51 protein-coding genes (2 of these 51 cut by a window edge) are annotated in these 57,671 nt (G+C 67.2%); 34 read left to right on the top strand and 17 right to left on the bottom strand.

The genetic code is table 11. The features are described 5' to 3' along the window. The 3 genes in view from AB0I19_RS11560 to AB0I19_RS11550 are tightly spaced (at most 49 nt apart) and all read right to left on the bottom strand, a layout consistent with a single transcriptional unit that may run on beyond the window. Positions 1-193: the beginning of an RluA family pseudouridine synthase gene (locus AB0I19_RS11560; protein ID WP_357147419.1), read on the bottom strand. Its footprint begins 749 nt before the window's first position; 193 of the gene's 942 nt are visible here — the first part of the coding sequence; the start codon lies at positions 191-193; the stop codon falls past the left edge of the window. Between the two features lie 49 nt (positions 194-242). Further along, a complete protein-coding gene (locus AB0I19_RS11555) occupies positions 243-821 on the bottom strand; it encodes a putative glycolipid-binding domain-containing protein (protein ID WP_357147416.1) in 579 nt (192 codons plus the stop codon). 35 nt (positions 822-856) lie between these two features. After that, complete coding sequence (locus tag AB0I19_RS11550) at positions 857-1,048, bottom strand: hypothetical protein (RefSeq protein ID WP_067491136.1); 192 nt, start codon at positions 1,046-1,048, stop codon at positions 857-859. 180 nt (positions 1,049-1,228) lie between these two features. On the opposite strand from AB0I19_RS11550, the gene AB0I19_RS11545 reads away from it, so the two are divergent. Then, positions 1,229-3,067, top strand: a complete 1,839-nt coding sequence (locus tag AB0I19_RS11545) for an ABC transporter ATP-binding protein (protein WP_357147414.1) — start codon at positions 1,229-1,231, stop codon at positions 3,065-3,067. Beyond that, positions 3,064-4,800, top strand: a complete 1,737-nt coding sequence (locus tag AB0I19_RS11540; RefSeq protein ID WP_357147411.1) for an ABC transporter ATP-binding protein — start codon at positions 3,064-3,066, stop codon at positions 4,798-4,800. The genes AB0I19_RS11545 and AB0I19_RS11540 overlap by 4 nt, the downstream gene beginning before the upstream one ends. A 50-nt stretch (positions 4,801-4,850) precedes the next feature. Here the strand turns inward: AB0I19_RS11540 and AB0I19_RS11535 are convergent, their stop codons facing one another. Together AB0I19_RS11535 and AB0I19_RS11530 are read right to left on the bottom strand one after the other, a co-directional pair. Beyond that, complete coding sequence (locus AB0I19_RS11535) at positions 4,851-5,270, bottom strand: TIGR03667 family PPOX class F420-dependent oxidoreductase (RefSeq protein ID WP_357147408.1); 420 nt, start codon at positions 5,268-5,270, stop codon at positions 4,851-4,853. A gap of 63 nt (positions 5,271-5,333) precedes the next feature. Then, positions 5,334-6,041, bottom strand: a complete 708-nt coding sequence (locus AB0I19_RS11530) for a siderophore-interacting protein (RefSeq protein WP_357147406.1) — start codon at positions 6,039-6,041, stop codon at positions 5,334-5,336. A 105-nt stretch (positions 6,042-6,146) separates the two neighbouring features. Here AB0I19_RS11530 and AB0I19_RS11525 point away from each other — a divergent pair, with 105 nt between their 5' ends. Continuing rightward, positions 6,147-7,421 carry a SidA/IucD/PvdA family monooxygenase gene (locus AB0I19_RS11525; protein ID WP_357147736.1) on the top strand — a complete coding sequence of 425 codons (1,275 nt, stop codon included), beginning with the start codon at positions 6,147-6,149 and terminating at the stop codon, positions 7,419-7,421. A 114-nt stretch (positions 7,422-7,535) separates the two neighbouring features. Here the strand turns inward: AB0I19_RS11525 and AB0I19_RS11520 are convergent, their stop codons facing one another. Then, positions 7,536-8,210, bottom strand: a complete 675-nt coding sequence (locus AB0I19_RS11520) for a GNAT family N-acetyltransferase (protein ID WP_357147733.1) — start codon at positions 8,208-8,210, stop codon at positions 7,536-7,538. A gap of 254 nt (positions 8,211-8,464) precedes the next feature. Here AB0I19_RS11520 and AB0I19_RS11515 point away from each other — a divergent pair, with 254 nt between their 5' ends. The 7 genes from AB0I19_RS11515 (at position 8,465) to AB0I19_RS11485 (ending at position 24,641) form a co-directional block, all read left to right on the top strand. Continuing rightward, on the top strand, positions 8,465-9,217 hold the full coding sequence (locus AB0I19_RS11515; RefSeq protein ID WP_357147403.1) for an alpha/beta fold hydrolase: 753 nt from the start codon (positions 8,465-8,467) through the stop codon (positions 9,215-9,217). Then, positions 9,214-10,527, top strand: a complete 1,314-nt coding sequence (locus AB0I19_RS11510) for a polyketide synthase (protein WP_357147400.1) — start codon at positions 9,214-9,216, stop codon at positions 10,525-10,527. The genes AB0I19_RS11515 and AB0I19_RS11510 overlap by 4 nt, the downstream gene beginning before the upstream one ends. Beyond that, positions 10,520-13,816 carry a nocobactin polyketide synthase NbtC gene (gene nbtC, locus AB0I19_RS11505; RefSeq protein ID WP_357147398.1) on the top strand — a complete coding sequence of 1,099 codons (3,297 nt, stop codon included), beginning with the start codon at positions 10,520-10,522 and terminating at the stop codon, positions 13,814-13,816. The genes AB0I19_RS11510 and nbtC overlap by 8 nt, the downstream gene beginning before the upstream one ends. Positions 13,817-13,829: 13 nt before the next feature. Continuing rightward, a complete protein-coding gene (locus AB0I19_RS11500) occupies positions 13,830-18,905 on the top strand; it encodes an amino acid adenylation domain-containing protein (RefSeq protein ID WP_357147395.1) in 5,076 nt (1,691 codons plus the stop codon). A gap of 112 nt (positions 18,906-19,017) precedes the next feature. Further along, a complete protein-coding gene (locus AB0I19_RS11495) occupies positions 19,018-23,616 on the top strand; it encodes an amino acid adenylation domain-containing protein (protein ID WP_357147392.1) in 4,599 nt (1,532 codons plus the stop codon). 61 nt (positions 23,617-23,677) lie between these two features. Beyond that, the gene (locus AB0I19_RS11490) at positions 23,678-24,193 is read left to right on the top strand and encodes a hypothetical protein (protein ID WP_357147390.1); all 516 of its coding nucleotides are present in this window, start codon (positions 23,678-23,680) and stop codon (positions 24,191-24,193) included. Between the two features lie 115 nt (positions 24,194-24,308). After that, positions 24,309-24,641 carry a VOC family protein gene (locus AB0I19_RS11485; RefSeq protein WP_067491115.1) on the top strand — a complete coding sequence of 111 codons (333 nt, stop codon included), beginning with the start codon at positions 24,309-24,311 and terminating at the stop codon, positions 24,639-24,641. Position 24,642: 1 nt separating this feature from the next. Here AB0I19_RS11485 and AB0I19_RS11480 read toward each other — a convergent pair whose 3' ends face one another. Further along, entirely contained in the window at positions 24,643-25,344 is a 702-nt protein-coding gene (locus AB0I19_RS11480) for a TetR/AcrR family transcriptional regulator (protein ID WP_357147387.1), read from the bottom strand. A gap of 55 nt (positions 25,345-25,399) precedes the next feature. Between AB0I19_RS11480 and AB0I19_RS11475 the strand changes: the two genes are divergently transcribed. Both AB0I19_RS11475 and AB0I19_RS11470 read left to right on the top strand, forming a co-directional pair. Further along, positions 25,400-26,041 carry a DUF998 domain-containing protein gene (locus AB0I19_RS11475; RefSeq protein ID WP_357147385.1) on the top strand — a complete coding sequence of 214 codons (642 nt, stop codon included), beginning with the start codon at positions 25,400-25,402 and terminating at the stop codon, positions 26,039-26,041. A 93-nt stretch (positions 26,042-26,134) separates the two neighbouring features. Next, complete coding sequence (locus AB0I19_RS11470) at positions 26,135-26,839, top strand: histidine phosphatase family protein (protein WP_357147382.1); 705 nt, start codon at positions 26,135-26,137, stop codon at positions 26,837-26,839. A 96-nt stretch (positions 26,840-26,935) separates the two neighbouring features. Here the strand turns inward: AB0I19_RS11470 and AB0I19_RS11465 are convergent, their stop codons facing one another. The 6 genes from AB0I19_RS11465 to AB0I19_RS11440 form a co-directional block, all read right to left on the bottom strand. After that, complete coding sequence (locus AB0I19_RS11465; RefSeq protein ID WP_357147380.1) at positions 26,936-27,685, bottom strand: hypothetical protein; 750 nt, start codon at positions 27,683-27,685, stop codon at positions 26,936-26,938. Between the two features lie 102 nt (positions 27,686-27,787). Continuing rightward, positions 27,788-28,429, bottom strand: a complete 642-nt coding sequence (locus tag AB0I19_RS11460; protein ID WP_357147377.1) for a hypothetical protein — start codon at positions 28,427-28,429, stop codon at positions 27,788-27,790. Continuing rightward, positions 28,387-29,736 carry a SagB family peptide dehydrogenase gene (locus tag AB0I19_RS11455; protein WP_357147375.1) on the bottom strand — a complete coding sequence of 450 codons (1,350 nt, stop codon included), beginning with the start codon at positions 29,734-29,736 and terminating at the stop codon, positions 28,387-28,389. The genes AB0I19_RS11460 and AB0I19_RS11455 overlap by 43 nt, the downstream gene beginning before the upstream one ends. A 27-nt stretch (positions 29,737-29,763) precedes the next feature. Continuing rightward, on the bottom strand, positions 29,764-30,741 hold the full coding sequence (locus AB0I19_RS11450; protein ID WP_357147372.1) for an ABC transporter substrate-binding protein: 978 nt from the start codon (positions 30,739-30,741) through the stop codon (positions 29,764-29,766). Positions 30,742-30,816: 75 nt separating this feature from the next. Next, entirely contained in the window at positions 30,817-32,853 is a 2,037-nt protein-coding gene (locus AB0I19_RS11445) for a M13 family metallopeptidase (RefSeq protein WP_357147370.1), read from the bottom strand. A 97-nt stretch (positions 32,854-32,950) separates the two neighbouring features. Beyond that, positions 32,951-33,370, bottom strand: a complete 420-nt coding sequence (locus tag AB0I19_RS11440; RefSeq protein ID WP_357147367.1) for a hypothetical protein — start codon at positions 33,368-33,370, stop codon at positions 32,951-32,953. A gap of 302 nt (positions 33,371-33,672) precedes the next feature. Here AB0I19_RS11440 and rplN point away from each other — a divergent pair, with 302 nt between their 5' ends. From rplN to AB0I19_RS11420, 4 genes are read left to right on the top strand one after another with little or no spacing between them, the layout of a single operon-like run. After that, positions 33,673-34,041 (top strand): 50S ribosomal protein L14, encoded by a 369-nt coding sequence (gene rplN, locus AB0I19_RS11435; protein ID WP_019045060.1) that lies wholly within the window; start codon positions 33,673-33,675, stop codon positions 34,039-34,041. 1 nt (position 34,042) lies between these two features. Then, positions 34,043-34,360 carry a 50S ribosomal protein L24 gene (gene rplX, locus AB0I19_RS11430; protein ID WP_067491085.1) on the top strand — a complete coding sequence of 106 codons (318 nt, stop codon included), beginning with the start codon at positions 34,043-34,045 and terminating at the stop codon, positions 34,358-34,360. Between the two features lies 1 nt (position 34,361). Further along, positions 34,362-34,925 carry a 50S ribosomal protein L5 gene (gene rplE / locus AB0I19_RS11425; RefSeq protein ID WP_067491083.1) on the top strand — a complete coding sequence of 188 codons (564 nt, stop codon included), beginning with the start codon at positions 34,362-34,364 and terminating at the stop codon, positions 34,923-34,925. A gap of 4 nt (positions 34,926-34,929) precedes the next feature. After that, complete coding sequence (locus tag AB0I19_RS11420) at positions 34,930-35,115, top strand: type Z 30S ribosomal protein S14 (RefSeq protein WP_040731429.1); 186 nt, start codon at positions 34,930-34,932, stop codon at positions 35,113-35,115. 97 nt (positions 35,116-35,212) lie between these two features. On the opposite strand, the gene AB0I19_RS11415 is transcribed toward AB0I19_RS11420, so the two are convergent. Then, positions 35,213-35,866 carry a Uma2 family endonuclease gene (locus AB0I19_RS11415; protein WP_357147364.1) on the bottom strand — a complete coding sequence of 218 codons (654 nt, stop codon included), beginning with the start codon at positions 35,864-35,866 and terminating at the stop codon, positions 35,213-35,215. A 24-nt stretch (positions 35,867-35,890) separates the two neighbouring features. Beyond that, positions 35,891-37,462 carry an alpha/beta hydrolase gene (locus AB0I19_RS11410; RefSeq protein WP_357147362.1) on the bottom strand — a complete coding sequence of 524 codons (1,572 nt, stop codon included), beginning with the start codon at positions 37,460-37,462 and terminating at the stop codon, positions 35,891-35,893. Between the two features lie 387 nt (positions 37,463-37,849). On the opposite strand from AB0I19_RS11410, the gene AB0I19_RS11405 reads away from it, so the two are divergent. From AB0I19_RS11405 to AB0I19_RS11340, 14 genes are all read left to right on the top strand, one after another. After that, positions 37,850-38,494, top strand: coding sequence for a YoaK family protein (locus AB0I19_RS11405; protein WP_357147730.1), 645 nt, complete (start codon positions 37,850-37,852; stop codon positions 38,492-38,494). Positions 38,495-38,734: 240 nt separating this feature from the next. Continuing rightward, entirely contained in the window at positions 38,735-39,133 is a 399-nt protein-coding gene (gene rpsH, locus AB0I19_RS11400; protein ID WP_067491077.1) for a 30S ribosomal protein S8, read from the top strand. Between the two features lie 15 nt (positions 39,134-39,148). Next, positions 39,149-39,688, top strand: a complete 540-nt coding sequence (gene rplF, locus AB0I19_RS11395) for a 50S ribosomal protein L6 (RefSeq protein ID WP_067491075.1) — start codon at positions 39,149-39,151, stop codon at positions 39,686-39,688. Positions 39,689-39,690: 2 nt separating this feature from the next. After that, positions 39,691-40,098 carry a 50S ribosomal protein L18 gene (gene rplR, locus AB0I19_RS11390; RefSeq protein ID WP_067491072.1) on the top strand — a complete coding sequence of 136 codons (408 nt, stop codon included), beginning with the start codon at positions 39,691-39,693 and terminating at the stop codon, positions 40,096-40,098. 31 nt (positions 40,099-40,129) lie between these two features. Continuing rightward, a complete protein-coding gene (rpsE, locus tag AB0I19_RS11385; protein ID WP_067491070.1) occupies positions 40,130-40,783 on the top strand; it encodes a 30S ribosomal protein S5 in 654 nt (217 codons plus the stop codon). Between the two features lies 1 nt (position 40,784). Further along, positions 40,785-40,964 carry a 50S ribosomal protein L30 gene (gene rpmD, locus AB0I19_RS11380; RefSeq protein WP_067491217.1) on the top strand — a complete coding sequence of 60 codons (180 nt, stop codon included), beginning with the start codon at positions 40,785-40,787 and terminating at the stop codon, positions 40,962-40,964. A 1-nt stretch (position 40,965) separates the two neighbouring features. Then, positions 40,966-41,409, top strand: coding sequence for a 50S ribosomal protein L15 (gene rplO / locus AB0I19_RS11375; RefSeq protein ID WP_067491068.1), 444 nt, complete (start codon positions 40,966-40,968; stop codon positions 41,407-41,409). Between the two features lie 166 nt (positions 41,410-41,575). Then, the gene (gene secY / locus AB0I19_RS11370) at positions 41,576-42,898 is read left to right on the top strand and encodes a preprotein translocase subunit SecY (protein WP_067491066.1); all 1,323 of its coding nucleotides are present in this window, start codon (positions 41,576-41,578) and stop codon (positions 42,896-42,898) included. Beyond that, positions 42,895-43,440 carry an adenylate kinase gene (locus tag AB0I19_RS11365; protein WP_067491064.1) on the top strand — a complete coding sequence of 182 codons (546 nt, stop codon included), beginning with the start codon at positions 42,895-42,897 and terminating at the stop codon, positions 43,438-43,440. Before secY ends, AB0I19_RS11365 begins: the two co-directional genes overlap by 4 nt. Then, positions 43,440-44,237, top strand: a complete 798-nt coding sequence (gene map / locus AB0I19_RS11360; protein WP_067491062.1) for a type I methionyl aminopeptidase — start codon at positions 43,440-43,442, stop codon at positions 44,235-44,237. Before AB0I19_RS11365 ends, map begins: the two co-directional genes overlap by 1 nt. 84 nt (positions 44,238-44,321) lie before the next feature. Further along, entirely contained in the window at positions 44,322-45,413 is a 1,092-nt protein-coding gene (locus AB0I19_RS11355) for a BMP family ABC transporter substrate-binding protein (protein WP_357147359.1), read from the top strand. A gap of 10 nt (positions 45,414-45,423) precedes the next feature. Next, complete coding sequence (locus AB0I19_RS11350) at positions 45,424-46,941, top strand: ABC transporter ATP-binding protein (RefSeq protein WP_357147356.1); 1,518 nt, start codon at positions 45,424-45,426, stop codon at positions 46,939-46,941. Between the two features lie 28 nt (positions 46,942-46,969). Further along, positions 46,970-48,238, top strand: a complete 1,269-nt coding sequence (locus AB0I19_RS11345; RefSeq protein ID WP_357147354.1) for an ABC transporter permease — start codon at positions 46,970-46,972, stop codon at positions 48,236-48,238. Next, complete coding sequence (locus AB0I19_RS11340; protein ID WP_357147351.1) at positions 48,235-49,527, top strand: ABC transporter permease; 1,293 nt, start codon at positions 48,235-48,237, stop codon at positions 49,525-49,527. Before AB0I19_RS11345 ends, AB0I19_RS11340 begins: the two co-directional genes overlap by 4 nt. A 1-nt stretch (position 49,528) precedes the next feature. On the opposite strand, the gene dtd is transcribed toward AB0I19_RS11340, so the two are convergent. After that, on the bottom strand, positions 49,529-49,972 hold the full coding sequence (dtd, locus tag AB0I19_RS11335) for a D-aminoacyl-tRNA deacylase (protein ID WP_357147348.1): 444 nt from the start codon (positions 49,970-49,972) through the stop codon (positions 49,529-49,531). Positions 49,973-50,462: 490 nt separating this feature from the next. Here dtd and AB0I19_RS11330 point away from each other — a divergent pair, with 490 nt between their 5' ends. From AB0I19_RS11330 to AB0I19_RS11320, 3 genes are read left to right on the top strand one after another with little or no spacing between them, the layout of a single operon-like run. Next, positions 50,463-51,383 (top strand): hypothetical protein, encoded by a 921-nt coding sequence (locus tag AB0I19_RS11330; protein WP_357147345.1) that lies wholly within the window; start codon positions 50,463-50,465, stop codon positions 51,381-51,383. Further along, complete coding sequence (locus AB0I19_RS11325) at positions 51,380-52,666, top strand: hypothetical protein (protein WP_357147342.1); 1,287 nt, start codon at positions 51,380-51,382, stop codon at positions 52,664-52,666. Before AB0I19_RS11330 ends, AB0I19_RS11325 begins: the two co-directional genes overlap by 4 nt. A gap of 9 nt (positions 52,667-52,675) precedes the next feature. After that, a complete protein-coding gene (locus AB0I19_RS11320) occupies positions 52,676-54,205 on the top strand; it encodes a serine/threonine-protein kinase (RefSeq protein ID WP_357147340.1) in 1,530 nt (509 codons plus the stop codon). A 7-nt stretch (positions 54,206-54,212) separates the two neighbouring features. Here AB0I19_RS11320 and AB0I19_RS11315 read toward each other — a convergent pair whose 3' ends face one another. Then, positions 54,213-55,712: a hypothetical protein gene (locus AB0I19_RS11315; RefSeq protein ID WP_357147337.1), complete on the bottom strand. Its 1,500-nt coding sequence runs from the start codon at positions 55,710-55,712 to the stop codon at positions 54,213-54,215. 313 nt (positions 55,713-56,025) lie between these two features. Here AB0I19_RS11315 and AB0I19_RS11310 point away from each other — a divergent pair, with 313 nt between their 5' ends. Further along, positions 56,026-57,671: the 5' portion of a hypothetical protein gene (locus AB0I19_RS11310; RefSeq protein ID WP_357147334.1), read on the top strand. It continues 283 nt past the right edge of the window; the window shows 1,646 of its 1,929 coding nt (coding positions 1-1,646); it begins with the start codon at positions 56,026-56,028; the stop codon falls past the right edge of the window.

Here is a 57,671-nt window from a genome sequence, read left to right as displayed (position 1 = left end):
GCGCGAGCGGCCCGTCCAGGTCGACGATCTCGCCCGCGCGCAGCATCTCGTCGATGCGCGCCGGATCCACTCGCGGCAACCGCTCGACGAGGTGGTCGCGCACGGTCGCCCAGTGCCCGTCCTCCGGGAGCCGGAGCCGGGCCGGGTCGAGGCCGTGCCGCTTGGGCAGCGGCGGCTGCTGCCTGCGTCGCATACCGACAGTCTCGCCGCCGGACGACCCGGCCCCGCCACGGGCCCCCGGTTCAGACCGTGCGTCGGGCCAGACCCGGGTAGTCGAGGATCAACCCCGCATCGTCGTAGGACAGGGTGGCGCGGTAGTCGAAATCCGACGAGGTGTAGTCGAACCGTGGACCATCGTCGCCGTCGGTGGCCCGGCGGTAGTGCTGCGGCAGTCGCACCGTCTTCAGGTCGGCGGCGCGGATGTAGACCGCGGGTGCGTCGGCCGAGTCGCCGATGTCGAGTGCCAGCCTGCGCACCGGGAGCGAGTTGGTGAATACCGATGCCTCGAGGTCGACGTCGAGGCACCCGTCCAGTTCGGGTGCGGTTGCGCCGTCGACCTGCCAGCGTCCGAGCCCGTCGGATTGCACGGTGAGCGTGCGCCTGCCGTCGGGATAGCGTCCGGTGATCAACGCCGAACGGGTATGCCAGCTGCCGTCGAGCCGCAGCCGGTAGTCGATCACCCAGACGGCGCCGTCCTCGGTTCCGGTGGCGCACCCTTCGACGAGCACGCCACGATCACCGTCGCGGAAATACGTCACTTCGAAACCGGTTCGCGCCTGGTGCTGTATCCAGGCGGCCGATGGGGGCAGGTGAGTGAACACGAAGGGGGCATGCCCCGAAATTCGGGTATCAATCCTCAGCCGGCACGTTGATCCAGAACCATCAATTTCGCCTCGACGAGAATCTGGCGCGCACGCCGCCGCACCCGGCACAGGTCGACGCTGCATTCGAGGTGTATCTGCATGGCCCGATGCGCTTGTTCGGGTGTCATATTCCCGGGGTCGGTCCGGCAGTCCGCAATTGCCGAAATAATTGACGTGACAAACATTTTCGTACTCCCACCGCGTCGATGGATAACAAGGTAGGAGCAAATTACGCCCGATTCGGTGCGATATCGCCGGGGTTGACGGGCAGTTCACGCAACCTTCCCCACCCGGCCACAACCACTCAACTTAGGCTAACCTACATCGGCAGAGCTTGCTGTGGACAGGTCGAGAGGGCAGAACGTATGACGGTGCAGGTAGCGCCGCCGCCGGGGGTGGAGTCGGGCAACCGGCCGTCCAAGGCGGCCGCGAAAGCGCAGAAGCAACGAGAAGCGCAGGCGCGCAAGGACATCCTGGCCCCGGTGGCGGGCATGCTCACGGCGGCGAGCCTGATCGTCGCGGTGGCTTCGGTGTGCAGCGTCGTGCCGTTCGTGTTGATCGTCGAGGCGTGCCGCGAACTGCTCACCAGCCCGATCGACACCGACCGGGTGTGGTGGCTGTTCGGCGCGGCCGTCGCGGTGCTCGTCCTGCGGGCGCTGCTGCAGGCCGTCGCGCTCACCTGGTCGCACGCGGCCGACGCCGGTTACCAGCTCACCTTGCGCCGTCTGCTCGCGGCCAAACTCACCCGGGTGCCGCTCGGCTGGTTCGGCGAGCGCAGCTCCGGCGAGGTGAAGACCTATCTGCGCGACGATGTGGAGGCACTGCACTACCTGGTCGCGCACGCGCGGCTCGAGTTCGTCGGCGCGCTGGTGGTTCCGCTGGTCACCCTCGGGTACCTGTTCACCGTCGACTGGCGGCTCACCCTTGTGCTGCTGATCCCGCTGATCGCCTATTTCGTGCTGTTCGGCCGGATCATGGACCGTGACGGTCGCGACCGGCTCGCCGTCTACACCCGGTGGGAGCGGCGCACGGCCGAGGCCACCATCGAGTTCGTCGACGGCATCCAGGTGGTTCGTGCGTTCGGTCAGGCGGGCAAGGCGCACAGCGAGTTCCAGGCCGCCGTCGACGGTCAGGTGAATGCCGCGCACCGGATGAAGATGCCGATCATCCGGGTGCAGTCGGCCTCCGACATCGTCGTCACGCCGGTGTTCGTGATGCTCGTCGTCGTGCTCGCCGGGCTGGCGTTCGTCGGCGCGGGCTGGGTCGAGCCGCTCGACCTGCTGCCGTTCCTGCTGGTCGGGCTCGGTATCGGCAGTTCGCTGCTCGGTCTCGGTTACGGGTCGCAGGCGTTGCGGGCCGGTGGCGCCGCAGCGCTGCGGTTGCACGAACTGCGCCGGACGCCGGAACTCGAGATCGCCGAGTCGACCGGTGACGTGCCGGTCGAGCGCGGCGTGGTCCGCTTCGAAGGTGTCGAATTCGGTTACCGCACAGGGCACAACGTGTTGCGCGGCATCGATCTGGAACTGACGCCGGGCACCATCACCGCGCTGGTCGGCCCGAGCGGTTCGGGCAAATCCACCCTCGCCAAACTGCTGCCGCGTTTCTACGACGTCGGTGCCGGACGGATCACCATCGACGGACGCGATATCCGCGAGTTCAGCAGCGAAGCGCTGTATCGCACGGTCGGTTTCGTGTTCCAGGACGTCCGCCTGATCCGCGGTTCGATCCGCGAGAATCTGCTGCTCGCTCGCCCCGGCGCCGACGACGCGGCCATCGAACGGGCCGCCCGCGCCGCCCAGATCCACGACCGCATCGTCGCATTGCCGCGCGGATACGACTCCGAGATCGGTGACGACGCCACCTTGTCCGGCGGTGAGGCACAACGTCTTTCGATCGCCCGTGCGCTCTTGGCCGACACCCCCGTCCTCGTCCTCGACGAGGCGACCGCCTTCGCCGACCCGGAGTCGGAGGCCGCCGTGCAGGACGCGCTCGCCGCGCTGGTGGCGGGCCGCACCGTGCTCGTCATCGCGCACCGCCTGCACACCATCACCGGTGTCGACCGGATTCTGGTGCTGGACAACGGAACTCTCGTCGAACAGGGCACCCACGACGAACTGCGCTCCACGGGCGGGCTGTATCAGCGCCTGTGGGACATCAACGAGGCCGCGCTCGGCACGCTCGCCCTGGTGGAGGAAACACGATGATCCGCAAGGTTTTCCGCCTCGTCCCCGACGAGTTCGCCCCGCTCGTTCCGCGTCTGCTGGCCGCCATCGTGCTGCAGGCCGTGTGCCAGGCCATCGCGTACCTGCTGCTCGTTCCACTGCTCGAGGCCCTGTTCGGCGACGACCTGTCCGGCGCGTGGACGTGGGCACTCGGCATGACCGCGGCCGTGGTGGGCGTGGTTGTGTTCGGGTACCTGCAGGCCGTCATCGGTCTGCGCATCGGCCTTGGTATGCAGCGAGGGCTGCAGACCCGCCTCGGCGACAAGCTCAACGAACTGCCGCTCGGCTGGTTCGAAGGCCGTGAGGCAGGCCCGCTCTCGCGGGTGATGGTCGAGCAGGTGCGCGAGATGCAGGGCCTGATCGCCTATCTGCTCACCAAGGTGCTCACCGGTGTGATCGTTCCGGTGGTCGTCGCGCTCGGCATGTTGTTAATCGATTGGCGCATCGGTGTCGCGATGCTGCTGGCCGCGCCGGTGCTGTACCTGGTCAACGCGGTCGCCAACCGCGCCTACATCGGTGCCGACGCACGGCTGCACGAGGCGGCGGCCGAAGCCGATTCGCGGGTGGTCGAATTCGCGCAGGCCCAGCCGGTGCTCCGTGCGTTCGGCGCGGTCGGCACCGGCAACAAGGCGCTGGAGGCGGCGCTGGTCCGCCAGCGTGGCGCGGTGCTGAAGATGATGGTGGCCACGGTGCCCGGCCTGATCGTGTTCGCCCTGTTCGTGCAGGCGGTATTCCTCGTGCTCGCCTACCTCGCGGTGGTTCAGGTGACCGACGGCGCCATCTCGGCGGCCGCCGCCATCGCCCTGATCGCGGTGAGTTCGCGGTTCATCGAACCGGTGAACCAGGCCGCCCAGCTCGGCGCCGCGCTGCGGTCGGCCGCCTCGGCCGCCGACCGCATCACCGAACTGCTGGCCGAGCCGACCCTGCCGATGCCGACCGAGCCGGTCACACCCGGTGCGCCCGCCGTCGTCTTCGACAAGGTGAGCTTCGGCTACCGCCCCGGCGAACCCGTGCTCAGCGACCTGACCTTCACCGTCCCGGCGGGCACGACCACCGCCATCGTCGGGCCGAGCGGCGCGGGCAAGACCACCCTGCTTCGCCTGGCCGCCCGCTTCTACGACGTGGATTCCGGCGCTGTCTCGGTGGGCGAACACGATGTGCGCGAACAGCCTTCGAACACACTGCTCGATCAGCTCGCCCTGGTCTTCCAGAACGTCTACCTGTTCAACCGCTCGGTGGCCGACAACATCCGCATCGGCAAGCCCGACGCGAGCGAGGAAGAGGTGCTGCGCGCCGCCCGCGCCGCACGGGTCGACGAGATCGTCGACCGGCTGCCCGACGGCTTCGACACCATGGTCGGCGAGGGCGGTGCGTCGCTCTCGGGCGGTGAGCGTCAGCGGGTGTCGATCGCCCGCGCCTTGCTCAAGGATGCCCCGATCGTGCTGCTCGACGAGGCGACGAGCGCGCTCGACCCGCACAGCGAGGCCGTAGTGGTGCGCGGCATCCACGAACTGGCAAGGGACAAGACCGTTCTCGTGGTCGCGCACCGCTTGGCGACCATCGCCCACGCCGACCAGATCCTGTTCCTCGACGGCGGTCGCATCGTCGAACAGGGCACCCACGCAGAGCTGCTCGCGCTCGACGGCCGGTACGCCGCGTTCTGGAACGAGCGGGAGCGGGCGTCGGGCTGGCGGCTGGAGCCGGTACCCGCCTGAGAACGACGACGGGCGCGACGGGTGTTCCGTCGCGCCCGTCGCTGTCGGGATCAGAAGCCGCGCAGGTGATCCGGGGTGATGTGGATCGGGACGGAGTAGGCGGCGAAGAACTCGTCACGCGTCATCTCGATGTCGACGAAGCCCTTGGTGTATTTGCTCGCGAATTCGGCGAGGGCGTCGTCGCTCACCGGTTCACCGACTCGGGCCGAGCCGGTGAACACGGCCACCTCGCCACCGCTCGGGCTGCTGTTGAAATTCAGCGAGGCCCGCGGATTGCGCGCCAGGTGTTGCAGCCGCTTGGCCTTCGGCATCGTGTAGATCAGGAAAGTGTCCTCGCGCCACAGGAACCACACGGGGTTCGGCTGCGGGGTGCCGTCGGCACCGATGGTGGTGAGCCAGACGACGTGCTCGTCGGCCAGTCGTCCGGCGACCGTCGCGCCGAGCGGGGTACTGACGTCGAGAACGGACATGGGGACCTCCTCGGAGTAGGAGATCCCCAGTCTAGGACCGGCGCCCGTCGGGGCGCCGGGTCCTCACTTCCAGTACGCCTGGTACTTGATGGCGGTCTTGGGCAGAGCGTGGTGGGTCTTGAGGGTCTTCACGATCGAGCGGGTGGTGTGGCCGTCGCAGGCGACCCAGGCGAACGCGTCTGCGGGGCAGGTCATTTCGCTCGCGGCTTCGCGCAGCAGGCGGCCGTCGTCGATGCGCTGCACCCAGGTGACCGTGTGGTGCGGCTTGTTGTGCACGGGGATCGTCGTGTCGGATTCGTACTGCCATTCCAGCCATACTCGCGCGGGGGTGTCGCCGATGGCGTCCAGTAGCGAGTTGATAGCCGGGAGCGAGGCGGTGTCGCCGAAGACGACGTATTCGCTCGGGGTCTGCTCGGGCAGTTGGAAGTCGGAGCCGAGGACGCTGGCGTCGAGGGGGTCGCCGGGCTTGGCGCGGCGGGCCCAGTTGGCGGCGGGTCCGTCGTGCAGCGCGAAGTCGATGCAGACGGTGTCCTCGGCCGGGTTCTGGTTCACCAGGGTGTAGCCGCGGTGGTGCAGTTTGTCGCTGTGCTCGTCGGGAATCCACAGGCGGATCCACTGCGTGGGGTGCACCGGGTTGTCGGCCAGCAGCCCGCCCGCGGTGAAACTGATCCGCACGAATTTGTCCGTGATCTGCTCGTTGGCAGTCACCGTGAGGCGGTAGTCCGAGCCACCCCAAGCCTTGACCATCAGGCCGTTGAATCCCTTACCCATGAACGTTAGGTTAGCCTAACGACACTTACTTGTCTGCCCCCGGTGGAGAAATAAGGTAAGCCTATGCAACCATGGGCCGTGCTTGAGAGAGTGGAGAACGAACCGGTGCAAACCCTGCTTGTGGTCGGTGCGGGGCCGAAAGCCCTTGCGGTAGCGGCCAAATCGCATGTCCTGCGCTCACTCGGCCTGCCCGCGCCACGCGTGGTCGTCGTCGAGGCTCACGCGGTGGGCGGGAACTGGTTGCCCACCGGTGGCTGGACCGACGGGCAGCACCGGCTCGGCACCAGTCCCGAGAAGGACATCGGGTTCCCGTACCACTCCACCTGGGCCCGCGGTCGCAATCGCGAGATCGATCGGGCCATGTCGGCCTACAGCTGGACCTCGTTCCTCATCGAGCACGGCACCTACGCCGAGTGGATCGACCGTGGCAGGCCGAGCCCGCAGCACCACGTGTGGGCGAAATACCTGCAGTGGGTGGCCAAGTCGATCGACCTCGAGCTGGTGATCGGGCGCGTCGAGCAGATCCGCCACGACGACCGCTGGCAGGTGCGGGTCGTCGACGCCGACGGCGCGGCCACCGAGCTGAGCGCCGACGGCCTGATGATCACCGGCCCCGGCCGCAGCAGCCGCGCGCTGGCCGAACACCCGCGCGTGCTCAGCATCGCGACGTTCTGGGATCTGGCGGGCAAGCGCGGTCTGCCCGCCGCCTCGCGGGCCGCGGTGATCGGCGGCGGCGAGACCGCAGGCTCGGCGCTCGACGAACTCGTGCGCCACGAAATGCTCACCATCTCGGTGATCTCGCCCATGGCGACCATCTACACCCGTGGTGAAAGCTATTTCGAGAACTCGCTGTTCAGCGATCCGGTGAAGTGGAACGCGCTGAGCATCCAGGAGCGTCGCGACGTGATCCGGCGTACCGATCGCGGTGTGTTCTCGGTGCGTGTGCAGGAAAGCCTGCTCGGCGACAGCCGGGTCCACCACCTGCAGGGCCGGGTCACCAAGGTGGTGCCTGCCGGTGATTCGCTCGCGCTCACGCTGACCAACGAGCTGCGCGCCGATCAGGTGCACAACTTCGACCTCGTCGTCGACGCGACCGGTGGCCAGCCGCTGTGGTTCCTCGAGATGTTCGATCAGCAGACCGCCGATCAGCTGGAACTGGCGGTGGGCGGCCCGCTCACACAGAACCGCGTCGAATCGTCGATCGGCTACGACCTGGCCGTGAACGGGCTGGCGAGCAAGCTGTATCTGCCGAACATGGCCGCGATGGCGCAGGGTCCCGGCTTCCCCAATCTCAGCTGCCTCGGTGAGCTGTCCGACCGAGTGCTGCGCACGGTCCCGGCGCGCAGCCACGTTTCCGCAGCGCAAGCGGTCTCACGCTGACCCGTGCGGTGAGTTACCCACTGATCTCGCGAGAACATGGGTAACTCACCGGGAACGGGCGACCGTGGCCCTCGATCTCGTCTGGCCGCCAACGCGAATCGCGCCGCGCCTGGCCTAAATTCGCGGGGAGGCGGGAACAGGCAGGTCGGCCGGGGTGCGGGGAACCGCGTAGAGGAAGATGCGGCGGTCCGGGCGCACGTCGTACTCGCCGATTCGCTGCCAGCTCGCCTTGTCGAGGGTGCGCTCGATGGCCTTGTTCCGATGATCGGGATCGCCCATCATGCGCCGGCAGTCGGGGTTGGCCGCGAACACGGCCGCGGGCACGAGCGAGAACCAGGCGGTCATGATGCCCTTGCCCATCACCGCGGTCTCGGCGGTGGCGATATGGACGCCGACGTCACCGGGGTCGGCGTCGTAGAGCTTGCCGATCTCGTCCTTGGCGGCCCGGTAGAACTCGATGTAGGCGACGTCGACCATGCCCTTCTCGGGCTGGCCGATCACCGCGAAGTCGAGGCTGAGAATGCACGGGCGCGAATAGGTTCCGGCCAGCTGAGTGCGAAGGTTCTCGCGACGGCGCGCGGCGTCCCAGTCCTGTTCCCAGGACTCGAGCAGGTGCGGGCGGGCCATCCACTCTTCGAGCATGTCGGGGTCGGTACCGTCGGGATCGGCCATCCGCAGAGCGAAGGGCGCCTCGAACACCGGCAGGTTCGGCGCGGGGGTGGCGGCTACGTCGGCGGGCAGGTCTGTCTGCTCGCGGGGTAGCGCGGTGGGGGTCCCGGCGGGGTTCATCTGCTGGGTGCTCCATTCCATCGTTACCTTGGTCACCTCAATTGGTAAGGCTAGCCTATACTAATGGGTTGATGCTACTGTTGCCCGACCGATCGCCCGGTGGTTGCCGGAGCGCGCCCGGAGCTGGTTCGGGCTCGGCGGCAACAACATTCGCCCAGGTCCCGGACGACTGCGCCGGGTAGGCCCGTGTCCGGGCCCGGCGAGAGATAGTGCGAAACGGCCGCAGCTTGACGCGGTCGGTGAGGGAGAGCGACATGGCAAGAGAACTCGGCTGGATCAGGCAATTCCAGGCCCCCCGAACCGACTCCCTACCGCCACTGATCGTCTTCCCGCACGCGGGCGCGGGCGCATCGGCCTACCGGGTGTTCGCCAAGCGTATGGCGCAGGACTTCGACACCGTGATCGTGCAATACCCCGGCCGTCAGGACCGTCTGCGCGAACCGGCCGCCGAGACGCTGCCCGAACTGGCCCGCGGCGCCTTCGAGGCCTTCCGTGACTCCGCGCGCGACACCGGCGCGCCGATCACCGTGTTCGGCCACAGCATGGGTTCCATCGTGGCCTTCGAATTCGCCCGGCTCGCCGAGGCCGCCGGGTTGTCCGTGCGTTTGCTGGTGGTTTCCGCGGCCGCCGCGCCACAGCGGATCGCCGAGCTACCTGGTCATCCGACCGAGGACGAGGAATTGCTCGACCACATGGCTGCCCTCAACGGAACCGGCGCCGACGTGATGGCCAGCCGCGAGGTGATGCGCATGGCGCTGCCCGTGCTCAAGGCCGACTACCGCGCCTTCGACGCCTACTCCTGCGGTGCCGATGTGCGCGTCGCCGCACCCGTGCTCGTACTCGGCGGTGACGACGACCCGTTCGTCGGCCCGCGCGACCTCTACGGCTGGGACCAGGCCACCACGGGCGAAGTGGAGGTGAACCTCTTCGCGGGTGGGCACTTCTACGTCGACGAGAACATCGACGGCATCGCCGAGGTGCTGGCCGGACAGGCGCTGACCCGATGAGCGTCGATCCCATCGTCATCGTCGGGATGGGCGTCGAGGCCCCCGGCGGCATCGAAACCCTGCCGGACTTCTGGTCCGCGCTCGCCGGCGGCCGAGAACTGATCGGCCCGTTCCCGCGCGACCGTGACTGGCCGCTGGCCGAACTGTTCGCCCTCGGCAGGCTCGACGGCTGGGCGCCCGTCCGCGACGCCGGTGGATTCCTGGACGGCGCGACGGAATTCGACGCCCAGTTCTTCGGCATCACGCCGCGCGAGGCGGTCGCAATGGACCCGCAGCAGCGGGTGTCCATGCGGGTGGCGTGGCGCGCGCTCGAGCACGCGGGCATCAATCCCGGGGCGCTCGACGGTGATCCGGCCGGTGTCTTCATGGGCGTGTCGATCACCGAATACGGTCCGCGCGCGGCGGGTGTCAACGAGTACAGCGGATACCGGGGGACCGGCACCGCGCTCGGTGCGGTGGCCGGGCGGATCTCGCACGGGCTGGGCCTGGTCGGTCCCTCGATCAGCGTGGACACCGCGTGCGCGTCGTCGCTCACCGCCGTGCATCAGGCCGCATCGGCGATCCGGGCGGGGGAGTGCGACTGGGCGCTGGCCGGCGGGGTGTGCGTGATGGGCACGCCCGGCGCGTTCTACGAGTTCTCCAAGAACAACGCCCTGGCCACCGACGGACACTGCCGTTCCTATGCCGCCGACCCGACCGGCACCCTGTGGGGTGAGGGCGCGGGCGTGATCGTGCTGGAACGAGAGTCGCGCGCGAAGGCGCTGGGTCATCGGATCTACGGGCAGTTGCTCGGTTCCCGGGTGAACCACAACGGCGCCGGTGCGCCGATCGCCGTGCCGAGCGCGGACGCCCAGCGGCGACTGATCGAGGCGACCGTGGCCGCCGCGGGGGTGAGCGTCGACGATATCGGCCTGATCGAGGGCCACGGCACGGGAACGGCCGTCGGCGATCCGCTCGAATTGGCCGCGCTGGCCGCGACTTACGGCAACCCTGATCGTTCCGATGCCCCGCTGCTCGGTTCGGTGAAGTCCAATGCCGGTCACGCGCAGGCGGCCTCGGGCATGCTCGGGCTCATCAAGGTGCTGCTGTGCGGCGAGCACGGCACCATCGCGCCGAGCCTGTGGGCGGATCGGCCGGCCACCGATATCGACTGGAGCGCAACCACTTTGCGTTTGGCGGCCGAGGCGACCGAGTGGAAGCCGCGCCCCGACGGGCTGCGCTACGCCGCGGTGTCGTCCTTCGGTGTCGCGGGAACCAACGCGCACGCCATTGTCGGCCTGCCGGTGCTGGAGGAAACCAATCATGGCTGAGTACCGTCTGCCCGACGGCAGCGTTCCTGTTCTGCTGTCCTCCGAGAGTGCCGACGGCTTGCGTGCCGAGGCGGCCGCCCTGCGCGACTACGTCGACGCGCACCCCGAGGTGACACCGGAACGGCTGGCCGACATGCTGTTCCGCACCCGGATGCCGCGTCGTCGGCGGGCGCTGATCCTGGCCCGGCCCACTGCCGTCGACCAGGCAGCCGTGCCAGGAAACGGTGCCGAGTCGTCGAGTGAGCTGCGCGCCGCGCTTCATGCGATCGCGACCGGCGCCGAGCACGACACCGTGGTTCTCGGTGATGTCCCTGCGAGTTCTCGCCGCATCGGTTTCGTCTTCCCTGGTCAGGGCAGCCAGCGACCCGGTATGGGTGCGCTGTTCTACGCGCGATCACAGGCCTACCGCACCGTCGTCGACGAGTGCGCCGCCATCCACCACGAACGGTTCGGCCACTCCCAGCCGATGCACTATCTGCTCGGCAACGAGGGGCAGTACGAAGACGCGGTGTGGGAAGTGCAGCCCGCCTTGATGTTCCACATGACCGGCCTGGCCGCGCTGTGGCGGGCCGCCGGGGTGGCACCGCAGGCGACGATCGGACACAGCCAGGGCGAGCTCGCGGCCGGTGCGGTGTCGGGTGTGATGACCCTGCGCGACGCGGTTCTCGCCGTCACCCACCGCGCCCGCCTGGTCGAGCGCATCTCCCCACGCGGCTATTCGATGGCCGTGCTCGGGATGGACCGCGAGTCCTGCGAGGCGTTGCTGGCCAGGCATTCGGGCTGGGCCGAGCTGTCGGTGGTGAACTCACCGCACATCCTTGCCATCTCCGGTGACCGCGAGACCATTGTCGACCTGGTCGCCACCGCGACCGAACGCGGCCAGTTCGCCCGTGAGATCCGCGTGGCCTACCCCGCACACACCTCCATCGTGGCCGAGCTGCGCGCCGAATTCGTGGACATGCTCGGCGACGAGATGAGTGGCACGCACTTCGCCGAATCCGAGATCGATTGCTATGGAGCGACTCTCGGCGCGAAGATCGGCTCCGATCTGAATCACCAGGACTACTGGTACTGGAACCTGCGCAACCGGGTGCGTTTCGACAAGGCCGTGATCGCGGCGGGTAGCGACGGCGTGGACCTGCTGATCGAGGTCGCCGAACACCCCGTGCTGCAGCTCGCCCTGCAGGAGAACCTCGGCCTCGTGCCGTCGCGTCCCGGCCTGCCGCAGCGCGACTTCCGTGTCCTCGGAACGTCGCTGCGCACCGCCGAGGGCCTCTCGGAGTTCACCCGCAACCTCGCCCAGGTCGCGGTGCTCGACGCCGGGTACCGCTGGGACGCGCTGCGCGTGGACGACACCGTCACGTTGCCGCTGCGCGACTTCCCGCACACCGTCACCGCCCCGAAGCGGCTCTGGGCCGCCCCCGACGAGTCGGCAACCCCGCCCGAACTCGTGATCACCACACCGAAACCCCAACGGCTGGTCGAACAATGGACCCCGCTCCAGCGCCGCACCCTGACCGCCCCGCGCAGCATGCTCGTCGTGGACCACACAGGTGAGTGTGCGTCTCTGGCCGCCGCCCTGGTGAAGGCCGCGGACCGTCACGGTGCCGAGGCTCGTGTGCTCGGCCCGGCCGAACTGAACCCGGCTGTCGGCGCGGGCTCCGAGGCGAACGATCGAGGATCCGCCGCCGGTGCGATGAGCTCCGCCGAACCCGGTGAAGAGCATGCCGCGCGTGACCTGCCCGACTCGGTGCGTACGCAGCCGTTCGATTCCGTCGTTGTCATGCTGCCACAGTCGGTGGCCGACGACACCGCGACGGCTGTCGATGCACTGACCTCGTTTTTCGCCGAACGGAACTGGGCCCTAGCGCTTTCCGTGCTACGTCCGGGCGGCGAATGCTGGCTGCTGACCGTCGGTGGCGAGACCGTGCACGAGAGCGATCCGATCCCCGGTCTGTTCCAGGCAGGCGTCGCGGCCGGGTTCCGCAGCGTCGGGATCGAACACCCTGGCACCTTGTTCCGCCATCTCGACCTCGCCGCGAACGAGGATCCGATCGCGCAGGCGGCCCGGATCGTCGGTGCGGTGCATTCCAGCGGTGAGGCGGAGCTGGCGCTGCGTGCGGGCAAGCTCTTCGTCAAACGATTGGTGGTCGACGAGACCGCCGAAACCGGTTCGCTCGCCGAGGGTCTCGACCACGTGGTGATCGTCGGCGGCACCGGTCAGCTCGGTCTCCGTTTCACCGATCACCTCGCGCGCACGGGCACCGGCCGCGTCACCCTGCTCAGCCGCAGCGGCGAAACCTCGGTCCTGGCAACGGAACTGGCGCGTCTGCGTGGCCTCGGCGCCACCGAGATCGTCGTGCGGTCCTGTGATGTGAGCGATCCGGAATCGGCGAAGGTCTTCGCTGCCGAGATCGCCGATCGCCCGGCCGACCTGGTGATCCACGCCGCCGTGAACTACGTCGACGCCGAACTCGACCAGGTCACCGCCGAGGCCGTCCATACCGCCGCCCGCGCCAAGCTGCACGGCCTCGACACTCTGATCGACACCGTGCCGCTGACCACCGATTGCCGTGTGCTGCTGTGCTCCTCGATGGCCGCGACCATCGGCGGGCGCGGCCAGATCCTGTACGCGGTCACCAACCGCATGCTCGATGTCGCCGCCCGCAGGCTGCGTGCCCGTGGTCTCGCCGCGGCCAGCCTGCAGTGGGGGCTGTGGAGCGTGGCGGGCCCGCTCGACGACGCCGGGTTCGCCCGCGTAGAAGAGGCGGGCGTGTTCCCGATGGTTCCCGTCGACGCCATCGAGGCGGGTTTCACCGCGCCGGTGCGCGACGGCATGATCATCGCCGCCGACTGGGACTTCCTGCGCGAGGTCCTCGGCGCGTTCGGCCAGGACAGCGTGCTTGCCGGACTCGAGTGCGCGACCGGACCGGTTTCCGCTGTCGCGCCGAAGTCCGCGCCGGTTTCAGTTGTCCCCCAGGAGATTCCGCCCACATCCGCGCAGTCGTCCGTGGCCGTATCCGCCGAATCGGCGGCGCGGCCCGACAACTCCTCGCTCGACTTGCGCGTGCGCACCGAACTGCTGAAGGTGATCGGCGGCGACAGCGCCGAATCCATCGACGCAACCATGCCCTTGGTCGCCCTCGGCCTGGACTCGTTGCAGGCCTTGGACTTCCGCAAGCGCGTCAAGGCGGAGCTGGACCGGGATCTGCCGGTCGCGGCGATTCTCGGCGGCGCGTCGCTCGACGACGTCGTGCAGCTGATGGCACAGAACACCAACCAGGGCTAGGGGCCGAAAGAACATGTCAGACACCGAAGCCACCCTGTCCGTCGCGGAACGTCGCAAGCAGCTGTTGCAGCAGAAGCTGCGCGAGCGCGGCATGGCCGCGTCCACCGCACCCGTCGCCGTGCCGCGCATCGCGGCGGGGGAGCGCCGCCCGCTCACGCCGGGCCAGCGCCGCATGTGGTTCCTGCAGACCCGCGACCCGCAGGACACCGCCCTCAACATCTGCGTGGCCTACCGACTCACCGGCCCGCTCGACGCCGACCGCCTGCACACCGCGTTCGATGCCGTCGTCGCCCGCCACGACATCCTGCGCACCACCTACGGTGTGGACGCCGACGGCGAACCGTTCCAGGTCTTCACCACCGACGCCCGCGCCGAGTGGACCACCCACGACCTGACCGACCTCGCCGAATCCGGCCGTGACCTGCGGGTGGAGGTGCTGGCGCAGCGCGAGTTCAGCCGCCCCTTCGCCCTCGGCACCGAGCTGCCGTTGCGCGCCACCCTGATCCGCACCGCCGCCGACCAGCACGTGGTGCTGTTCACCATCCACCACATCTGCTGGGACGACGACTCCTGGGCCGTCTTCTTCACCGAGCTCAACGCCGCCTACCGCACCGCGCCCGCGCAGGACGACACCGCGCCCGCGCAGGCGGACACCGTGCAGTTCGCCGCCATCGCCCCCACCGCTGAACCCGCGGCCGACGACGTCGCCTACTGGCGTGACGCCCTGCGGCCCCTGCCCGAACCGCTGGAACTGCCCGGCTCGGCTTCGGCCACCGCGGGCAGGCAGGCGCAGCGCCGCACCCACCGGCTCCCGTCCGACCTCGTCACCCGCACCGAACAGTTCGCGCGCGAACAGGCCGCGACCCCGTTCATGGTGCTGCTGGCCGCTTTCGACGCCCTCGTGCACCGCTACACCGCCGCCGACGACTTCCTCGTCTCCATCCCCGTCACCGACCGCCCGGCGGGCACCGACCAGCTCATCGGCTACTTCGGCAACACCCTGCTGCTGCGCGCGGGCATCGGCACCGGCGACGACTTCACCACCCTCGTCGCCGCCGTCCGCGAAACCTGCACCGGTGCGTTCGCACGCCGCGGCGTCGGTATCGATCGCGTGGTGCGCGAAGCGAACCCGGACCGAGTCGCCGGTCGCGACGGTCTCGACCAGTTGGTCCGACTCGGCTTCAGCGTGCGCAAGAGCGCCGACGGTTTCGCCATCGACGGCGTCACCTCCACCCTGCTCGAACTCGGTGCCGTGAGCGCGCAGGTGCCGCTGGCCTTCGCCGTGGTCCTCGACACCGACGGCACCGCCGTGGTCGAGGCCGAATACCAGACCGACGTGCTGTCCGACGCCCTGGTCGATCAGTTGCTCGGGCACTTCGGTGTGCTCCTCGACAGCGCGTTGCGCGAGCCGACCCGCAGGCTGCGCGACCTCGAGATGCTCGCCGCCGACGAGCGCGCCGCACTGCTCGACCGCTCCCACGGTCTGCTCGTCGACCAGCCCGCCACCACCCTTGTAGCCCTGTTCGAATCGGCCGCCGCCGCATCGCCCGACGCGCTCGCGCTGGTCTCCGACACTGCCGAACTCACCTACGCCGAGCTGCACGCCCGCGCGAATCGCCTGGCGCACTGGCTGATCGGGCAGGGCATCGGTACCGAGGACATCGTCGGCCTGCGCCTGGGCACCTCGGTGGAGTTCATCGTCGCCGTGCTCGCCGTGCTGAAGGCAGGCGGCGCGTACCTGCCGATCGATCCGGCCTACCCGGAAGACCGCATCGAATACCTCGTCGAGGACGCGAACCCCCGATTACTGCTCGGCGCGGTCGAATTGGCCGCCGCCGAGGAGACGGCAGCCGAACTGTCCGGCTCGGCGCCGACCGATACCGACCGGTTGCGCCCGCTGCGCCCGGCCAACCTCGCCTACGTCATCTACACCTCCGGCTCCACCGGCAAGCCCAAGGGTGTTCCGGTGCCGCACAACGCGATCGCCGAACACATCGTGTGCTTCTCCGCCGAGTGGGACATGACGCCCGCCGACCGGATGATGCAGTCGTCGTCGGTGAGTTTCGACGCCTCGCTCGCCGATATCGCCATCCCGCTGTCGGTCGGTGCGCAGATCGTGGTGCCGAAACCCAAGCCGTTCCGCGACATCCGCTACGTCGCCGACCTCATCACGCGGCGTCAGGTGACCGTGCTGCACATGGTCCCGTCGATGCTCAGCACGTTCCTGCTGCTGCCCGAGGTGAGCGAATGGCGTTCGCTGCGCCAGGTTCCGGTTGGTGGCGAGGCGCTGCCCGGCGAGGTGGCCGACCGCTTCGCCAACACCCTGGAAGCCGAACTGCGCAACCACTACGGGCCCACCGAGGCCGTGGTCTGCTCGACCTACATGCCGGTGCACGGGCCGCAGGGGACCGGCGTGGTGCCGATCGGCGTGCCCAACCGCAACGTCTACACCTACGTCCTCGACGAGGCGCTGCAGTTGGTGCCCGACGGTGTGGTCGGTGAGCTCTACCTCGGCGGCGATCAGCTCGCCCGCGGTTACCTCGACCGCCCCGCGCTGAGCGCGCAGCGTTTCGTCGCCGATCCGTTCACCCCCGGCGCCCGGCTGTACCGGTCCGGTGACCTGGTGCGCCGCAACAGCTTCGGTGAACTCGAGTTCGTCGGTCGCGCCGACGAGCAGGTGAAGGTGCGAGGTTTCCGCATCGAGCTCGGTGAGGTGGAAGCCGCCATCGCCGCGCACCCGTCGGTCGCCCAGTGCGTGGTCGTCGTGACCGAGGACCCGGCCATCGGCGCCATGCTCGCCGCCTACGTGGTGCCCGCCGAAGGGTTCATCGACCTCGAGCAGATCCAGTCCTTCGCCGCGGCCGGCCTGCCGGACTTCATGGTGCCCAGCGCGTTCGCGGTGATCCCGGAGGTCCCGCTCACGGTCAACGGCAAGCTCGACAAGCGCGCCCTGCCCGCAGCCACCCCGGCCGTCGCGCGCACCCACCGCGCGCCCGCCACGGCCACCGAACGCAAGATGTGCGCGCTGTTCGGCGCCCTGTTCAACCTCGACGAGGTGAGCGCCGACGACTCGTTCTTCGAACTCGGTGGCCACTCGCTGCTCGCCGCCCGCCTGGTCGCGCAGGTCCGCGCGGAATTCGGCATCGAACTCGACGTGCGCGTCATCTTCGACAGCCCGACTCCCGCCGCGCTCGCCGCGAATCTGGTCGCCCGGTTCCTCGCCGAGTTCGACATGGACCTGGATGCGGTCGACTCCGATTTCGAGGAGGCAGCCGAACCGGCGTCCGCGGCGAGCGCCGATGCGGTCGCTGCGGCACCGACCACCCGCCCCGCGATCGGTGGACGGCCGCGCGGTGAGCGCATCCCGCTGTCGTACTCGCAGCTGGCGATGTGGTTCCAGTACCGCATGGAAGGTGCGGGTTCGGTCGGCAACCTCCCGCTGGCCATGCGCTTCGACGGCCCGCTCGACATCCCCGCGTTGCGCGCCGCGCTCGGTGACGTCGTGGCCCGCCACGAGTCCCTGCGCAGCACGTTCCCCGAGCACGAGGGTGTGCCCTACCAGGTGATCCACCCGGCCACCGAGGTCGCGCTGCCGGTCAGGCAGACCGCCGCCGACCAGGTCTCGGCCGAGCTGGCCGAGATCGCCCGCTACGCCTTCACCCTCGACGGTGAGCCGCTGCTGCGCGCCGAACTCCTCGAAGTCGACGCGAACACCCACGTGCTGTCGCTGCTGGTGCACCACATCGTCGCCGACCACGCCTCCTTCGGTGTGCTGCTCGACGACCTGACCACCGCCTACCGCGCCCGCAGCGAGCAGGGCAGCGCGCCTGCCTGGGAGCCGCTGCCGATCCAGTTCGCCGACTACGCCCTGTGGCAGCGCGAGCTGTTCGACCAGGCGGCGCCGAGCGAGTTCGCGCAGACCCAGATCGACTTCTGGCGCACCACGCTGGCCGGGGTGCCCGACGAGATCTCGGTGGCTCACGACCGTCCGCGCCCGCCGGTGCTCGGCAAGCGCGGTGAGGTGGTCACCTTCTCGTTGCCCGCGAGCATCCGCACCGGTCTCGAGTCCCTCGCGAAGGGCAGTGGCGCAACCGAATTCATGGTGTGCGAGGCGGCGGTCGCGACCCTGCTGCACACACTCGGCGGCGGCACCGACATCACCCTCGGCACGCCCGTCGCGGCACGCACCGATCCGGCCACCACGAACCTGATCGGGCTGTTCGCGAACATGGTCGTGCTCCGCAACGATCTGTCGGGCGCGAGCACCCTGCGCGACACCGTGATCCGGGCCCGCGACGTGGTGCTGGATGCCAACGCGCACCAGGAACTGCCGATCGAGCGACTTGTCGAGGCACTCAATCCGCGCCGTTCGCGGTCGCGGAACCCGTTGTTCCAGAGCATGATCCATTTCCGTGGAGCGGACTGGGCACCGACCACCTTGCCGTTCGCGACCTCGGGTGCCAGCACGGTCACCGTGCTACCCGCCGACTTCGACGTCTCGTTCCTCGATCTGAACCTGAGCCTGAACGTGACCGCCGAGGGCGGCATGGACGTGCGCGTCGTCGTCAACGCCGACCTGTACGAACCGGCAACCGCCGCGCTCATCGCCGACGCCCTGGCCGCCACCCTGCGCGCCTTCGCCGACAACCCGGACCAGCCGATCGCCGACCTGCGGGTGCTGCCGCAGGCCGACCTGGACCGGCTGCTCGCCGTCCCGGCGCCCGTCGCCACGACGGCCGCCGCCGGGGGAGCCGCCGATTCGGACACCGAGCGCACCCTGATCGCCCTGATCGAGGAGCTCCTCGAGATCGACGACGTCACCGGCGACGACAATTTCTTCGCCCTCGGCGGCGACAGCGTCATCTCCATCCAGTGGTCGGCCCGTGCCGCCGCGCAGGGACTGCCGCTGACCCCGCAGATGGTGTTCGAATGCGCGACCATCACCGAACTGGCCGCCGCCGTCGACGCCGCTCCCCGCGAAGCGGAAACCGAAGAGCCCGAGCAGGTCGCGCACGCGCCGATGAGCGCGTCCGGCCTGGACTCCGACGCCCTGTCCGCGCTCACCGCGGCCTGGTCCGCACAGGGATGAACAACCCGACATCCGCGCCGCACCTGTCGGGTATCAGCCCGGCACGGTGCGGCGCCGCATGTCGACCGGGTCTCGGCTATCCGACGACCCGACCACTAGGAAAGGACGCAGCATGAGTGCGCCGCAGATCGAAGACGTACTCGCGTTGAGCCCGCTGCAGGAGGGGTTGTTCTCCCTGTCGCGCATGGCCGGGGCCGAGATCGACCTCTACACGATGCAGTTCGTCGTCGACATCGACGGCCCGCTGGACACCGCCCTGCTGCGCCGCAGCGCCCAGGCGATGCTCGACCGTCACCCGAACCTGCGGGCCGCGTTCTGGGACACCGACGTACCCAAGCCGGTGCAGATCATCCCGTCCCACGCCGAGCTGCCGTGGGCCGAACGTGACGCGGTGGCAGCGGAATTCGACTCCATCGCCGAGTCGGAGCGGCGTGTTCCGTTCGCGCTGAGCCGGGGCCCGGCCCTGCGGATCCTGCTGCTGAACGTCACCGACGCGCCGCAGCCACGCAAGCGGATGATCCTCACCGCCCACCACATCCTGATGGACGGCTGGGCGGTCGCGGTGTTCTTCACCGAACTGCTCGCCGTGTACCAGGCGGGCGGCAGTCTCGACGGGTTGCCCGCCCCGCGCCCGTACCGCGACTACATCGGTTGGCTCGGTGCCCAGGACCACGATGCCGCCGCGCGTCGCTGGGCCGAGTACCTGGGTCAGGTCAGCGCGCCGCTGGTGCTGGCCGACGGTACCGGTGCGCGCGAGTCCTCGGTGCCCGAGACGACGCGACTTCGCCTGTCCGCCAGTGAAACCGAAGCTTTGCAGCAGTGGGCGCGCGCCAACGGTATGACGCTCAATACCGCTGTGCAGTTCGCCTGGACGGTGCTGCTGGGCCGGATCACCGACCGCACGGATGTCGTCTACGGCACCACCATCAGCGGCCGTCCGGAGAAGCTGGCCGGTGTCGAGGGCATGGTCGGGCTGTTCATCAACACCGTGCCCGTCGTGCACCGGCTCGAGTCGACCGAACCGGTCGTCGCGCAATGCGCTCGGCTGCAACGTGATTCGTCGACCATGCGCGATATCGGCTACCTGAGCCTGTCGACCCTGCAGCGCGCGGCAGGCCATGGCGCCCTGTTCGACACCCTGTTCGTGTTCGAGAACGCCCCGATCGACGACGCGATCAAAACGGTCACCGCCGCCGACGGTGCCCAGTTCCGGCCCATCGAGATGGAAAGCCTCGCCCACTACCCGCTCACCGTGGTCTCGCACCTGAGCGAAGGCGAACTGCTCGTCCTCGTCGAGGCGGTGCCCGCCCTGCTCGGCCACCTCGACCCCGCCGACCTCGGCGCCCGCCTTGTCGCCATCCTGCGTATCCTGCCCGCACTCGACGCCGAGGCGACCCTCGACGCCGTCGACCTGCTCACACCCGCCGAGCATGCCGAACTAGCCAGTGCTGCCGCGGATCTCGTGCCCGCGCCCTCGTCCACGCCCTGGGAGCTGTTCGAGCAGCAGGTCGCCGCGACGCCGGATGCGACTGCCCTCACGACCACCTCGGGCGAGCACTTCACCTACCGGGAGCTGCACGATCGTGCCTGCCGCCTGGGCGCCGAGTTCGCCGCACACGGTGTCGGCCCGGAAACCGTTGTTGCCCTGATGCTCCCGCGTAGCACCGATGCGATCGTGGCTATTCTCGCCACGTTCGCCGCCGGCGCGGCCTACGTCCCTGTCGACATCACCTTGCCGGTCGGACGCATCGAATCGATTCTGCGCCAGTCGAACCCGGTGCTCGCCGTCGTCCTCGACAAGGATCGTCACCTGCTCGACGGGATCGCGGGCTCCGGCGTCGAGGTGCTCACGTTGGATGACGCCGAGGTTGTCGACCGGATCGCGAACCGCCCGGCGCAGGTCCCCGCCGTCCGCCGCGAACTCGACCACGCCGCCTACATCATTTTCACCTCCGGCTCCACGGGCGAGCCCAAGGGTGTCGTCGGCACGAACGCCGCGCTGGCCGGGTACTTCGCCGACCATCTCGCGCGGTTCTACCGCCCGGCCATGGCGAAACTCGGTCGCCCGCTGCGCATCGCGCACGCCTGGTCGCTCGGGTTCGATGCCTCCTGGCAGCCGATGGTCGGCTTCTTCGCGGGCCAGGCCCTGCACCTTTTCGATGCCGACGAGATGCGCGACGCACACCGAATCGTTTCGGGCATGGCCAAATTCGACATCGACATGATCGACACCACCCCCTCGATGCTGGCCCAGCTGGCGGCGGTGGGGTTGCTCGATCGTGAGCTGTCCGTCCTCGCTCTCGGTGGTGAGGCCATCGATACCGCGCTGTGGGCACGTTTGCGCGCGCTCCCGGCGACGGCCGTGTACAACTGCTACGGGCCGACCGAGACGACCGTCGAAGCCGTCGTCGCCCCGGTCGCCACCTCGGAGATCCCGACGATCGGCACCGCCAACGGCGGCATGGTCGGCTACGTGCTCGACTCCCGATTGCGCCCGGTTCCGCAGGGGATCGTCGGCGAGCTGTACCTGTCCGGCGTGCAGCTGGCCCGCGGTTACCTGGGTAAACCTGCCATCACCGCAGACCGGTTCGTCGCCGACCCGGCCCGTCCTGGGCAGCGCATGTATCGCACCGGTGATCTCGTCCGCCGCCTGCCGGGTGGTCGCTTCGGTTACCTCGGCCGCGCCGACGCGCAGGTGAAGGTGCGCGGGTACCGCATCGAGGTCGGCGAGATCGAGACCGCGCTGCGCCGGTCGGCCGATGTCGACACCGCCGCCGTCACCGTGGTCCGTCGTGCCGGTGGCGCGTCGTTGGTCGGCTTCGTCGTCGGCAAGGCCGGACGTGCCGTCGTGGTGAGCCGGGTGCGTGCCGACCTCGCCCAGCGCCTGCCCGCGTACATGATTCCCGCACGCATCGTCGTTCTCGACCGGTTGCCGGTGAACGTCAACGGCAAACTCGACGGGCACGCGCTGAACGAGCTCGCCGAACAAGCACTTTCGGCGGCCGACAGCAATGCCGCCGCCGAGACGCCGACCGAGATCACGCTCAGCGAGGTCTTCGCCGAACTCTTCGACGGTCGCGCCCCCGGTATCGACGCCGACTTCTACGAACTCGGTGTCGACTCCATCGTCGCCATCTCCCTGGTGAACAAGGCCCGCCGCCGCGGCCTCGCGCTCAACCCGCGCATGGTCCTGGCCTGCCCGACCATCCGCGAACTCGCCGCCGCCGTCGACGACGCGCCCGCCGCCGCCGAGGCGGGCGCCGACTCCTACGGTGTGGTTCCGCCGCTGCCGGTGGTGTCGTGGATGTACGAGTACGGCAACTACCGCCGCTTCACCCAGACCGCCCTGCTCCGCCTACCCGCCGGAATCGACCGTGCCGGACTGGAATCCACACTGCAGGCTTTGCTCGACGCGCACGACACCCTGCGTGCCGTGCTCACCGATACGCCCGACGGTCCGCGCCTGCTCACCCGCGCGCCCGGTGTCGTTGCCGCGGGCGACGTGGTGATCGAAGCGCCGCGTGGACTCGCCGGTTCCGAACTGGATTCCGTCATCACGGAATTCGCGCGTATCGCCAACGACGCGATCGACCCGAGATCGGGAGAGATGGTGCGTGCGGTGTGGTTCGCGGGTGCACCTGGCTCGTCGGAAGTCGACCAGAGCTCGGGCGACGCGAAGAATTCCGGGGACGACGCTGATGGCGATCCCGGCGACATCCTTTTGCTCGCGGTGCACCACCTGGCTGTCGATGTGGTGTCCTGGCACATCATGATCGACGGTCTCGCCGCCGCCTGGCAGCAGATCCAGTCCGGCGTCGCCCCGAAGATGCTCCCGGAGTTCACCTCCTACCGGCAGTGGTCCGAGGCCATGTGGCAGCGCGCCAGCACACCGGAAGTGCTTGCCCAGCGCGACTATTGGGCAGCGCAGGTGCGCGAACCCGACGCGCCCCTCGGCGCCCGGCATCCCGCACCCGCCTCCGACACCTGGTCGACCCTGCGCGTGCGCACGGTGGCCACGCCCGTCGAGGTGACCGAACGCCTCCTGGCCCGCATCGGCAAGGACGAGGGCGTCCGCGAGTTCCTGCTCACCGCCCTCACCATGACCATGGCCTCGCTACACGCCGACAACGGAAACGACCCGGCCGCAGGCGCGTTGATCGCCCTCGAAGGCCACGGCCGCGCCGACACCGAGCTCGGCACCGACACTGCCAACACCCTCGGCTGGTTCACCAGCGTGTTCCCCGTCCGCCTCGGCGTGGGCGAGCGGTGCGTTGATGTCGCACGGGCCCAAGCCGATCCGGCCTCCGCGCGGTCACTGCTCGACTCCGTCACCCGGCACCTTCGTGAAATCCCCAACCAGGGACTCGATTACGGCCTGCTCCGCTACGTCGACCGGGTCCCCGAACTCCGCAACGCCGCCGAACCACAGGTGGAATTCAACTACCTCGGCCGAATCGACCTCAGCGGCAACGACAACGATCCATGGTCGCTGCTGGTCGGCGCCCACGACACCGCCCTCCCACTCGACCCGGAACCCGACCTTCCCCTGCGGTACGCGCTAGACGTCATCGCCGGCATCGGCACCACCCCCCAAGGCCCAACTCTGACGACCAACTTCCGCTGGAGCACCGCCCTGTTCACGGAAACACAGGCCGACCGGTTCGCCGAACTGTGGACCCAGGCCGTACAAGCCCTGGCCACTGCTCTCTGAACACCGGCCGATGTCAGTGGGCCGGTAGAGTTGGCGGGCCATTATCAGGGGGAGGAATGTAGTGCGCCTGGTCGCGGGGTCTTTCGCTTTGTCCTTGATGCTTACGTCGTGCGCCGTAGCCGGTACGGCCGAGCCGCACTGTCCGTCGGGGACATTGAACGTGCAGACGAACGAACGCGAGTTGGGTGACTTCGTCGCGCTGCAGAACAAAGTCCGCGATGTCGTGACCGCGCGCGAGGTGCCGATCACGATGCGCGAGATCGGCCGCCGCGCAGGCTGGTCGCCGGAATGGGACCGTATGATCCCGCTCCGACCAGGCGCGGCCCCGGAAAAGATCCTCGCGGCCGCAGGCATCGACGATCCGAATATGTGTGTGAAGGGGATTCCGACCTTCGACCCCTTCTACGAAAGGGTCCACTATCCGAATTCATTGTTCCTCGTCGGTTCCCGTCCGGTCCACCGCGTCGAGTGGTTCCGTCCGCAACCCCTGATCGACTTCGGTGCCAAAGGCTTCCTCACACCGGATACGGAATTGATCATCGACCGCAGCATGCTCACACCCGCCCCCGGGCAGTAACTCCGGGCACGTCCGACGAACTCGCCCTGCTGCGCATTCGGCCCAGTCACTGGTTACGCTGGTTGCCGACCGTTTTCCATTCGACGCAGTTCCGCTGTTTTTCGGAAGGAAGAATATGAGTCCCGCCATCGGCGCCGTCGTCATTCCCGTCTCCGACCTGGAAGCCGCCAAAAAGGTCTATACGGCCCTCTACGGCCAACCCCACACCGACCAGCCCTACTACGTCGGTTACAACGTCAACGGCTTCGAGATCAGCCTCAACCCCCAGGGCGACCGCGCCACCGGACCGGTCGCGATGACCGACGTCGACGACCTCGACGCCACCCGAAACGCCCTGCTCGCCGCAGGAGCCACCGAGAAATCGGGCCCGCAGACAGTTGCCCCCGACCTCCGCATCTGCACGCTGGCCGATCCCGACGGCAATCCCTTCGGCCTGCGCGGGAAGTAGGTCACCGACGCGCTTCGATGCCGTCGAGTACCTGCTCGAGGCCGGTGTCGAACTGCCAGCGCAGGTCGTCCTTGCGCCGTGCCTCGTGCACATAGCGCTGGAAGGTCGGATAGCGGCCGGTGCCGAGCAGCCAGGTCATCTGGGTGGACAGACCGGTGCGCGCCTGTGCACCGGTCGTCCAGCCGCGATCGTCCATGAGCGCGCGTAGGCCGATCTCGGCGCCGGTCGCACCCTGCACATACGCGAAAACCGTTCGCGCGGCCGCCATCGCCGTGTCGAGGTCGAGACCGAGGTCGTCGTGGAGCGCGGTCAAGGCGTGCTCGGTCAGGGCCATGCGGTTGGGTGTGAGCTCGTAGACCAGCTCCGGTGCGGTGAGCCGGGTGAGCCACGGGTGCCGCAGGATCAGCGCCTGAAGGGCCGTCGCCAGCTCACGCAGCGTCGCGCGCCAGCCGTCACCGGCCGCGTATTCGACCTCGCCGTAGACGAGGTCGACCATCAGTTCCAGCACCTCGTCCTTGCTCGCCACATGCCGGTAGGCAGCCATCGGCGCCACGCCGAGCTCCGTGGCGAGCCGGCGCATCGTGATGGCGTCGAGGCCGTCGACGTCGGCCACCGCCACCGCGGTCTCAGCAATTCGCCTGGCGGACAACGGTTTACCGGTGTTCCGGTCGCCTTCTGTCAGCCGTTCCCAGAGAGAAGTCACGCCTGTTCCGCTCCTGATGTGTACTTAGTACGCACGAAATGTGTACTTTGTATTTGTGAGCATACGCAGTACACATCTGCTGGTGGCGGGCGCCTTCGGCCCGGCCGTCTTCGTCCTCGGCTACCTGATCAACGGCGCACTCCAGGCCGGCTACGACTCCTCCCACGACACCATCAGCGCCCTCAGCCTGGCTCCCCACGGCTGGATCCAGAACAGCAACTTCGTCCTCTACGGCATCCTGACGGTGCTCTTCGCCGAAGGGCTCCGCCGCACCGCGTCCCTGCGCACCGTCGGGTACCTCGCCCTGCTGGTCGCCGCCGCCGGACTGATCGTCATCGGATTCTTCCCCACCGACCCGGTGCTCGGCTTCCCCGAAGGCGCCCCGACGGTCGTCACCGCGACCGGCGGCATCCACAACCTCGGCGCCCTTGTCGTCTTCACTGCCTTCCCCGTCGCGGCCCTCACCACCGTCACCCGCCGTTCCCGCCTGTGGTCGGTCTTCTCCATCGCCACCGCCGTGTTCTCGATAGCAGCGGTCGGAGCCTTCTTCGCCGCCGTGGAATCGACACCGGCAGGCGCCCAATCGTCGGCCGGTTTCTACGAACGCCTCCCGACGCTGTTCATCGGCCTCTGGCAATTCGTCTTCGTCTACCGGGTCCTTACGAAAACAAATAACGTGCCGTTCATCGGGAGATGACGTGGCGACCGGTCGGGCATGAACCTACCGTCCCGGAACGGGTCGCATTCATGCACACAGCTTGGGCCCACACCGGTTACTCGAGGAGTCCCTATGCCCCAGATCGCGTCACGTCTGTCCGTGGTCATCGCCGCGGTTGCCGTCATCACAGCCGGCGGCGGTAGTGCGGCCGCCGCACCGCAGACAGGTGAAATGACCCTCACCTTCGTCCGCCACGCCGAATCGGCCGGCAACGCATCAGGCCTGATCGACACGTCCGTCCCCGGCCCCGATCTCACCGACAAAGGCTGGGAGCAAGCCGCCGCGGCCGCGCTGCGCCTGGCCGACTGCAAGTTCGACGGTGTCTACGCCTCGACAATGGTGCGCACACAGCAGACCGCACTGCCCACCTCGGAACTGTGCGACCGCCCCGTTGTCGTCGAGGAGGGCTTCCACGAAATCGAAGCCGGAATCTACGAAGGCACACCCGAGAAAGACGCGATGGCGAACTACTTCGCCGCACCGGTCCAGTGGATGCAAGGCAACCTCGACGCCCGCATCCCCGGCTCGATCAACGGCCACGAATTCAAAAAGCGCATGGACGACTCCATCCAGGACATCCAGGACCGCGGCAACAAACGCGCCACGATCTTCTCCCACGGCGGCTCCATCATGGTCTGGACCCTCATGACCGTCAGCAACCCCGACATGACCAAACTCCAGTCCGACCCTATCCGCAATACCGGCCGCGTAATCGTCAAGGGCAGCCCCGCCAAAGGCTGGAAACTCGTCACCTGGGACGGCACCCCGGCCGCCTGATCTGGGCATCCTCGCCGCGAGCGGATCAGTAGGGCCGAGGCTCGCGGCGAGGTGTGCTGCTCGCCGCCGACTTCGCTGCCCCGCCTGCGTAACCCTTCAGGCGGCCGAGGGGCGGGGGTCGGTCCAGAGCGCGTCATCCGCCGCGGTGAAGCGCTCGGCCAGTTCGGTGCGGGCGTCGGTGACGCCGCCGCTGCCAGACACGCAGAATTCGGTTTCCGCGGGTGTCAGCAGTTTGACGTGGACGAGCCGGATTTCCGACAGCGGGCCGGTGATCGTGCGCGGCACATCACCGATGTCCATACCGAGCAAGACCGTCGCGTTCCCGAAGTCATCGAGATACGTCTCGGCCAGTTCGGCAGGCAGATCGACCTCGCCGATGCCGATGGACAGCGTGCCGTAGTGCTCGAGCGCCCGGGTGAACGCGAACCCTTCCCGCCCGACGATTCCCGCGATTCGAGCCACCAGCCTGCCCAGCCACCCGCTCGCCACCGCGGCCGCGTCGGCATCCGCAGGCACCGCGCTCGAAGCTGCGTAAACCTCGACCTCCAGCCCATTGGTCGGCTCCGCATCCGACCACCGCGCCGGCCACGACAACCCACAACTGCTCACCAGCACCCCCTCCTCGCGACGAACCACCCGCAGACTGGGGAAATCAATGCTCGCCGGTTCGGGTTCATGCAGGAAGTCCATCTGCTGCCACAGCTCAGCGGGAAAGATCCGCGACTGATACGCGGGCGCCATAGCCGGTTCCACAAGCTGCCCCCACGCCCCCCAAACCTCATCCAGCAGCGTCCACATATCCCCGTTGTACTGCATCCGGAAGTCTTCTTCAGTCAAGTCCTGCACCGTTGCAGTCAACCCGGATCAGCCGTCTTCCCGCAAATCGGGAGACAGGCCTGATTTGCCGAAAAGAGTTGCTGGGCAACAGTTTTGCGTGTGCAGTGTTGTTCAGATCTCCAGGGTGATCGTGGGCAGCAGCGGTCCACCGTAGTACTGCGGGTGACTTATCTTCGTCACTGCCTGGACAAGGGCCCATGACGCATGGGCGGTGCCGTAATCCACCTTTTTCGTGAGCTTGTTGATGGTGACCGGCAGATCGACATCATCCTGAGGTGGGTCGGTTCGAGAAAAGAGCTGAACGCGATAGGTCAGCATCGCGCCGGAATCGGCAACAAGGTCGATCCGGACCCGCCAGGGTTTCGGGTAGATCTGCCCCGTCCAGAAATAGCCCTTCTCCCAGCACGCGCGGTCGAGAAGGAGGGCCGGGTGGTCGGGTGGGTTTCGGCCGAGGAAGAAGATGTGCGAATTCTTCTTCTCGATACCGTATATCGAGTAACCGCCACCGGGTTCGACCGGCAGATGACACGCGGCGTCCGTAGTGGTCTCGTGACGCGGTCGGTGCGGCTTCTCCTGGCACACCCACGTCGTAGGCGTCTCCAGGATCTCGAGCTCCGAGCGTATTCCGAGCGCCCGGCGCAGATACGAAGCGACATGCTCCTCGGTGGCAAGTGGTTCCTGCATATGACGAAACTCTAACGCGAAGTTTCTCAGCGGGCAGGCGAGCCGACGATGATGCTGCCGACGTTGCACTCCTCGAGTTCGTCGATGCCGGTGGCGGTGGCGAAGGCGGAAGTGTCGGAGAAGCCCTGGGCGACGACGCCGAGGTTCATGGCGGTGGCCGAGAGGTAGACGGTCTGCATGAAGACGCCGACGTGCTTGAGGATGTTGGCGTAGGCGACCTGTTCGTAGCTCCACATCACCCGGCCCGCGCGGGCCGAAATCAGCAGGACCACTTGGGGTTCTGCGCCGCCGGCCAGGGTGGCCGAGGTGGACTTCACCAGTTTCTGGACGGCGGGGGAGTCGAAGGGGGCCACGTGACGCAGGGCGTGGTCGACCGAATCGTAGTGGTACAGCCCGCTTTCCAGGCCTGCCACATTGCGCACCACGGGGTAGACCTCGAGCTCGTAGGCACCGCCGCCGGAGGGGTAGGGGCGGGAGCCGTCCTCGCGGGTGCGGGCGCTGCGGAAGAGCAGCTCACCCAGCTGGGCGGTGGTGACGGGGGCGCTGTCGTCGAAGGCGCGGGTGGAGACGCGGTCCTCGAGGGCGGCCGACAGGCTCGGGTCGCCGACACGAAGCGCGACCAGGTCGGGTTTGGGCAGGAAGATCGGGTCACCGGCGAAAGGCGATCGGCGAGCGGGCAATTCGGGGAACTTACCCTCGGCCCAGCGGGTCGGTCCGAAATCGTCCCAGGTGACCGTGCGGGCTCCGAGCGTGCTGCGCCGGTGGAACCACAGGTCGGGCGCGTTCCAGGAGCGGGTGGTGAATTCGTGCTCTTCTTCGTCACCGTCGACGAGGAACCCGCACCACTGCAGATCCGCCATGAACTGCGTCTTCACCGCAGCGGCCACCGGAGAGTCGGCGGCGAGCGGACCGTCGAGCAGGGCGAGCAGGCGCGGATCGTGGATGCGTAGATCGCACCACGAGCGCGGATGCTCGAGTACGAAACCCTGTGCGTCGCGGTGCAGCACGGCGAACTTCGACAGCGTGGCCGACCAGGTCGGCAGCGCGACCTCGGGCCGGGGCGCGGGCTGGGCGAAGGGGCGGATGCTGTAGAGATCGCGGCCCCCGTCGCGCACGGTCACCGCGAGCCAGCCGCCGTCGGTGAGCTTGCGCATCAGGCCGGTGATGTCGTCACCGGCGGCCGCGGTCGCCATCTCGGCGGCCGTCGCCGGGCCCTGGTTCAGAGTTTTCAGTGCCTGCAGTGCCCCCGCGCCCAGACCGGTCAGTTTCTCGTTGCGCGGCGGATTGAGCAGCACCGCACCGGCCGGCGTGGTCAAACAGGTGACACCTGCGCGGAGGGCGAACCGAGTCTGGGCGGGATATGGGGAGGCAAGCACGGTGAATCCTCGAGTTGTGGGTGGAGCTTATTTCGCGGCAGCGGCGAACGCGGGTTCGAGTTTGTCGAGCATGTAGGGCACCGACAGGGCGCTCGGCTGGTTGATCGCGCTGATCTCCTGCGTGGTCAGGAACACCACCGAACCCTTGCGCACCGACGGCAGATCCGCGTAACCCGGCAGCTGGCGGTACTTCTCGTCGAGACCGGGGGAGTAGCCGGCCAGCAGCAGATCGGCGGTCAGTTCGTCGACACGCTCCGGCGACAACGCCAGCCGACCCTGGTTGGCGGGCTGCGCGGTGAGGTTCGCCGGGATCGACATGCCGAGCTGGGTGAACACCTTGGCCGAACCGTCGTCGGGGTCGGTGAGCACCATCAGCTGGGCGGGGCTGGCCAGCCAGGTGCTGGCGAAGGTCTTGCCCTTCAGGCCCGGGTTGGCGGTGGTGATGGCGGCGATCTTGTCGTCGACCTTCTTGATCGTCGCGGTCGCGTCGGACTCCTTGTGCAACACCTTGCCGAGGGCCGCGACCTGGTCCTGCCACGGCGTGACGGCGTCCTTGGTGAGCGCGGGAATGGTCGGCGCCACCTTCGACAGGTCGTCGTAGGTCTTCTGATCGGCGATGAACGGGTCGGCCAGGATCAGATCGGGTTCCAGCGCGGCGACCTGCTCGGCGACGCTGCCCTGGGTGTTGAGCGCGGTCGCGGACTTCAGGCTGTCGGGCGTCCACGGCGGGGTGCTCTTGGACAGCGCGGAGACATTGTCGATGTAGCCGACGGGCACCACGCCGAGCGCCAGCGTGGAATCGAGCCACTGATTGCCGAGGGCGACAATCTTTTTCGGCGTCCCGGTGACGGTGGTCTCGCCGCGGGCATGGGTGATGGTCACCGCTTCGCCCGAGCCCGCCTCGTCCTCGGTGGAACCACAGGCGACGACACCGAAGGCGAGCGCACCGGCGAGCGCGGCCACCGCGGCGCGCCGCCAGCCGCGTGAAGTCCGAACTGACGTCATGAGCGCATCCTCCATCGAGCAGGTTTAGGTCAGCCTAGGCTAACCTACGGCGAATCGGGAGGGTGCAAGCCCCGTCTACAGGGCGACGCGCTGGTCGGCGGGCATGAACAGCTTGTCGCCTTCCTTCACATCGAAGGTCGTGTAGAACTCGTTGATATTGCGCACCACCTGGTTGCAGCGGAATTCGTTGGGGGAGTGGGTGTCCTGCAGGCCCTGCAGCGTCGCCTCGACGGTCTGCTTGTCGCGCCACTGCCGCGCCCACGACAGGAACACCGAGCGGAAATCGGGCGTCTCGCCGGACCGCTGCGCCACCTTCTTGTACGCCTCCAGTGCTATCTGCAGGCCGCGCAGGTCGGCCAGGTTCTCGCCGACGGTCAGCGCGCCGTTCACGTGCTGCCCCTCCGGTGCGCCCTCGGGGACGAGCACGTCGTACTGCGCGATGATCTGCTGGGTCTTGGCGTCGAACGCGGCGCGATCCTCCGGCTGCCACCAGTCGCGGCGGTTGCCGTCACCGTCGTACTTGGAGCCCTGATCGTCGAAGCCGTGGCCGATCTCGTGGCTGATCGTCGAGCCGACCGCGCCGTAGTTCACCGCGTCGGTGGCGTCCTTGTCGAAGAACGGCGGCTGCAGGTAGGCGGCGGGGAAGACGATCTGGTTGGTCGTCGCGCTGTAGTAGGCATTCACCGTCTGCGGCGACATGCCCCACTCCGAGCGGTCGACCTCGGTGCCGAGGCGGGCGAACGCGCGCTTGGACTCGAAAGCGTTGATCGCGAGCAGGGATTCGATCAGCTTGCCACGTTTGATCTCCACCGAGGAGTAGTCGACCCACTTGTCGGGGTAGCCGATCTGCGCCACGATCTTGTCCAGCTTGGCGATCGAGGCCTGCCGCGTCGCCTGCGACATCCAGGTGGAATTGGTGAAGTTGTCGCGCCACGCGGCGGTGACATCGGCGACCATCTCCTTGGCGCGCTCCTTCGCCGCGGGCGGAAAGTGCTTGTCCACGTACAGCTTTCCGAGCGGCTCGCCCAGATTGTCGTCGACGACGCCCACCGCGGAGCGCCACATCTCCGGCTTCTCCTCCAGCCCGGCCATCACCCGCCCCACGAATTCGAACCGCGCGTCGGCGATCGCCTTCGGCAGGAACCTCGCGTAGGTGTCGGCGACGTGCAGTTTGAGGTAGTCGCGCCACAGGGCGATGTCCACCTCGCTCCACAGCTGCGCGGCCGCGGTGACGAACGACGGCTGCCCGACGACCATCTTGTCGAACAGCGACTTGGGCCGGTCGGTCATGCCCGAAAGCCAGGGATCCCAGTCGAACTGCGGTCCCAGCTGGGTGAGCTCGTCCCAGCTCATCAGGTTGTAGGTGGCGTCGGTGTCGCGCAAGCGCACGCTGTCCCAGTGCGCGGCGGCGATGCGCTTCTCCAGGTCGAGCACGCGCTGGGCCACCCCGGCCGGGTCGGGCAAGCCGATGCCCTGCGCCAGTTTCTCCAGGTACACCTGGTAGCCCGCCAGCTGCTCGGCGAACTCCGGCTTGCGGTAGTACTGCTCGCCGAGCATCAGGCCCGACTGGCCGACGCTGGGGATATAGGCCTTGGAGTTCTTCCGGTCGATACCGATGCCCATCCCGATCAGGCCGGCGATCGGTGCGATCGCCATCTCCTTGGCCAGCTCCGGCTTGCCCGGGGCTTTGTCGATCGCGGCGAACAACCCGGAAAGCGGCGTGATGCCGAGGCGCTCGATCTCGTCGAGATCCAGGCGCGCGTCGTAGAGATCCTTGATCTGCTGCGCCTCCGAACCCGGCTCGGGATCGGAGATGGATTCGATGATCGCGCGCAGCTGATCGAGGGTCCGGTCGTTGGCGTCGGTGATCGCGCCGACCGAGGCCTTGTCCGGCGGCAGCTGGTAGTCGCGCAGCCAGGCGCCGTTGACGTGGCGGTACAGGTCGTCCTGCGGGCGGATAGCCGGATCGCCCCCGCTCAGATCCACCCCGTTCAACTGCGCCGCGGGCGCATCGGACGAGCACGATGCCAGGGCGACGGCCACCGGCACCAACCCCATGGCGGCCAGGAATGCGCGGCGGTCGACAACCGACGGACGGCCGGACTGTGTCACAGGACTTCCTTCCCCGATGCGGCAGCCGCACCCATGCTCGTTGCGATCCAGCTCGCACAGGCTACCGGCGCGGCTGCCGTCTCGGGGGCTGCGGCGATCAGGAAGAGCTGCCGGCGCTGCCGGTCGCCAGGTCACAGGCCAAACCACTGCCCGCGTTGATGATTCGCATGACCGTCGGCACGCGCTTGGAGACAAGCGGCATGCCGGTGGCGTGCAGCAGCGCCGTCAACTGCACCTCGCCCTCGGATTCCACGTGGTAGAACGCGGTGGCCTTGGCGACGGTGACGCCGCCGACGGTGACCTCGAGGTCGACGGTGTCGCTGGCGAAGAACTTGCCGTTGGCGACGAAGTCGACCTGGGCGCCGACGTAGTCGTCGAGGCCGACGACGTCGATCTTGGAGGTGCAGCCGACCGTGAGGGTGTCGGTGAGCATGTCGATGACGGGCCCGGCGGCGGCCTGCGGCGCGAGCACCGTGAGGACGGCGGCGAAGGCGGTTGACGCAAGGGTGAGTTTCATGGGTGGCTCCTCGTCGGCTCGTCCCCGCGACGAGCAGGGGGACCGTAACAACGGGGCACACGCCCGCACGGCAGTTTGAAACATATTCGCTTCAAATTGGCCGACGACCCCCGATTTGGGTCGACCTGCGGGTTCACCTACACTAGACCGGTTGCCTGCGGGAGCTCTGCCCTCGCAATCCGGCCGTGAACCCCCAGTGGTGGACAAAACCGCTGGCAGGCGCGCGTCTGGTGGGTAACTGACCATGTGCGTCGGGTCGGCAATCCGGCGTACGTATACATCCAGGTCCAGGAGGTGCTGAAGTGATTCAGCAGGAGTCGCGACTGCGCGTCGCCGACAACACCGGGGCGAAGGAAATCCTTTGCATCCGCGTGCTCGGTGGCTCGTCGCGTCGCTATGCCGGTATCGGTGACATCATCGTCGCCACCGTCAAGGACGCCATCCCCGGCGCGAACGTCAAGAAGGGCGACGTCGTCAAGGCTGTCGTCGTGCGCACCGTCAAGGAGCGCCGCCGTCCGGACGGTTCCTACATCAAGTTCGACGAGAACGCCGCTGTGCTGATCAAGGCGGACAACGATCCGCGCGGCACCCGCATCTTCGGCCCCGTCGGCCGTGAGCTGCGCGACAAGCGTTTCATGAAGATCGTTTCGCTGGCCCCGGAGGTGCTCTGACATGAAGGTGCACAAGGGTGACACCGTGCTCGTCATCTCGGGCAAGGACAAGGGCGCCAAGGGCAAGGTCATCCAGGCCTACCCGGCGACCGGCAAGGTTCTCGTCGAAGGCGTGAACCGCATCAAGAAGCACGTCGCGGATTCCGCCAACCAGCGTGGCGCCTCCTCGGGTGGCATCGTGACCCAGGAAGCCCCCATCCAGGTTTCCAACGTGATGGTCGTCGACTCCGACGGAAACCCGACTCGCGTCGGCTACCGCACCGACGAAACCACCGGCAAGCGGGTTCGGATCTCCCGTAAGAACGGGAAGGACATCTGACATGACCACCTCTGAGCAGACTCAGCCCCGGCTGAAGGCGCGCTACCGCGCCGAGATCAAGGACGCGCTGAACAGCGAGTTCGAGTACGCCAACGTGATGCAGATCCCCGGCGTGGTCAAGGTCGTCGTCAACATGGGTGTCGGCGACGCCGCCCGTGACGCGAAGCTGATCAACGGTGCCGTCAAGGACCTCGAGCTGATCACCGGCCAGAAGCCGGAGATCCGCAAGGCCACCAAGTCGATCGCGCAGTTCAAGCTCCGTGAGGGCATGCCGATCGGCGCGAAGGTCACCCTGCGTGGCGACCGCATGTGGGAGTTCCTGGACCGCCTGGTCTCCATCGCGCTGCCCCGTATCCGCGACTTCCGCGGCCTGTCGCCGAAGCAGTTCGACGGCAACGGCAACTACACGTTCGGCCTGAGCGAGCAGTCGATGTTCCACGAGATCGACGTGGATTCCATCGACCGCCCGCGCGGTATGGACATCACCGTGGTGACCACGGCGACCAACAACGAAGAAGGCCGCGCGCTGCTGAAGCACCTCGGCTTCCCGTTCAAGGAGAACTGAGCACATGGCTAAGAAAGCACTGCGCATCAAGGCGGAGGCCAAGCCGAAGTTCGCCGTCCGCGCCTACACCCGCTGCCAGCGTTGCGGCCGCCCCCACGCGGTCTACCGCAAGTTCGGCCTGTGCCGCGTGTGCCTGCGCGAAATGGCCCACCGCGGTGAGCTCCCGGGCGTGCACAAGAGCTCCTGGTGACCCCGCGCTCCTCGTGAGCGCAGCCACCTAAGCGAATACCGAACGAAGGCACGGACTTCCAACCGAAGTCCGTGCCTTCGCGCGTTCCGGGCCCTGCTCAGAGCACCAGATCTCGCCACGGAATGGTGATCGGGAACGGGAAGCCGATGGTGATCTCGGTGGAATCGCCCGGCGACCATGCGCCGACCAAGATGTAGTTGGCCTTGTGTAGCGGTGATACGCCCGCGGGCAAGGGTCCGGTACCGGATTCCAGGCCGAACGCCTGCACGTAGGCGATTTCACTGCGCCGCGGATGCAGGGTGACTTCCCAGTACCAGGGGATTCCCGCGGCCGCGTATTTGGCCTTCTTGGCTTCCATTTCGGCGGCGGTGTTCGAGGGGGAGAGGACCTCGCCGACCAGCAGCGCGTCGTCCGCGCGGACGTAGGCGTAAGGCTCGTCCAGGCATCGGTGGACCATGAAATCCGGTGTCACGAAGTCGGATTTGTTCTCCCGGCCGAAGAAGACGTTGGTCTCGGTGCGAACCTGCCAGCACTCGTCGGGTCTGCTGTCCATCGCGTACCTGGCGTCGCGCCGAAGAGCGCTCCACAACAGGTTGCTCGCTTCCTGATGCTCGCCTGGTCCACGGCGCCTCCAGACCACACGACCGTCCCACAGTTCGATGTGCGAGGCGATTTCCTCGGGCTGCTGCTCGAGTTCCTCCCACGTCATATATTCGGGCAGCTTCGGACGCCGGTCGTGCGCGTTCGTCATGGCGCAATGATAGGGAGGTACGGGTCAGGGGAAGGGGGAGTGGTCGGTGCCGCAGTGCAGGTTTTCGGGTGGGAGTTGGGCGGTGAACAAGTAGTCGCGTTTGGCTTGTTCGGCGCAGGTGCTGGGGACGTACATGGTGCTGTGGCCGGCACCTTCGATCACCAGGACCCGGGCGGTGGCCAGTTGCGCGGCGCCGGCGTAGGCGCCGTGCAGTGGGGTCGCGGGGTCGTAGCGGCTGTTCATGACCAGGATGGGGGCGGCGGTCTGCCGGTTCCATGGGCCGGTGTAGCGGTCGGCGTCGCGGGCGGGCCAGAAGGCGCAGGGCATGGCGTTGAAGACGGCGGTGCGGCCGAAGTACGGGTTGTGCAGGTCTTCGACGGCGGCGACGCGACTGTAGGCCGCGGGTTCGGTCGGGACCATGCTGTCTGAGCACTGGATGGCGTAGAACGCTTCGGCCCGGTTGGCGGGGTAGGCGGGGTCGAACAGCGAGTCGGGGACGAGGGCGGGGGCGCTGGTCGCCGCGTCGAACAGTTGCTGCAGCAAGGTCGCCAGATCGGCGTAGGTGTCGGGGCGCGACAGGCTGCCCGCGGCGGTCACCACCTGGGAGAACGTCCATGGTGTTCCGTCGAGCACGATGGGGGCGTGGCGGGCCCGTTCGGCCAGCGCGAGCCATTTCAGCTTCGGATCGCCTGCCGAGAACGCGCAGCGCGGGCCCGCCGCCGAGCATTCGCGCAGGAACGCGTCGAAGGTCTCGGCGATGCCGACCGCGACACCCTGCCTGGTATCGAGGGGAAGGTGGGTGCCCTCCGCGCCGTGCCCGTCGGCATTGCCCTCGAAGTCGAGTGAACCGTCGAACACCATCGCGCGCACCCGGCGCGGAAACATGTTCGCGTAGACCGCGCCGACCTGCGTGCCGTAGGAGATGCCGTGATACGTCAGCGCGTTGTCGCCGACCGCGCGACGCAGGAGCTCCAGGTCACGGGCGGTATTGGCGGTGGACGCGTGATTCAGGATCGGACCCGCCGCCTGACCGCAGCGCGCGGCGAGATCGGCCGAACGCGCGAAGAACTCCGCTTCCTGACCCGCGTCGGTGGGGGTCCCGGGGAAGGTGCCGAAGTATTCGGCCTGTTCCTCGGCAGTGGCGAAGCAGTGCACGCCCGCACTGCGTGAGACCCCGCGCGGGTCCCACGACACCAGATCGAAGCGCGCGCGAAGCTCCTCGGAGAACAGCCACGGCCAGCGCGCCCGTTCCCGTAACCGGTCGACGCCCGAGGGGCCAGGACCGCCGAAGTTCACGAACAGAGTGCCGAGGCGCCTGCTCGGATCGCTCGCGGGAAGCCGGATGGTGGCCAGCTCCAGCTGCGCACCCGCCGGTTCGTTGTAATTCAGGGGCACCCGTGCCAATGAGCACTGGAAACCGTCGTCGCAGTCCGACCAGCTCAACTCGGGAGTCGCCGCGGATTCGGCGAGCCGGTCGACATAGGCGTCGGCGGCGCGAGCGGGGGAGGGAAACGCGAATGTGCCGACACCGAGCAGAACAGCCAGCGCGTAGAAACCGCCTCGGCGAGTTCCACGGCACACCGAGCGCGAAAACACCTGCCGAGCCTCCTGCACAGATCCGACGAACTCCGTGAAGCTACCACAGCCCACCTGGGGAAATCGGTTGTCGCCGAACCTGTTTCGACACCACACCGGGTAGCCTGGTGGATTCATAAAAGTCACACAGAATTCATCGGGAATTACCGGGTTACCTGTGTATTACCGGAACCTGATAATCCTGTGTCTTCTCCGAGAATGTGATCCGAGCGATGGCCGGCAATTCCACTTCTCGCTACCGTCGGAGTTGTCACGCAGCCGGAAGGGTCAAAGTCGATCCCCGATTCGATTCGATGCGAAGGATGTGGGATTGTGACTGTGACCACAGTAAAAAGAGCACGTGACCTGGGCAACCGTCAGCCGCTGCGGGGTATACCGGCAGGCGCGATGACAATGGTGGCGTTTCTTTCGATATTGGCGGGATTTATCGGCGCAGCAGCCTATACGCATTCCGCCGGATACTTCGTGACATTCATGACCGGAAATACCGAACGCGCGCTGCTCGGCTGGTTCGACGGCGACTATCTGCTGGCCGTCGGGGCGATATCGCTGCTGTTCGCCTTCGGCCTCGGCGTCGTCGTTGCCTCGCTGCTGCGACGGCGGCTGTGGCGCAACGGCCACTACGGCGCCTCGGTGGTGACCACGGTCGCGCTGGCCGCCGCGGTGGTGGTCGACTACGTGGTGAGCCGAACCGGCGGGCAGGAACTGGGTTTCGTCCCGATCATGTTCGTCGCGTTCGCGGTCGGCGCGCTCAACACCGCGTTCGTCAAGAACGGAGAGGTCAGCGTCCCGCTCAGCTACGTCACCGGAACGGTCGTGAAACTGGGCCAGGGCATCGAGAGCCACGTCAGCGGCGGCAGCGTGCGGGACTGGCTCGGTTACGGCCTGCAGTACGCGGCCTTCGCGACGGGCGCGCTGCTCGGTGGCGTGATGAGCATGCTGGTCGGCGGTGAGATGATGCTGATCGTGGCCACCGGCGTCTCGGCATCGGCCATTCTGGCCACCTCGCGGTCGAACGAGCCCGCGTCCTGACCCCGGATTTTGTCCTGACCACGGCGTTGCCTACACTAGAGCGGTTGCCTGGGCAGATCTGTGTCCGCTCCACGCTCGGCGTGGGCGGATCGTGCCGGGCGCCGAGCGCTCGTGAAGAGTACTCATCCGGTCGGTAAGTGCCGCCCGGACCAGCCGAATTGTTGTAGGCCCACGGTCGCCTCGCGAAAGCGGGGAGATGCTGCATGGGAACCGCAGCGAGAAAGGTGTCGAGGTCTAACCATGACCATGACTGATCCGATCGCAGACTTCTTGACGCGTCTGCGCAACGCCAACTCGGCGTACCACGATCAGGTGAAGGCTCCGCACTCCAAGCTCAAGGCGAACATCGCCGAGATCCTGAAGCGCGAGGGTTACATCGCCGATTACCGCACCGAAGACGCGCCGGTGGGCAAGGCCCTCGTCGTCGATCTGAAGTACGGCCCGAGCCGTGAGCGCAGCCTGCAGGGCCTGCGTCGCGTCTCGAAGCCGGGTCTGCGTGTGTACGCGAAGTCCACCAACCTGCCCAAGGTCCTCGGCGGCCTCGGCGTGGCGATCATCTCCACGTCGACCGGCCTGCTCACCGACCGGCAAGCGGCCAAGCAGGGCGTCGGGGGCGAAGTCCTCGCCTACGTCTGGTAAGGGAGGTCTGGACTAATGTCGCGTATTGGTAAAAACCCCATCGCAATCCCGGCCGGTGTCGACGTCAGCATCGACGGCCAGGTCGTCACGGTGAAGGGTCCCAAGGGCACCCTGTCGCACACCGTTGCCGAGCCGATCACCGTCAGCAAAGACGAAGCCAACCAGCTCGTGGTGGCCCGTCCCAACGACGAGCGCGCCAACCGTTCGCTGCACGGCCTGAGCCGCACCCTGATCGCCAACATGATCGAGGGTGTCACCAAGGGCTACGAGAAGAAGATGGAAATCTTCGGCGTCGGTTACCGCGTTCAGGCCAAGGGTTCGAACCTCGAGTTCGCCCTCGGCTACAGCCACCCGGTGCCGATCGAGGCCCCGGAGGGCATCACCTTCGCGGTGGAATCGCCCACCAAGTTCTCGGTTTCCGGGATCGACAAGCAGAAGGTCGGCCAGATCTCCGCTGTGATCCACGGACTGCGCAAGCCCGACCCGTACAAGGGCAAGGGCATCCGCTACGCCGGCGAGGTCGTTCGCCGCAAGGTCGGAAAGACGGGTAAGTGATCATGGCGCAAACTGCTAACCAGAAGGCCAAGCGGATTCCGCTGGGCAAGGACGCATCGACGAAGCGTCGTCTGTCGAAGACCCGCCGTCACTTCCGTCTGCGCAAGAAGGTCGTCGGCACCACCGAGCGTCCGCGCTTGGTCGTCAACCGTTCCTCGCGGCACCTGCACGCTCAGCTCGTCGACGATTCGGTCGGCAAGACCATCGCCGCCGCGTCCTCGATCGAGGCCGATGTGCGTGCGCTGGAGGGCGACAAGTCCGCCAAGGGCGCCAAGGTCGGTCAGCTGATCGCCGAGCGCGCCAAGGCTGCCGGTATCGAGTCGGTCGTGTTCGACCGTGGTGGTCACGACTACCACGGCCGCATCGCGGCGCTGGCCGATGCCGCTCGTGAAGGTGGGCTGAAGTTCTGATGACTGAATTTTCGAACGGAAGGAACGTCTGATGCCGGGACGTCAGCGGCGTGACGGCGGCAACGGACCCGCCGGACAGAACAACAACAACCCCAGCGGTGGCCCCGAGGGCAACCGTCGCGGTGGCGGCGATCGTCGCGGTGGCGGCGACCGTCGGGACAACGCGGCCGAGAAGAACCAGCTCGAGCGCGTAGTCGCGATCAACCGCGTCTCCAAGGTCGTGAAGGGTGGTCGTCGCTTCAGCTTCACCGCCCTCGTGATCGTCGGTGACGGCAACGGTCTGGTCGGCGTCGGCTACGGCAAGGCCAAGGAAGTTCCCGCGGCCATCCAGAAGGGTGTCGAGGAGGCTCGCAAGAGCTTCTTCCGCGTCCCGATGATCGGCTCGACCATCACCCACCCGGTTCAGGGTGAGGCGGCGGCCGGTGTGGTCATGCTGCGTCCGGCTTCGCCCGGTACCGGTGTGATCGCCGGTGGTGCGGCGCGTGCCGTGCTCGAATGCGCTGGCATTCACGACATTCTGGCCAAGTCGCTCGGTAGCGACAATGCGATCAACGTCGTTCACGCGACGGTTGCCGCGCTCAAGATGCTCCAGCGTCCCGAAGAGGTTGCCGCGCGTCGCGGTCTGCCGATCGAGGACGTCGCTCCGGCGGGCATGCTGCGTGCGCGTGCGGGACAGGGAGCCTGACATGGCAGATCTCAAGGTGACCCAGATCAAGAGCACGATCGGTGCCAAGGCGAACCAGCGCGCGAGCCTGCGTACCCTCGGCCTGCGGAAGATCCGCCAGTCGGTGGTTCGTGAGGACAACGCTCAGAACCGCGGTCTGATCAATGTCGTGCGCCACCTCGTAACAGTTGAGGAGGTCTGACATGACCATCAAATTGCACCACCTGCGTCCTGCGCCGGGTTCCAAGACCGAGAAGACCCGTGTGGGTCGCGGTGAGGGTTCCAAGGGCAAGACCGCCGGTCGTGGTACCAAGGGCACCAAGGCCCGCAAGAACGTCCCCGCGGCGTTCGAGGGTGGCCAGATGCCGCTGCACATGCGCCTGCCGAAGCTGAAGGGCTTCACCAACCGCTTCCGCGTGGAGTACCAGGTTGTGAACGTGGGCCGCATCGCGGAGCTGTTCCCCGAAGGCGGCACGGTCGGTAAGGCCGAGCTCGTCGCGGCCGGCGCCGTTCGCAAAAACGAGCTGGTGAAGGTCCTCGGTGACGGCGACATCTCCGTCGCCGTGCAGGTGACCGCCGACAAGGTGACCGGCTCCGCCAAGGAGAAGATCACCGCCGCCGGTGGCACCGTCACCGAACTGGCCTGACGGTACTGTAGTCACAGCGACACCGGACGAGTCGAGCACTCGTCCGGTGTCACTGTAGAGTCTCAACAAGTGTTGTCTGCCAAGCTCGTCATCGGCTGACGTCTCCACCACGACGCCGTGTTGGTTCAGTCGCATGGCATGACCATGTCGTTCGCCAGGAGGATCTGTGCTTTCCGCCTTCGTATCGGCCTTCCGGACTCCGGACTTACGGCGGAAGATTCTCTTCACGCTGGGGTTGATCGTGCTGTACCGGTTGGGTGCCGCGCTGCCGTCCCCCGGCGTCAACTATCAGAACGTCCAGGAATGCGTGAAGCTGGTCTCCGGTGGCGAATCCGCCGGTATCTACCAGCTCATCAATCTGTTCTCCGGTGGTGCGCTACTGCAGCTTTCGGTGTTCGCGATCGGCATCATGCCGTACATCACCGCGAGCATCATCATCCAGCTGCTGACCGTGGTCATCCCGCGCTTCGAGGAGTTGCGCAAGGAAGGCCAAGCAGGCCAGACCAAGATGACGCAGTACACCCGCTACCTCTCGATCGCCCTGGCGATCCTGCAGGCAACGGGTCTCGTCGCGCTGGCCGCTCGCGGTCAGCTGCTGCAGGGCTGCCAGGAAGACATCCTCGAGGACACCGGCATCTTCGGCATGATCGTCATCGTGCTGGTGATGACCGCCGGTGCGGCCCTGGTGATGTGGTTCGGCGAGCAGATCACCGAGCGCGGTGTCGGTAACGGCATGTCGCTGCTGATCTTCGCCGGTATCGCCGCGCGTATCCCGCTCGACGGCAAGGCCATCCTCGATACCCGTGGCGCCATGATCTTCAGCCTCGTGTGTGTTGGTGTGCTGCTGATCATCGTCGCGGTGGTCTTCGTCGAACAGGGTCAGCGCCGGATCCCGGTGCAGTACGCCAAGCGCGTCGTCGGTCGCAAGATGTACGGCGGCTCCTCGACCTATCTGCCGCTGAAGGTCAACCAGGCCGGTGTGATCCCGGTGATCTTCGCGTCCTCATTGCTCTACCTGCCCAACCTGATTTCGCAGCTCACCTCGTCGAGCACCGCGACGGACCCGAGCTGGTGGCAGGAGATCATCCAGAAGTATCTGGTCGATCCGACCAACCCGGTCTACATCGCCGTCTACTTCGGTTTGATCGTGTTCTTCACCTACTTCTACGTCGCGATCACCTTCAACCCGGAGGAACGCGCGGACGAGATGAAGAAGTTCGGTGGCTTCATCCCGGGCTACCGCCCCGGTAAGCCGACCGCCGACTACCTCAATTATGTTCTGAGCCGCATCACCCTGCCCGGCTCGATCTACCTCGGCGCGGTCACCGTCCTGCCGAGTATCGCCCTCGGCAGCGGTAGCACGGGCCAGTCGGCGAACATGTCCTTCGGCGGTGCCGCGGTGCTCATCATGGTCAGCGTGGGTCTCGACACGGTCAAGCAGATCGAGAGCCAGCTGATGAATCGAAATTACGAAGGGTTCCTCAAGTGAGAGTTGTTCTGCTCGGTCCGCCGGGTGCCGGCAAAGGTACTCAGGCCGTCCTGCTGTCGGAAAAGCTGGGCGTTCCGCACATCTCCACCGGAGACCTCTTCCGCGCGAACATCAGCCAGCAGACCGCCCTCGGTCGCGAGGCACAGAAGTACATGGACGCCGGTGACCTGGTCCCCAGCGACGTCACCAACCGCATGGTCGAAGCCCGCGTCGCCGAACCGGACGCCGCGAACGGTTTCGTCCTCGACGGTTACCCGCGCACGGTCGACCAGGCCGACGCGCTGAAGAAGATCCTCGAGCATCACGGCACCGCGCTCGACGCCGTGCTGTGCTTCGTGGTCGCCGAGGACACCGTGGTCGAGCGCATGCTCGCCCGTGGCCGCGCCGACGACACCGAGGACGTCATCCGCAACCGGCTGCGGGTCTACCGCGAGGAGACCGAGCCGCTGCTCGAGTACTACGACGGTCTGGTCGTGACCGTCGACGGTCTCGGCGAGGTCGACGATGTCAACGCGCGAGCGCTGAAGGCTCTCGGCCAGTAATGGCATTCGGTCGGAAGAAGAAGGTCGTGCCGTTCCGCACGGCGGGCGAGCTCGACGCCATGGCGGCGGCGGGCGCGATCGTCGGGCGGGCGCTGGTCGCCGTGCGCGACGCCGCCAAGCCAGGGGTGTCGACGCTCGAGCTCGACGAGGTCGCCGAGCAGGTGATCCGGGAGGCGGGCGCGGTTCCGTCGTTCAAGGGTTACCACGGCTTCCCCGGCTCGATCTGTTCTTCGGTCAACGACCGTGTGGTGCACGGGATCCCCTCGGCGAGTGAGATCCTCACCGAGGGCGATCTGGTGTCGATCGACTGCGGCGCCATCCTCGACGGCTGGCACGGCGATTCCGCCTGGACCTTCGGCGTCGGCAACATCATCGAAGCCGATCGTCTGCTCAGCGAGGCGACCAAGTGGTCGATGGAGGCGGGCATCGGCGCGATGGTGCCCGGCAACCGGCTCACCGATGTGTCGCACGCGATCGAGCTCGGCACCCGGGCCGCCGAAGAGGTGCACGGCCGCAAGTACGGCATCGTCGACGGCTACGGTGGCCATGCCATCGGCCGCGAGATGCACATGGACCCCTTCCTCCCGAACGAGGGCGCCCCGGGCAAGGGCCCGCGCCTGGTCGTCGGATCGGTCCTGGCCATCGAGCCGATGCTCACCCTCGGCACCACCGAAACCACAACCCTCGACGACGACTGGACCGTGGTCACCACCGACGGTTCCCGCGCCGCCCACTGGGAACACAGCGTCGCCGTCACCGAGGACGGCCCACGCATCCTCACCCTGCGCCCGGAGTGACATCGCGAAAGTCTTTCGCGACTTTTCGGTGAAGTAATGTTTCGAATCCGGCTCGGTGCCGGGGGAATCCTGTATCTCTGAGTAATGAGATCTGGGATCGCGCTGATCGCCGTCGTCGCCACCTGTGCGGCGACGGCGTCGCTCGTCGGTTGCGGTGAGCCGCCTGCCGAGTCGCGCTACACGGGATCGGGCAATACCTACGGTTCGGCGAATGCCGGTTTCGAGACCTGCATGGTGACCGATGCGGGCGGGGTGGACGACAAGTCGTTCAACGAATCCGGCTGGAACGGGGTGAAGGCGGCGATCGACGCCAACCCCGGGGTCTACGGTTCCTACCGGCAGTCGAACAGTTCCGCCGATTACGAACCCAACCTGCGGGCCTCGGCCGATGACGACTGCGATCTGGTGATCGGGGTCGGCGGCCTGATGGCCGAGGCGGTGGCACAGGTGGCGGGGGAGTACCCGGATCAACGGTTCGCCATCGTCGACGCGCACGTGGAGTTGGACAACGTTTATTCGATGGAGTTCAACGCCGCCCAATCCTCTTATCTCGCAGGCTATCTCGCGGCGGGCATGACCAAGACCGGCCGCGTCGCGACCTGGGGTGGCATGCAGATCCCCGCCGTGACGATCTTCATGGACGGTTTCGCGGCAGGCGTGGCCAGGTACAACCAGGTTCACGGGACGAGTACCGAGGTGCTCGGCTGGAATGTCGCCGATCAGAACGGTTCGTTCACCGGCAATTTCGACGACACCAGTGCCGGTCGCTCGCTGACCGAGAATTTCATCGCCCAGGGCGCCGACATCATTCATCCGGTGGCCGGCCCCGTCGGCATGGGCGGTGCGTCGGCCGTGCAGGATTCGCCCGGCGTGAGCATGATCTGGGTCGATTCCGACGGGTACGAAGCCGTGCCGGAATACAAAGACATCATGTTGTCGTCGTCGATGAAGGACATTTCCGCCGCGGTGCGCGTCGCGATCGACAACGCTGTCGCCGAGGGCCCGAAAGACGGCCGGTATGTCGGCACGCTCGGCAACGGTGGGGTCGGCCTCGCGCCGTTCCATGATTTCGACACTGCCGTGCCCGAGCGGCTGAAACAGGAGCTCACGGCCCTGCGCACCGAGATCGTCGAAGGCCGGATCGTGATCGACTCACCCGCCGCCCCCAAGCTCTGAGGACAACGACATGCGACTCGAAGTACGGGGACTGACAAAAGCTTTCGGCGATTTCCTGGCCGACGAGAATGTCGACCTGGTGGTGGAACCCGGCCAGGTGCACGCGATTCTCGGTGAGAACGGCGCGGGCAAATCGACCCTGATGAATATGCTCTACGGCATTCTCGAACCGACCAGCGGCGAGATCCTCATCGACGGCGCACCCGTGCGGTTCCGTTCACCCAGCGACGCGATCGCCGCCGGAATCGGCATGGTGCATCAGCATTTCAAGCTGGTCGGCCCGTTCAGCGTGGCCGACAACGTGCAGCTGGGTCGCGAACACGCCAAGCGCGGGATTCTGGACCGGGCGGCGGCACGTGACGCGGTGCGCGCGGTGTCGGATCGCTACGGTCTCGCGCTCGATCCGGATGCCATCTGCGAGGACCTGCCGGTGGGTGTGCAGCAGCGAGTCGAGATCGTCAAGGCGCTCTCCGGCGACACCGACCTGCTGATTCTCGACGAACCGACCGCCGTGCTCACCCCGCCGGAAGTAGCCGAGCTGCTCGGCATCATCCGCAATCTCACCGCCGCGGGCATGTCGGTGATCTTCATCAGCCACAAGCTCAAAGAGGTGAAGGCCATCGCCGACACCATCACGGTGCTGCGCCGGGGCAAGGTGGTGGCCCAGGCGTCGCCCGAGGACAGCGAGGCCGAGCTGGCGGCGGCGATGGTCGGGCGGTCGGTGATACTGACCGTCGAGCGCACGCCCGCCGATCCTGGTGCGGTCGCCTTGGCGGTGCGGGATCTGACGGTGCTCGGCGAGCGGGCCACGGCGGTGCTCGACGGGCTGAACCTCACGGTGCGAGCCGGGGAGATCGTCGGGTTGGCCGGGGTGGAGGGCAACGGCCAGACCGAACTCGCCAGGGCTGTGCTCGGCACCGTTCGCCCGGACGGCGGGACGGTCGAGCTGGGTGGGGTGCCGGTGACCTCGTGGGATCCGTACCGGCGCATCGTCGCCGGGCTCGGCTACATCCCGGAGGACCGTGGTCGCGACGGGCTGGCGGCCGACTTCACCGTGGCCGAGAACCTCGTGCTCAACCAGTACCGCGACGCACCGCTGTCGCATCGCGGCGTGCTCGACAGCGACGCCGTGCGCACGCTGGCCGACAAGGCCATCGCCGACTTCGACATCCGCACGCGCGGCCCGGGCGAGCTCGTGTCGGCGCTGTCGGGTGGCAACCAGCAGAAGGTGGTGATCGCCCGCGAATTCTCCCGTCCCCGTGCGGTTCTCGTCGCCGCACAGCCCACCCGAGGGGTGGACGTGGGCGCTATCGAATTCATCCACAGCAGGCTCGTCGCCGAACGTGACTCGGGGACCGGGGTGCTGCTCATCTCCGCCGAACTGGACGAGATTCTCGCCCTGTCCGACCGGATCGCGGTGATCCACAACGGGCAGATCGTCGGCGAGGTCGGTCCGGACACCCCGCGCGAGATCATCGGTCAGCTGATGGCAGGCCACCGCCCCACCGAATCCGCCACCCCGAGCTGAACTGGCGCCGACATCCTCGAGGATTCCCATGCCGAGTACGACCACCGCGCCGGAGACCGAATCGCCCCGGCCCGAAGGACCAGGTTTCGGCCGCACCTTCACCCGGTACCTGACCGAAGCCAACAGCGTGATGGTGACCATCTATTCGCTGCTGCTCGCCTTCGCGATCGGCGCGCTGCTCATCATCGTCTCCGATCCATCGGTACGCCGGGCCTGGGGATACTTTTTCAACCGGCCAACCGATGCGTTGAGTTTCTCCTGGCAGGCGGTGAGCACGGCCTACCGTGACCTGTTCGAGGGCGCGATCCTCGACATCGGCCGTCTGCAGGAGTTCTTCGACGGCACGGCCACCCTCGCCCAGGTGCTGCGTCCCATCTCGGAGACCCTCACCTACGCCACCCCGCTGATCTTCACCGGGCTCGCCGTGGGGCTGGCGTTCCGGGCCGGATTGTTCAATATCGGTGGGCACGGGCAGTTCATCTTCGGCATGCTCGGTGCGTTGATCGTCGGTTTCGCGATCGATCTGCCGCCGCTGCTGCACGTGCCGCTCGCGCTGGCCGCCGGTGCGCTCGCGGGTGGGATCTTCGGCGCGGTCCCCGGTGTGCTGAAGGCGAAAACCGGTGCACACGAGGTCATCTCGTCGATCATGCTGAACAATATCGCCACCTATTTCCTGCTCTGGGCGTTGAGCACCACCTTCATCCACTCGCTGACCTCTCAGGAGCTGGTGTCCAAGCCGGTCGACATCTCGGCGCGGCTGCCCCGGCTCCTCGGCTGGGCGGGGTCGGGGCTGCGGGTGAGTGTCGGCCTGCTGATCGCGTTGGCGCTGGCGGCGGGGATCTGGTGGCTGCTGCGCAAGTCGACGTTCGGGTACCGGATTCGCGCGGTCGGGGCGAATCCGCACGCGGCGCAGACGGCGGGCATCGACATGGGTCGCACGTTCATCACCACGATGGGTGTGTCGGGAGCGCTCGCCGGGATCGGTGGTGGGGCGCTCGTGCTCGGGTTGAACCCGTACACGGTGAACCCCGGAACGGTTGCCGAGTTCGGCTTCGACGGGATCACCGTCGCCTTGCTCGGGCGGGCGCATCCGGGTGGGATCGTCGCGGCGGCGCTGCTGTTCGGTGCGTTGAAGTCGGGCACGCTGCACATGCAGCCCGCTATCCCGGTGGAGATGTCGACGCTGTTGCAGGCGGTGATCGTGCTGTTCATCGCCGCGCCCGCCCTGGTGAAAACCCTGCTGCACCTGCGCACTCCGCGCGGTGGGCTCAACACGCTGGAAGCGAGGGGCTGGTGAGTACCGCTGTCGCCGAATCGAAACCGGTCGTCGTGACCGAGACCGTGCGTCACCCGGTAGGTGGGGCGGTGCTCGTCGTCCTCGGGGCGTTGCTCGCCGTCGCGGTATTGCTGTGGATGCCCGACGGGCGGGCCACCACGTTCCGTCTGGATCAGACCGTCGAAAGTAGCTGGACCGTCAGTACTTTCGGCATCGTCGTGACGCTTGCGGTGCTCACCGTGCTGCTCGGAGTGCTGTTGCTCGCGCGGGCGGTGAGTGCGCGCACGCACGGGGTGATCGTCGGGGTGGCGGCGACCGCGCTGGTGATCGCGGTGCTGTCCTGGGTGGTGACGCCCGGCGTCGGGTTCCCGGTGGAGTTCGTGCTGGCCACCACGCTGTTCCTGGCCCTGCCGTTCATCTTCGGCGCCCTGTCCGGGGTGGTGTGTGAGCGGTCCGGTGTCATCAACCTCGGCATCGAAGGACAGTTCCTGGCGGGCGCCTTCACCGCCGTGCTGTTCGCCTCGATCACCGGCAACCCCTATGTCGGCATCCTCGCGGCGGTGCTCAGCGGCATGGTCTCCACGCTGCTGCTGGCCTGGCTGGCCACCCGCTTCGAGGTGAACCAGCTGGTCACCGGTGTGATCCTGAACCTGCTCGCGCTCGGCCTCACCGGGTTCCTGTTCGAGCGGCTCATGCGCATGGACCACTCGCTCAACCAGCCGAGCACGGTGCCGCGCGTCGGCGGATTCCTGCACGACATCGGCCTCGGTTTCCTCACCGACATCCCGATCCTGGGACCGGTCCTCTTCGACCAGAACCTCTTCGTCTACGTGGCGCTGGCCTGCGTGTTCGGGCTGTCCTACCTGCTGTTCCACACCAGGTGGGGGCTGCGGACCCGTGCCGTCGGGGAGCACCCGGCGGCGGCCGACGCCGCCGGTATCGACGTGAACCGGCTGCGATTCTGGAACGTCACCTGCGCGGGTGCGCTGTCAGGTTTCGGCGGCGCCTTCTTCACCATCGCCAACAATGTGGCCTTCAGCAAGAACATGACCGCGGCCCTCGGTTTCGTCGCGCTCGCGGTGATGATCGTCGGGCGCTGGAACCCCGTCGGTGCCCTCGTGGCCGCCCTGCTCTTCGGTTTCTCCAGCGCGCTGCAACGGTTCCTCAACACCATGCCCGGCAATCCGATCCCCACCGAATTCCTCGGCATGCTGCCTTACGTGGTGACTCTCGTCGTGGTTGCCGGATTCATCGGAAAAGCCGTCGCGCCCGCCGCAGACGGCATCCCGTACCGGCCTGGCGACAATTAGTTCAGCCTTCGAGCAGGACGGTGACCGGGCCGTCGTTGGTCAGGTCTATGTGCATGTGCGCGCCGAATTTTCCGGTGGCCACGGTGGCGCCCAGGTCGCGCAGGGCGTCGGCGAAGGTGTCGACCAGGGGTTCGGCGACCGGGCCGGGGGCGGCCGCGTTCCAGGAGGGGCGGCGCCCCTTGGCGGTGTTGGCGTAGAGGGTGAACTGGCTGACGACGAGGATGGGGGCGTTCAGGTCGGCCGCCGAACGCTCGCCGTCGAGGATGCGGAGGCGGAAGGTCTTGTCGGCCAGTGTCTTCGCTACGTCCTCGGTGTCGGTGTGGGTGACGCCGACCAGGGCGAGCAGGCCGTGTGGCGCGCCGGCGGCGGCCGGGTCGATCCGGCCGACAACCTGATCGTCAACAGTCACCTGGGCGCTGGACACACGCTGCAGCAGTACTCGCACATTTATCGATCATGCCGGGGTGACTCGAATCGAGGTTATGCGGGGTTTGTTCATCGAACTATCGGAATGAAAGTTGCTTATTCGCAGCAGGTTTCATCATGCCGCAGAGAAGGCGCATCGTGCCGCTCTGCGGTATGTTCCCAATAGCCTGCCGCTACGGCGGGTCTGAGGCTGCCGATCGTGTGAAGGTCGGGGCCGGTAGATGGGGAACAGCGGGGGAATGCGCGGTACAGCAATACTTTCGGGGATCGTCGCTGCGGTGATGCTGGTGGGGACCGGGTGTTCGGACGTTCCCGCGGGGGACACGCCACCTGAACCTGTTGTCGACCTCGCGAAGCTGGATGTGGGTCCGTATCCGAAGGTCGAACGGCGGGTCACTACGACGCCTTCGTGGGCGTTGGCGCGGTATTTCGAAGGTGTGCGGCTCAGTTCTGTAGTGCCGTTGCCCGCAGAGATCGATCCGCAATTCGTCGTGCCGCAAGCAGGGAATTTGAACCCCGCTTTCCCTCGGCCGGGCGAGGATCTGACAAAGCGCTTCGACGCCACATTCGACGAGGACACAAAAGGCCTGATCGCCGGCTTCAGTACCGCTGCCAGGTCGCACGAGGACCTCAGCATCTCGCAGGGCATCGCGGTTCAGGCACTGTTGTTCGACTCGGTCGGCGCGGCACAATCCGCGGCCGCCGCGCTCCACCGCCGAGGCTTCGGTCCCGATGCGACAGTGGAGCCGATCAAGTCGGCCCGCCACTCCGACGCGCTCCTGTGGTGGCGACCCGATCAACAACGCGTCACGGGCTGGATGGCTACGGGACGGTTCGTCATCAGGGTGGGGTCGTGGAGCGATGAGAACAAGGAACTCGAGATCTCGGATCTCTCGGCGGTGCTCCCGTTGGCGGACAAGGCGCTGACGATCACCGCGGAGCGGCTCCAAGCACACACCCCCACGCCGGTGGATCGACTGCAGTCGATACCGATCGACCCCGACAACATGTTGGTTCGCACGTTGTCGCTCGGTCTGGAAAACGGCACCGACCCGGCATATCCCATGGTCCGTGACGCACGGGCGGCGCTGCACGGTGCCAGGGATTTCGCCGACATGCGCAGGATGAACGAGCAGGCGGGGGTGGACAAGGTGTCGGAGGACAAGGCCACGGTGTACCGCACCAGGGATGTGGCGAGCGCCCGATGGTTTCTCGCCGAGGTGGGCCACGACAAGTTCCTGCGTCCGGTGGAAGACCCGGTCGGGCTTGCCGCCGCCAACTGCTATGAGTACATCGGACCGGCGGTCGTTTCGCGATATTTCTGCGCAGTGAGTCACGACCGGTACGTGGCGGTGGTGTCGACGGATCAGCTTCCCGATGCGCGACAGTCGATTTCGGCTCAGTACGCGATTCTGGTGAATGCCGGATGAGCGGGCGTCGCACACGAATCCTCGGTGGTTGCGTGGTGGTGCTGCTCGTTGTCGCGCTCGCTGTCACCGGACGTGGTGAAACGGTACGGGGGCAGGCGCACCCTGGTGAGGTGGATGTCAGGACACTCGAGGTCGGCAAGTATCCCGTGCTGCCGTTGGAATTCCGGCAAGACGTCTACTACCACCATTACGAAAACGGGGAAGCGATCGCGACCGCGCGTCTGGCGGCTGCCGTCGCACTGGGGACCGATGTCGATGCGGGCCTTCGCTACCGCGTTGCCAGAGCCACGATCGCAGGTGGAAAGGGGCTCGGCGGGGTATTTGCCGACGCTACGCAAGCGGTCGCCGACAAGCACGGTCTGATGTTCGGGTTCTCCGCGCGGAGTCGCACCACGCCGAAACGGGAATTCACCTATCTCACAGAGGAACTGGACGCCGAGCCCGACGACGCCGAGACCACTGCCCTCGGGATCACGGTGTTGCAGTTCGCCGATCAGGCGGGCGCACAGGCCGCGGCGGGCGAGTTCGATCAGATCGACTTTCAGCTCGCCTCCGACCTGAATGCACCGGTCTCCTTGGGCAAATACCCGAGCGCCCACGGGCATTGGCGGCCCGGTGTGCGGTCGATGGTCGCGACGATTGCCCGCGGTCAGTATGTCGTCCATGTCTACGCGGTCACCCCGAAGGCCGACCTTGTGGCGTTGCGCGCGTTGACCGAGCGGGCATTCGACGTGCAACTTCCGCTGCTGGATGCCTTGCCGCCGCTGTCGAAACGCGACGTGCTGCGCTTGGACAAGGATCCCGACGGCGTGATTCGTCGAATTCTCGACCCGAGCAAGATCTTTCCCGCGAGTCCGTTCTTCCAGGCGGACCTTGTGAACGCCGTCATGGAGCCGCGGGCATTTCTGCAGATCACCGAGGATCGACAGGAATGGAAACGTGTGCTCGATCTCGGCGGCGTCGACCGGATCGGGATGATCAACGATGGTGCGCTGCTGCTGCGGGCCCGCGACGCACGTGCTGCCGAGCAGATGTGGCAGGCGCGCAAGGATCTGCCGACGACCACACCATTGGCGGGCCCGCCGGGTCTGCCGGACACCTACTGTTTCGACAATCCCGAGAAGTACTCACCGGCGGAACCGTATGTATCGAGTGCGCGGAAGTACCTGTGCGTGTTGCGCTACGACCGCTACGTCGCGGTGGTAATGAGCAATCAGATACCCGATGTGCATCAGCGGGCGTCGGCGCAATACGCCTTGCTCGCCAATAGTGCGTATTTGTAGGGGATCTCGATGACTCTGCGACCAGGTACGGTGATCGGCGGGTATCGGATCGAGCGTGTGCTCGGTACCGGCGGAATGGGTTCGGTCTATCTCGCCGCGCACCCGAGCCTGCCCCGGCGCAACGCGCTCAAAGTGCTCAACCCCGAGCTGACCCGTGATGTCGAGTTCCGCGCACGGTTCCAACGTGAGGCCGAGCTCGCATCGAGCCTGGACCATCCCAACATCGTCGCCGTCAACGATCGGGGTGAGGCCGGTGGCTACCTGTGGATCGCGATGCAGTACGTCGACGGCACCGATGTGGCGGCCGAATTGGCGAGGGCACCGAGGTCGATGACGCCGGCGCGGGCGTTGCGCATCATCGCCGAGGTCGGTAAGGCCCTCGACCACGCGCACCGCCGCGGTCTGCTTCATCGTGACGTCAAACCCGCCAATTTCATGCTCTCGTCCACCTCGGACGGTGAGGAACGGGTGCTGCTCACCGATTTCGGGGTGGCCAAGTCGCTGGCGGACAAGAGCGAGATCACGGCGGCGGGGGCGATTCTGGCGACGATCGCCTACGCGGCGCCGGAGCAGTTGCTCGGTGGTCAGCTCGACCACCGGACCGACATCTACGGTCTGGGTTGTGCTTTGTACAAGCTGCTGACCGGGGCGAATCCGTTTCCCGCCGAACAACCCGCCGTTGTCATGGCCGGGCATCTCTACGAGCCGCCACCGCGCCCGAGCGCGATGAATCCGCAGTTGCCGCAGGCTCTCGACGACGTGATCGCTGTCGCGATGGCCAAGGATCCGGGGCATCGGTTCAACAGCTGTCGGGAGTTGAGCGAGGCGGCGCACCGGGCGTTGAACAGCGGGGCGCGGCCCACGCACGTGCCGAGCCCGGTGCAGGTGCCGAGCGTGTCCCAGGTGCCGACCCGGAGACGTACGGGACTGGGCAGATGGGTTCTGCCTGCAGTCGGTGTGGTCGGTGCGCTGGTCATCGGCGCGGGCGTGCTGGCACTTCGGCCCGACGCCGACGTTCCGGCCGCGACGGCAACAGGCGTCACCTCGCCGGTGGTTCCGGTGGCGATGTCGGCGGCACAGGTCCGCACCGACAATCCGCAGTTCGCGGGAAAAACGATCGGGATCGTCGATGTCACGGCGGTCGCCGCTACGGAAGCCAGTGGGTACAGCAAGTCGTCCAACGCGATTCACTTGACGCACTCACCGCAGGCGGCGCTACTGGAGTCGATCGGATTCAGCTATTTCAGCGGGTTCGCGGGCAAGGTCGGGGAAACGTCGCCTCGGACCCTCGACAATCTCGACCGGCACACGTTGTTCAGTCCCGACTTCGCCGCGGACTACCTGCTGGTTGTCCGTAGCGACCCCGGCTCCGGGGCGGGGTCACTACTCGGACTCGACCGCAAGATCACCGGTGTCCGTGCGCTGATAATCGTCATCGACGACCCGAAAGACGTCGCTGCCCTGCGGAACTACAGTCCCGGAAAGGATCAGCAGGCGCTGGAGTCGCTGGTCCCGATATTGCGACGCCATATCACCTGACCCGGAATCAGTCCTTGCCGAAGAAAAGGATGTCGGGGCCGTAATCGGTGAGGGGGCCCTTTTCGGCGGCTTGGCGGATGCCGCTGCCGGGGAGTTCGGTGACCTTGGCGAACATCGCCGCGTTGCCGAAGGCCGCGCGGACCTGGGTTTCGGAGGCGTAGTCGGCGCCGTAGTCGGCGAGGGTGGCGAAGTCGAGGGGGGCCAGGGGAGTGTCGAGGGGGGCTTGGCCCGCGGGGCGGCCGAGGGCGGCGTACTGGGTGGCCACGCCGTTGTCGTAGAGGCACAGCTCGTAGGAGATGTTCTCGATGGTTGCGACGGTGAGGACCGGCCACTTCGCCGACAAGGCCACGGCCAGTGGGTGCTTGCCGAGGGCGCCGATCTCCCAGTTCAGGCTCTTCACCGAAACCCAGCTACCCGAAGCTTTTTCGACGAGCACCACATCGGCACCCAGTTCGGTGTCCCCGTTCACCTTCGGTTCCTTCACGCCCCAATGCCTTTCGTGCACACCGGCGAAACGGCCCGCGTCGACCGGAGTCGCACCGTGGGCCGCGTACGCGGCGGCGACAGCGGTGCGAACCTGCTCCAGCGCGTCGGGTGCCGAACAGCGCACGGCGATCGCACCGTAGGTGGCGGTGATCTCCACGGGTCGCGACGGCGGTTCCGGCATGGCGCCGGCGGCGAGCGGCTTGAGTCCGACAAGGGCCAGGCGCCAATTGATTTCGTCGATGGTCGCCAGGTCGCCGCCCGACTGGTACAGGATCTGCTGCTGGGTCAAGCGCCCCGCGCGTTCGAGCGTCGGCGCACCGAGTTTGTGCAGTGCCTGCGTGGTCTTCAGGGTGAGATCGAGGTCCTCGATCCGGGTTTCGCGCAGCTGGGCCGTGCTCGCCGAGGACGTGACCTCCGAGTACAGCGCGCGGTAGCTCGCGATGGCCTGCTTGCGGGAGCGCCCGACCATCAGCGTCCGCAACAGCGTGCTCAGGCTGGCCAGATACTTGCCCGGCTGCTCGGGTGTCCGCGCGTACATCGCCGCCCGGATCCGCACCGCCGACTCCGTGGCGGCCACCGCCGCCTCGTGATCGAGCCGCATCAACCACACGCCGCACTTGGACAACCCGTCGGCACACATCGCCTGCACATCCGGATAGTCCTGTGCTACTTGCCGATACGCCGAACACGCACTGCGAATAGTGTTGGTGGCGAGCTGACGGTGCCCCACCAGCCGCGTCGCCTGCTCGAACAGGCGAAGCGCGTCCTGCAACGCACCCGCGTACTCGTAGGAGACATACCCCTCGACGAGCCAGTGCAGCCGGATCGCCACCGCCTCCTGCGCGGGCTCGAGCGCCTCGGCGGTGCGGTCGCGACCCGACGGGTCGTCGCGGGTGGCGAGCAAGCCCTGGGCCAGTTCGGTGAGCGAACCGGCCAGCCGGAGGTAGTCCTCGGGTTGCTGGCTACGGGTGTTGGCGCGATCGGCTGCAACGCGCCGTTCGAGGCCGCTCAGGTCGGTCATGAGCGGTTCCGTCGCGACGTCAATCTGGCCCCATCAATCGTTCGAGCGTGGCCGTCGAGCGGCCTGCGGTGCGTTTCGATCGAGTCTGTCACACAACGGTGACCTTCGTCGTGGGTGCACGCAGATCTGCCCGTCGGCCTCGGGTTTGGTGGTGGTGTATCACCGAGCCGCGCGGAAACAAGGTGACAGGGGTGAGAATTCGTGGTAGCCGGAAGATGTTGGGGCTGGGCAGATTCCATTGCGATGGCTAAGCTTCGTCAGGTTCGGTTCGAGAGGGACGGGCCGTCGGCGAGGGTGCATCGAGGAGCTGGGCGTGGGAGAGAAGACTCCGTGGGATGGGGCCGCGGGTAAGGCGAGCATCCGGATCGAGACCGGTGCCGCCCTGCAGGCCGCCAATGCCTGCCGCGATGTGGTCGCCGTGCTGAAGGGCTGTCAGGAGCTGCTGAAGCCCGGCGCGCTCAACAACTACAGCGTCGACGCGATCGGCGGCGATCAGGTACACGCGGGGCCGCTGCGCACCAAGTTCATCGACGAGACCCGGCAGGCCTTCGACTCGGTCGACCGCTTCATCGATTCGCTGCACGACATAGGTGACATGTTCAAGGCCGCGGGCGAGACCTACACCGGCAACGATTCGCTCTCGGCCAGTGAACTCGCGGCGTTGAAGGACAAGAAGACCGAACTCGGTCAGGTGTCGACCTCCCCGCCCGCGGTGAACATGAAGGATCTCGCCGCGAAGGCACCCCGCTACCTGCCACCGGACTACGAGACCCCGGGCGGCAACTACACGGTGCACAACGACGACATCGACGTGGCCAAGAAGCCGGGCTCCAACCCGCCGCTGGCCAAGGCCGAGGGCGACGATGTCTTCAAGTTCCACGCGCGCGAACCCGCGAGCATGTCGTGGACCGATCTGCAGGACCTCGGCAGGCGGATCCAGTGGTCCCAGGTCGCGGCCGAGGTGCCGACCTGGAAGGTGCTGGCCGACGAGGTGGACAAGGTCGGCACGACGTTCCAGACCGCGGTGCGCACGATCACCACGACCAACTGGGAGAGCAAGGGCGGTGAGGCCGCCTTCACCGCCGTGCAGGAATTCGTTCGTTCGCTCGGGTCGCTGCGTGACGGGTTCCTGATGATGCACTCGGCTGTGCAGTACACCGCCGACTTCCTGCACGCCACCGCGGCGTCGATGCCGCCGCCCGCCAACGGCGAAACCTGTGACGACGTCGGCGAGGTCCAAGAGCTGTATCGCAAGCACTACTACGTGGGTTTCGACTCGGTGCAGAGCATGTTCCCGATGGCCGCGCAGCCGGCGGCGCCGAAGGGGGAACTCGGTCCGCCGCCGCCTCCTCCGGAGAAGAAGGACACGGACAAGAACGGCGAGGGCAACAACGGGGCCGGCAACAATGGCGCCGGAAACAATGGCGCGGGCAACAATGGCGCCGGAAACAGTGGTGCCGGAAACAGCGGCGCGGGCAACAGCGGAGCTGGAAACAGCGGAGCTGGAAACAGCGGCGCGGGCAATCAAAGTGCCGCCGAACAACAACAGCGCCAGGCCCTCGACGCCCTGAAAGAGCAGCGCGCGGAATTGCTCGCGCAGCAGAACGGGCAGAACGGGCAGGGACAGGACCGCTCCGGTAATCAGAACGGCACGGGCAAGAACACCGGTGCGGGCGGGTCGGGTTCGGGTAGCTCCGGCAGCACCACCGGCGCGACGGGCGCCGGCTCGGACATGTCCTCGATGATCTCGGCGATCTCCGGGATCGTCTCCTCGATGACGCAGGCGCTGCCGTCGCTGATCCAGGCGCTGTCCAGCATCGACCCGAGTTCGGCCACACCCGATCTGAGCCCGCTGACCCAAGCCCTGACGCAGGTCCCCGACATCCGCACGGCGATCTCGGAGTCGCCCGAATTCGCGGCGCTGATGTCGCAGAACCCGGAATTGGCGGAGGCCGCCCG

This window comes from Nocardia sp. NPDC050413, assembly GCF_040655475.1.
In the GTDB taxonomy this organism is placed as follows: domain Bacteria; phylum Actinomycetota; class Actinomycetes; order Mycobacteriales; family Mycobacteriaceae; genus Nocardia; species Nocardia coubleae.
This window is presented reverse-complemented; position numbering and strand designations above follow the sequence as displayed.

Bases quoted from the DNA above. Each gene is read 5' to 3' on its own strand.
- AB0I19_RS11470 (WP_357147382.1), top strand. From the start codon at position 26,135: ATGCCCCAGATCGCGTCACGTCTGTCCGTGGTCATCGCCGCGGTTGCC.
- AB0I19_RS11450 (WP_357147372.1), bottom strand. From the start codon at position 30,741: ATGACGTCAGTTCGGACTTCACGCGGCTGGCGGCGCGCCGCGGTGGCC.
- AB0I19_RS11440 (WP_357147367.1), bottom strand. From the start codon at position 33,370: ATGAAACTCACCCTTGCGTCAACCGCCTTCGCCGCCGTCCTCACGGTG.
- AB0I19_RS11320 (WP_357147340.1), top strand. From the start codon at position 52,676: ATGACTCTGCGACCAGGTACGGTGATCGGCGGGTATCGGATCGAGCGT.
- nbtC (WP_357147398.1), top strand. From the start codon at position 10,520: ATGGCTGAGTACCGTCTGCCCGACGGCAGCGTTCCTGTTCTGCTGTCC.
- AB0I19_RS11315 (WP_357147337.1), bottom strand. From the start codon at position 55,712: ATGACCGACCTGAGCGGCCTCGAACGGCGCGTTGCAGCCGATCGCGCC.
- AB0I19_RS11485 (WP_067491115.1), top strand. From the start codon at position 24,309: ATGAGTCCCGCCATCGGCGCCGTCGTCATTCCCGTCTCCGACCTGGAA.
- AB0I19_RS11350 (WP_357147356.1), top strand. From the start codon at position 45,424: ATGCGACTCGAAGTACGGGGACTGACAAAAGCTTTCGGCGATTTCCTG.
- AB0I19_RS11325 (WP_357147342.1), top strand. From the start codon at position 51,380: ATGAGCGGGCGTCGCACACGAATCCTCGGTGGTTGCGTGGTGGTGCTG.
- AB0I19_RS11545 (WP_357147414.1), top strand. From the start codon at position 1,229: ATGACGGTGCAGGTAGCGCCGCCGCCGGGGGTGGAGTCGGGCAACCGG.
- AB0I19_RS11495 (WP_357147392.1), top strand. From the start codon at position 19,018: ATGAGTGCGCCGCAGATCGAAGACGTACTCGCGTTGAGCCCGCTGCAG.
- rpsH (WP_067491077.1), top strand. From the start codon at position 38,735: ATGACCATGACTGATCCGATCGCAGACTTCTTGACGCGTCTGCGCAAC.
- AB0I19_RS11530 (WP_357147406.1), bottom strand. From the start codon at position 6,041: ATGGGTAAGGGATTCAACGGCCTGATGGTCAAGGCTTGGGGTGGCTCG.
- AB0I19_RS11415 (WP_357147364.1), bottom strand. From the start codon at position 35,866: ATGACGAACGCGCACGACCGGCGTCCGAAGCTGCCCGAATATATGACG.
- rplF (WP_067491075.1), top strand. From the start codon at position 39,149: ATGTCGCGTATTGGTAAAAACCCCATCGCAATCCCGGCCGGTGTCGAC.
- rplR (WP_067491072.1), top strand. From the start codon at position 39,691: ATGGCGCAAACTGCTAACCAGAAGGCCAAGCGGATTCCGCTGGGCAAG.
- AB0I19_RS11520 (WP_357147733.1), bottom strand. From the start codon at position 8,210: ATGAACCCCGCCGGGACCCCCACCGCGCTACCCCGCGAGCAGACAGAC.
- AB0I19_RS11510 (WP_357147400.1), top strand. From the start codon at position 9,214: ATGAGCGTCGATCCCATCGTCATCGTCGGGATGGGCGTCGAGGCCCCC.
- rpsE (WP_067491070.1), top strand. From the start codon at position 40,130: ATGCCGGGACGTCAGCGGCGTGACGGCGGCAACGGACCCGCCGGACAG.
- rplX (WP_067491085.1), top strand. From the start codon at position 34,043: ATGAAGGTGCACAAGGGTGACACCGTGCTCGTCATCTCGGGCAAGGAC.
- map (WP_067491062.1), top strand. From the start codon at position 43,440: ATGGCATTCGGTCGGAAGAAGAAGGTCGTGCCGTTCCGCACGGCGGGC.
- AB0I19_RS11540 (WP_357147411.1), top strand. From the start codon at position 3,064: ATGATCCGCAAGGTTTTCCGCCTCGTCCCCGACGAGTTCGCCCCGCTC.
- rplE (WP_067491083.1), top strand. From the start codon at position 34,362: ATGACCACCTCTGAGCAGACTCAGCCCCGGCTGAAGGCGCGCTACCGC.
- AB0I19_RS11345 (WP_357147354.1), top strand. From the start codon at position 46,970: ATGCCGAGTACGACCACCGCGCCGGAGACCGAATCGCCCCGGCCCGAA.
- AB0I19_RS11420 (WP_040731429.1), top strand. From the start codon at position 34,930: ATGGCTAAGAAAGCACTGCGCATCAAGGCGGAGGCCAAGCCGAAGTTC.
- AB0I19_RS11500 (WP_357147395.1), top strand. From the start codon at position 13,830: ATGTCAGACACCGAAGCCACCCTGTCCGTCGCGGAACGTCGCAAGCAG.
- AB0I19_RS11515 (WP_357147403.1), top strand. From the start codon at position 8,465: ATGGCAAGAGAACTCGGCTGGATCAGGCAATTCCAGGCCCCCCGAACC.
- AB0I19_RS11405 (WP_357147730.1), top strand. From the start codon at position 37,850: ATGACAATGGTGGCGTTTCTTTCGATATTGGCGGGATTTATCGGCGCA.
- rpmD (WP_067491217.1), top strand. From the start codon at position 40,785: ATGGCAGATCTCAAGGTGACCCAGATCAAGAGCACGATCGGTGCCAAG.
- AB0I19_RS11535 (WP_357147408.1), bottom strand. From the start codon at position 5,270: ATGTCCGTTCTCGACGTCAGTACCCCGCTCGGCGCGACGGTCGCCGGA.
- rplO (WP_067491068.1), top strand. From the start codon at position 40,966: ATGACCATCAAATTGCACCACCTGCGTCCTGCGCCGGGTTCCAAGACC.
- AB0I19_RS11355 (WP_357147359.1), top strand. From the start codon at position 44,322: ATGAGATCTGGGATCGCGCTGATCGCCGTCGTCGCCACCTGTGCGGCG.
- AB0I19_RS11550 (WP_067491136.1), bottom strand. From the start codon at position 1,048: ATGTTTGTCACGTCAATTATTTCGGCAATTGCGGACTGCCGGACCGAC.